This is a genomic window from Microvirga terrae (assembly GCF_013307435.2).
In the GTDB taxonomy this organism is placed as follows: Bacteria; Pseudomonadota; Alphaproteobacteria; order Rhizobiales; family Beijerinckiaceae; genus Microvirga; species Microvirga terrae.
The window spans coordinates 3,250,758-3,306,491 of sequence record NZ_CP102845.1 but is presented as its reverse complement, the minus strand read 5'-3'; the positions used below and the strand labels follow the sequence as shown (position 1 = coordinate 3,306,491).

Annotated in this window: 56 protein-coding genes and 1 tRNA gene (1 of these 57 cut by a window edge); 33 read left to right on the top strand and 24 right to left on the bottom strand. The window is 64.8% G+C overall.

Translation table 11 applies throughout. The features are described from left to right. Positions 1–110: 110 nt before the first annotated feature. The 4 genes from HPT29_RS15575 to HPT29_RS15560 all read left to right on the top strand — a co-directional run bounded on the left by HPT29_RS15575 (position 111) and on the right by HPT29_RS15560 (position 4,763). Complete coding sequence (locus HPT29_RS15575; protein WP_173949185.1) at positions 111–1,838, top strand: type I secretion system permease/ATPase; 1,728 nt, start codon at positions 111–113, stop codon at positions 1,836–1,838. 17 nt (positions 1,839–1,855) lie between these two features. Continuing rightward, positions 1,856–3,166, top strand: coding sequence for an HlyD family type I secretion periplasmic adaptor subunit (locus HPT29_RS15570; RefSeq protein ID WP_173949186.1), 1,311 nt, complete (start codon positions 1,856–1,858; stop codon positions 3,164–3,166). Positions 3,167–3,333: 167 nt separating this feature from the next. Then, positions 3,334–3,702 carry a hypothetical protein gene (locus tag HPT29_RS15565; protein WP_173949187.1) on the top strand — a complete coding sequence of 123 codons (369 nt, stop codon included), beginning with the start codon at positions 3,334–3,336 and terminating at the stop codon, positions 3,700–3,702. Positions 3,703–3,833: 131 nt separating this feature from the next. After that, entirely contained in the window at positions 3,834–4,763 is a 930-nt protein-coding gene (locus HPT29_RS15560; RefSeq protein ID WP_173949188.1) for a GGDEF domain-containing protein, read from the top strand. A 30-nt stretch (positions 4,764–4,793) separates the two neighbouring features. On the opposite strand, the gene HPT29_RS15555 is transcribed toward HPT29_RS15560, so the two are convergent. After that, positions 4,794–5,018, bottom strand: a complete 225-nt coding sequence (locus HPT29_RS15555; protein ID WP_173949189.1) for a hypothetical protein — start codon at positions 5,016–5,018, stop codon at positions 4,794–4,796. Between the two features lie 258 nt (positions 5,019–5,276). After that, positions 5,277–6,887 (bottom strand): amidohydrolase, encoded by a 1,611-nt coding sequence (locus tag HPT29_RS15550; RefSeq protein ID WP_173949190.1) that lies wholly within the window; start codon positions 6,885–6,887, stop codon positions 5,277–5,279. 473 nt (positions 6,888–7,360) lie between these two features. Here HPT29_RS15550 and HPT29_RS15545 point away from each other — a divergent pair, with 473 nt between their 5' ends. Continuing rightward, on the top strand, positions 7,361–7,558 hold the full coding sequence (locus HPT29_RS15545; protein ID WP_173949191.1) for a hypothetical protein: 198 nt from the start codon (positions 7,361–7,363) through the stop codon (positions 7,556–7,558). Next, positions 7,539–7,937 (top strand): response regulator, encoded by a 399-nt coding sequence (locus HPT29_RS15540; protein ID WP_173949192.1) that lies wholly within the window; start codon positions 7,539–7,541, stop codon positions 7,935–7,937. Before HPT29_RS15545 ends, HPT29_RS15540 begins: the two co-directional genes overlap by 20 nt. A gap of 116 nt (positions 7,938–8,053) precedes the next feature. Here HPT29_RS15540 and HPT29_RS15535 read toward each other — a convergent pair whose 3' ends face one another. Next, a complete protein-coding gene (locus tag HPT29_RS15535) occupies positions 8,054–9,103 on the bottom strand; it encodes a YsnF/AvaK domain-containing protein (protein ID WP_259060066.1) in 1,050 nt (349 codons plus the stop codon). A gap of 80 nt (positions 9,104–9,183) precedes the next feature. After that, positions 9,184–9,546, bottom strand: coding sequence for a PepSY domain-containing protein (locus HPT29_RS15530; protein WP_173949193.1), 363 nt, complete (start codon positions 9,544–9,546; stop codon positions 9,184–9,186). A gap of 426 nt (positions 9,547–9,972) precedes the next feature. Here HPT29_RS15530 and HPT29_RS15525 point away from each other — a divergent pair, with 426 nt between their 5' ends. Both HPT29_RS15525 and HPT29_RS15520 read left to right on the top strand, forming a co-directional pair. Next, on the top strand, positions 9,973–12,375 hold the full coding sequence (locus tag HPT29_RS15525) for a PAS domain-containing protein (protein ID WP_173949194.1): 2,403 nt from the start codon (positions 9,973–9,975) through the stop codon (positions 12,373–12,375). Positions 12,376–12,465: 90 nt separating this feature from the next. Next, entirely contained in the window at positions 12,466–13,098 is a 633-nt protein-coding gene (locus tag HPT29_RS15520; RefSeq protein ID WP_173949195.1) for a response regulator transcription factor, read from the top strand. Between the two features lie 779 nt (positions 13,099–13,877). Here HPT29_RS15520 and HPT29_RS15515 read toward each other — a convergent pair. From HPT29_RS15515 to HPT29_RS15490, 6 genes are all read right to left on the bottom strand, one after another. Continuing rightward, positions 13,878–13,951, bottom strand: a tRNA-Gln gene (locus tag HPT29_RS15515). Between the two features lie 145 nt (positions 13,952–14,096). Then, the gene (gene ruvX / locus HPT29_RS15510) at positions 14,097–14,657 is read right to left on the bottom strand and encodes a Holliday junction resolvase RuvX (RefSeq protein ID WP_173949196.1); all 561 of its coding nucleotides are present in this window, start codon (positions 14,655–14,657) and stop codon (positions 14,097–14,099) included. A 64-nt stretch (positions 14,658–14,721) separates the two neighbouring features. Further along, positions 14,722–15,858, bottom strand: coding sequence for an ABC transporter ATP-binding protein (locus HPT29_RS15505; RefSeq protein ID WP_173949197.1), 1,137 nt, complete (start codon positions 15,856–15,858; stop codon positions 14,722–14,724). Positions 15,859–15,876: 18 nt separating this feature from the next. Continuing rightward, the gene (locus HPT29_RS15500) at positions 15,877–16,701 is read right to left on the bottom strand and encodes a carbohydrate ABC transporter permease (RefSeq protein ID WP_173949198.1); all 825 of its coding nucleotides are present in this window, start codon (positions 16,699–16,701) and stop codon (positions 15,877–15,879) included. Next, positions 16,698–17,669 (bottom strand): carbohydrate ABC transporter permease, encoded by a 972-nt coding sequence (locus HPT29_RS15495; RefSeq protein WP_173949199.1) that lies wholly within the window; start codon positions 17,667–17,669, stop codon positions 16,698–16,700. Before HPT29_RS15495 ends, HPT29_RS15500 begins: the two co-directional genes overlap by 4 nt. Positions 17,670–17,671: 2 nt before the next feature. After that, positions 17,672–18,937, bottom strand: a complete 1,266-nt coding sequence (locus HPT29_RS15490; RefSeq protein ID WP_173949200.1) for an ABC transporter substrate-binding protein — start codon at positions 18,935–18,937, stop codon at positions 17,672–17,674. Between the two features lie 131 nt (positions 18,938–19,068). Here HPT29_RS15490 and HPT29_RS15485 point away from each other — a divergent pair, with 131 nt between their 5' ends. From HPT29_RS15485 to HPT29_RS15465, 5 genes are all read left to right on the top strand, one after another. Beyond that, positions 19,069–19,770, top strand: a complete 702-nt coding sequence (locus HPT29_RS15485; protein ID WP_173949201.1) for a metal-dependent hydrolase — start codon at positions 19,069–19,071, stop codon at positions 19,768–19,770. 883 nt (positions 19,771–20,653) lie between these two features. Beyond that, a complete protein-coding gene (gatC, locus tag HPT29_RS15480; RefSeq protein WP_173948243.1) occupies positions 20,654–20,941 on the top strand; it encodes an Asp-tRNA(Asn)/Glu-tRNA(Gln) amidotransferase subunit GatC in 288 nt (95 codons plus the stop codon). Between the two features lie 89 nt (positions 20,942–21,030). After that, positions 21,031–22,545 (top strand): Asp-tRNA(Asn)/Glu-tRNA(Gln) amidotransferase subunit GatA, encoded by a 1,515-nt coding sequence (gatA, locus tag HPT29_RS15475; RefSeq protein ID WP_173948242.1) that lies wholly within the window; start codon positions 21,031–21,033, stop codon positions 22,543–22,545. A 4-nt stretch (positions 22,546–22,549) separates the two neighbouring features. Continuing rightward, the gene (locus HPT29_RS15470) at positions 22,550–22,849 is read left to right on the top strand and encodes a hypothetical protein (protein ID WP_173948241.1); all 300 of its coding nucleotides are present in this window, start codon (positions 22,550–22,552) and stop codon (positions 22,847–22,849) included. Positions 22,850–22,968: 119 nt separating this feature from the next. Then, positions 22,969–23,889: a DMT family transporter gene (locus HPT29_RS15465; protein WP_173948240.1), complete on the top strand. Its 921-nt coding sequence runs from the start codon at positions 22,969–22,971 to the stop codon at positions 23,887–23,889. 9 nt (positions 23,890–23,898) lie between these two features. On the opposite strand, the gene HPT29_RS15460 is transcribed toward HPT29_RS15465, so the two are convergent. Then, a complete protein-coding gene (locus HPT29_RS15460; protein WP_173948239.1) occupies positions 23,899–24,426 on the bottom strand; it encodes a hypothetical protein in 528 nt (175 codons plus the stop codon). 155 nt (positions 24,427–24,581) lie between these two features. Continuing rightward, complete coding sequence (locus HPT29_RS15455) at positions 24,582–24,893, bottom strand: LPXTG cell wall anchor domain-containing protein (protein ID WP_210272179.1); 312 nt, start codon at positions 24,891–24,893, stop codon at positions 24,582–24,584. A 221-nt stretch (positions 24,894–25,114) separates the two neighbouring features. Here HPT29_RS15455 and gatB point away from each other — a divergent pair, with 221 nt between their 5' ends. The 5 genes from gatB (at position 25,115) to HPT29_RS15430 (ending at position 29,363) form a co-directional block, all read left to right on the top strand. Continuing rightward, positions 25,115–26,590 (top strand): Asp-tRNA(Asn)/Glu-tRNA(Gln) amidotransferase subunit GatB, encoded by a 1,476-nt coding sequence (gene gatB / locus HPT29_RS15450; protein ID WP_173948238.1) that lies wholly within the window; start codon positions 25,115–25,117, stop codon positions 26,588–26,590. 50 nt (positions 26,591–26,640) lie between these two features. Beyond that, positions 26,641–27,279, top strand: a complete 639-nt coding sequence (locus tag HPT29_RS15445) for a GDSL-type esterase/lipase family protein (RefSeq protein ID WP_173948237.1) — start codon at positions 26,641–26,643, stop codon at positions 27,277–27,279. After that, positions 27,276–28,454: an acyltransferase family protein gene (locus HPT29_RS15440; protein ID WP_173948236.1), complete on the top strand. Its 1,179-nt coding sequence runs from the start codon at positions 27,276–27,278 to the stop codon at positions 28,452–28,454. The genes HPT29_RS15445 and HPT29_RS15440 overlap by 4 nt, the downstream gene beginning before the upstream one ends. A gap of 34 nt (positions 28,455–28,488) precedes the next feature. Then, positions 28,489–29,010, top strand: coding sequence for a GNAT family N-acetyltransferase (locus HPT29_RS15435; protein WP_173948235.1), 522 nt, complete (start codon positions 28,489–28,491; stop codon positions 29,008–29,010). 167 nt (positions 29,011–29,177) lie between these two features. After that, positions 29,178–29,363 (top strand): hypothetical protein, encoded by a 186-nt coding sequence (locus tag HPT29_RS15430; protein WP_173948234.1) that lies wholly within the window; start codon positions 29,178–29,180, stop codon positions 29,361–29,363. Positions 29,364–29,518: 155 nt separating this feature from the next. Here HPT29_RS15430 and HPT29_RS15425 read toward each other — a convergent pair whose 3' ends face one another. The 4 genes from HPT29_RS15425 to HPT29_RS15410 form a co-directional block, all read right to left on the bottom strand. Next, positions 29,519–30,931 (bottom strand): adenylate/guanylate cyclase domain-containing protein, encoded by a 1,413-nt coding sequence (locus HPT29_RS15425; RefSeq protein ID WP_173948233.1) that lies wholly within the window; start codon positions 30,929–30,931, stop codon positions 29,519–29,521. Positions 30,932–31,105: 174 nt separating this feature from the next. After that, the gene (locus tag HPT29_RS15420; RefSeq protein WP_173948232.1) at positions 31,106–31,927 is read right to left on the bottom strand and encodes a nickel/cobalt efflux transporter; all 822 of its coding nucleotides are present in this window, start codon (positions 31,925–31,927) and stop codon (positions 31,106–31,108) included. 11 nt (positions 31,928–31,938) lie between these two features. Then, entirely contained in the window at positions 31,939–32,211 is a 273-nt protein-coding gene (locus HPT29_RS15415; protein WP_173948231.1) for a metal/formaldehyde-sensitive transcriptional repressor, read from the bottom strand. 94 nt (positions 32,212–32,305) lie between these two features. Next, entirely contained in the window at positions 32,306–32,716 is a 411-nt protein-coding gene (locus tag HPT29_RS15410; RefSeq protein WP_173948247.1) for a DUF4345 domain-containing protein, read from the bottom strand. A gap of 106 nt (positions 32,717–32,822) precedes the next feature. Between HPT29_RS15410 and HPT29_RS15405 the strand changes: the two genes are divergently transcribed. Next, positions 32,823–33,464 (top strand): glutathione S-transferase family protein, encoded by a 642-nt coding sequence (locus HPT29_RS15405; RefSeq protein WP_173948230.1) that lies wholly within the window; start codon positions 32,823–32,825, stop codon positions 33,462–33,464. Continuing rightward, on the top strand, positions 33,461–33,919 hold the full coding sequence (locus HPT29_RS15400) for a GNAT family N-acetyltransferase (protein ID WP_173948229.1): 459 nt from the start codon (positions 33,461–33,463) through the stop codon (positions 33,917–33,919). Before HPT29_RS15405 ends, HPT29_RS15400 begins: the two co-directional genes overlap by 4 nt. A 262-nt stretch (positions 33,920–34,181) precedes the next feature. Here the strand turns inward: HPT29_RS15400 and HPT29_RS15395 are convergent, their stop codons facing one another. Further along, positions 34,182–34,436, bottom strand: coding sequence for a hypothetical protein (locus tag HPT29_RS15395; RefSeq protein ID WP_173948228.1), 255 nt, complete (start codon positions 34,434–34,436; stop codon positions 34,182–34,184). Between the two features lie 188 nt (positions 34,437–34,624). Between HPT29_RS15395 and HPT29_RS15390 the strand changes: the two genes are divergently transcribed. Further along, a complete protein-coding gene (locus tag HPT29_RS15390) occupies positions 34,625–35,332 on the top strand; it encodes a glutathione S-transferase N-terminal domain-containing protein (RefSeq protein ID WP_173948227.1) in 708 nt (235 codons plus the stop codon). Positions 35,333–35,483: 151 nt separating this feature from the next. Here the strand turns inward: HPT29_RS15390 and HPT29_RS28650 are convergent, their stop codons facing one another. Then, entirely contained in the window at positions 35,484–37,472 is a 1,989-nt protein-coding gene (locus HPT29_RS28650; RefSeq protein WP_210272178.1) for a calcium-binding protein, read from the bottom strand. A gap of 244 nt (positions 37,473–37,716) precedes the next feature. Continuing rightward, on the bottom strand, positions 37,717–38,121 hold the full coding sequence (locus HPT29_RS15375) for a DUF2147 domain-containing protein (RefSeq protein WP_173948226.1): 405 nt from the start codon (positions 38,119–38,121) through the stop codon (positions 37,717–37,719). Positions 38,122–38,289: 168 nt separating this feature from the next. Here HPT29_RS15375 and ndk point away from each other — a divergent pair, with 168 nt between their 5' ends. The 5 genes from ndk (at position 38,290) to HPT29_RS15350 (ending at position 43,105) form a co-directional block, all read left to right on the top strand. Beyond that, complete coding sequence (gene ndk / locus HPT29_RS15370) at positions 38,290–38,712, top strand: nucleoside-diphosphate kinase (protein WP_173948225.1); 423 nt, start codon at positions 38,290–38,292, stop codon at positions 38,710–38,712. An 83-nt stretch (positions 38,713–38,795) separates the two neighbouring features. Next, on the top strand, positions 38,796–40,898 hold the full coding sequence (locus HPT29_RS15365; RefSeq protein WP_173948224.1) for a molybdopterin-containing oxidoreductase family protein: 2,103 nt from the start codon (positions 38,796–38,798) through the stop codon (positions 40,896–40,898). A gap of 128 nt (positions 40,899–41,026) precedes the next feature. Further along, on the top strand, positions 41,027–41,221 hold the full coding sequence (locus HPT29_RS15360) for a hypothetical protein (RefSeq protein ID WP_173948223.1): 195 nt from the start codon (positions 41,027–41,029) through the stop codon (positions 41,219–41,221). A 179-nt stretch (positions 41,222–41,400) separates the two neighbouring features. After that, a complete protein-coding gene (locus HPT29_RS15355) occupies positions 41,401–41,766 on the top strand; it encodes a hypothetical protein (protein WP_173948222.1) in 366 nt (121 codons plus the stop codon). A 70-nt stretch (positions 41,767–41,836) separates the two neighbouring features. Next, complete coding sequence (locus tag HPT29_RS15350) at positions 41,837–43,105, top strand: lytic murein transglycosylase (protein ID WP_173948221.1); 1,269 nt, start codon at positions 41,837–41,839, stop codon at positions 43,103–43,105. A gap of 106 nt (positions 43,106–43,211) precedes the next feature. Here HPT29_RS15350 and HPT29_RS15345 read toward each other — a convergent pair whose 3' ends face one another. The 3 genes from HPT29_RS15345 to purM form a co-directional block, all read right to left on the bottom strand. Continuing rightward, complete coding sequence (locus tag HPT29_RS15345) at positions 43,212–43,622, bottom strand: cupin domain-containing protein (protein ID WP_173948220.1); 411 nt, start codon at positions 43,620–43,622, stop codon at positions 43,212–43,214. 96 nt (positions 43,623–43,718) lie between these two features. Then, positions 43,719–44,369 (bottom strand): phosphoribosylglycinamide formyltransferase, encoded by a 651-nt coding sequence (gene purN, locus HPT29_RS15340; RefSeq protein ID WP_173948219.1) that lies wholly within the window; start codon positions 44,367–44,369, stop codon positions 43,719–43,721. Continuing rightward, positions 44,369–45,439 (bottom strand): phosphoribosylformylglycinamidine cyclo-ligase, encoded by a 1,071-nt coding sequence (gene purM, locus HPT29_RS15335; protein ID WP_173948218.1) that lies wholly within the window; start codon positions 45,437–45,439, stop codon positions 44,369–44,371. The genes purN and purM overlap by 1 nt, the downstream gene beginning before the upstream one ends. Before the next feature lie 510 nt (positions 45,440–45,949). Here purM and HPT29_RS15330 point away from each other — a divergent pair. From HPT29_RS15330 to HPT29_RS15300, 7 genes are all read left to right on the top strand, one after another. After that, entirely contained in the window at positions 45,950–46,480 is a 531-nt protein-coding gene (locus HPT29_RS15330) for a CDP-alcohol phosphatidyltransferase family protein (RefSeq protein ID WP_173948246.1), read from the top strand. A gap of 29 nt (positions 46,481–46,509) precedes the next feature. Further along, positions 46,510–47,625, top strand: a complete 1,116-nt coding sequence (locus tag HPT29_RS15325; protein ID WP_173948217.1) for an AI-2E family transporter — start codon at positions 46,510–46,512, stop codon at positions 47,623–47,625. Next, on the top strand, positions 47,618–48,310 hold the full coding sequence (locus HPT29_RS15320) for a P-loop NTPase family protein (RefSeq protein ID WP_173948216.1): 693 nt from the start codon (positions 47,618–47,620) through the stop codon (positions 48,308–48,310). Before HPT29_RS15325 ends, HPT29_RS15320 begins: the two co-directional genes overlap by 8 nt. A 146-nt stretch (positions 48,311–48,456) precedes the next feature. Continuing rightward, positions 48,457–50,625 carry an RNA degradosome polyphosphate kinase gene (locus HPT29_RS15315; protein ID WP_247654592.1) on the top strand — a complete coding sequence of 723 codons (2,169 nt, stop codon included), beginning with the start codon at positions 48,457–48,459 and terminating at the stop codon, positions 50,623–50,625. A gap of 1 nt (position 50,626) precedes the next feature. Continuing rightward, a complete protein-coding gene (ppx, locus tag HPT29_RS15310) occupies positions 50,627–52,147 on the top strand; it encodes an exopolyphosphatase (protein WP_173948214.1) in 1,521 nt (506 codons plus the stop codon). A 115-nt stretch (positions 52,148–52,262) separates the two neighbouring features. Beyond that, positions 52,263–52,886 carry a 2OG-Fe(II) oxygenase gene (locus HPT29_RS15305; RefSeq protein ID WP_173948213.1) on the top strand — a complete coding sequence of 208 codons (624 nt, stop codon included), beginning with the start codon at positions 52,263–52,265 and terminating at the stop codon, positions 52,884–52,886. Between the two features lie 77 nt (positions 52,887–52,963). Then, positions 52,964–53,506, top strand: a complete 543-nt coding sequence (locus HPT29_RS15300) for an NUDIX domain-containing protein (protein ID WP_173948212.1) — start codon at positions 52,964–52,966, stop codon at positions 53,504–53,506. 4 nt (positions 53,507–53,510) lie between these two features. Here HPT29_RS15300 and rnd read toward each other — a convergent pair whose 3' ends face one another. Together rnd and HPT29_RS15290 are read right to left on the bottom strand one after the other, a co-directional pair. Further along, positions 53,511–54,674: a ribonuclease D gene (gene rnd, locus HPT29_RS15295; protein ID WP_173948211.1), complete on the bottom strand. Its 1,164-nt coding sequence runs from the start codon at positions 54,672–54,674 to the stop codon at positions 53,511–53,513. Between the two features lie 153 nt (positions 54,675–54,827). Continuing rightward, positions 54,828–55,734 carry the 3' end of a peptidase domain-containing ABC transporter gene (locus tag HPT29_RS15290; RefSeq protein ID WP_210272177.1) on the bottom strand. The gene runs 1,274 nt beyond the window's last position, so the window shows 907 of its 2,181 coding nt (coding positions 1,275–2,181); the start codon falls outside the window, past its right edge — the gene reads right to left on this strand; it ends in the stop codon at positions 54,828–54,830.

Here is a 55,734-nt window from a genome sequence, read left to right as displayed (position 1 = left end):
CCCCGCCGGGAGAATTTCCCCCAATCCTCCCGGCGGGAACCTGAACCCGGATGTCGCCGACCCCCTGGCGGCATCCGGTTTCATCCTTCTTCTCTTCTGAGGAAACGGCCATGTCCCTTTCATCCGCCAAAAGCCGCATCAGCCTGATGGCTTCCTGCCGTGGCGCCCTGCTGGGGATCGCCCTTCTCAGCGGCCTGATCAACATTCTCTATCTCTCCGGGTCCCTCTACATGATGGAGGTCTACGACCGGGTCCTGCCGAGCCGAAGCATCCCGACGCTGCTCGGGCTGTCGGCCATCATCCTGGCCCTGTTCCTGTTCCAGGGACTGTTCGACATGCTCCGCGGCCGCATCTTCGCCCGCCTCGGCGCAGCCGTTGACGAGGATCTAAGCCAGCGCGTCTTTCGCGGTCAGGTCTTGGCCCCCCTGCGGGACAAGGGTGAAGGGGATGTCCAGCAGCCGCTGCGTGACCTCGATCAGATTCGCGCTTTCCTTGCTGGAGGCGGTCCCTCGGCCCTGTTCGACCTGCCGTGGATCCCGCTCTACCTCTTCATCTGCTTCGCGTTCCATCCGCTGCTCGGCTGGGTCACGGTGGGAGGTGCGTCTGTTCTGGTGGCGATCACGGTCATGACGGATGTGCTGACCCGCAAGGCCACGAAGGCAGCTGTCGGCGCGGCCTCCTTGCGCAACGGCATCGGGGACGGTGCGCGCCGCAACGCCGAGGTGGTGCAGGCGATGGGCATGGCCGGTCGGCTCGGACTGATGTGGGGGCAGGCGAACGCCCAGTATCTGGCCCACCAGCAGACCGCCTCGGACGTCTCCGGCGGGTTCGGGGCCTTCTCGAAGGTGATGCGCATGGCCCTGCAATCGGGCGTGCTCGGTGTCGGCGCCTATCTCGTCATCAACAACCAAGCGACGGGCGGCATCATGATCGCCTCGTCGATCCTGGTCTCGCGTGCGCTGGCACCGGTCGAACTCGCGATCGCGAACTGGAAGGGCTTCGTGTCGGCCCGCCAGGGCTGGTCGCGGCTGCGCGTCGCCCTTGCGGACGACCGCACGCAGACGCGGCCGCTCGCGCTCCCGGCGCCCCGCGCCTCGCTGTCAGTGGAGAACGCGGGATCGGGTGCGCCCAAGGGGCAGCGCTTCGCCGTGCAGGATGTTTCGTTCGAATTGAAGGCCGGCATGGGCCTTGGGATCATCGGTCCGAGCGCCTCCGGCAAGTCCTCGCTCGCCCGCATGCTGGTTGGCGTGTGGCCGGCCTGGCGCGGGAAGGTGCGCCTCGACGGGGCCGCGCTCGAGCAGTGGCTGGCGGAGGACCTCGGCCAGCACATCGGCTACCTGCCGCAGGACGTCGAGCTGTTCGCCGGAACGGTAGCCCAGAACATCGCGCGCTTCCAGGCCGACCCGAAGCCGGAGGACGTGGTGCGCGCGGCCCAGGATGCCAATGTGCACGAGATGATCCTGCGCCTGCCGCAAGGATATGAGACACAGGTCGGGGAGGGCGGAGCCGCGCTCTCCGGCGGGCAGCGCCAGCGCATCGGCCTGGCCCGGGCGCTCTACGGCGACCCGTTCCTCGTGGTCCTCGACGAGCCGAACTCCAATCTCGACAATGACGGCGAGCACGCTCTGACCCGGGCGATCCAGGGGGTGCGCGAACGGGGCGGGATCGTCGTGGTCATCGCGCACCGCCCCAGCGCCCTTGCTGGCGTCGACCACATCCTCGTGCTCGATGAGGGCATGGTGCGAAAGTTCGGCCTCAAGGAGGAGGTTCTCAGCAGCGTCCTGCGTCCGGTTCCGACCGGCGCCGTCCACCAACCCAACGCGGCCAGGTCCGCGTGAACCCTGGGAGCAGCGTCATGAGCAGCACCATGAATTCGACGGCCCGCCGGTCCATCCGTCATCATACCAGGCTCGCACTGGGAGGTGTCGCCCTCCTGGTCGGCGGTCTGGGCGGCTGGGCCTGGACGACCGAACTGTCCGGAGCCGTCGTGGCCCCCGGCACCGTGGTCGTGGACAGCCATGTGAAGAAGGTCCAGCACCCGACCGGCGGTGTGGTCGGCGAGATTCTGGCTCGCGATGGAGACCGGGTCCGGGCCGGGGACGTGGTCATCCGTCTCGACGAAACGGTGGCGCGCGCGAACCTCGCGATGGTCGCCAAGAGCATCGACGAGATGGTCGCCCGCAAGGCCCGGCTCGAGGCCGAGCGGGACGGGGCCGAGGCGGTCCGCTTCTCGGAGGATCTCGTCTCGCGCGCCCATCAGCCAGACGTGGCCGACCTGATGAGCGGGGAACGACGGCTGTTCGACAGCCGGCGCGAGGCGCGCGCAGGCCAGAGGTCGCAGCTGCGGGAGCGGGTCGCGCAGCTGGCCGAACAGATCGACGGCACCAAGCTGCAGGCTTCGGCCAAGGCGGACGAGATCGACCTGATCGCATCCGAGCTGACCGGCGTCCAGGAATTGTGGAAGAAGAACTTGGTGCCGATCACCCGCGTGACCTCACTCAAGCGTGAGGAGACGCGGCTGCGTGGCGAGCGCGGGCAGTTGATCTCGACGGTGGCGCAGGCCAAGGGAAAGATCAGCGAGACCGAGCTCCAGATCCTGCAGATCGACCAGGACCTGCGCAGCGAGGTCTCCACGGAACTGCGGGAGGTGCAGGCCAAGATCGCCGAGTTCGTGGAGCGCAAGGTTGCGGCCGAGGATCAGCTGAAGCGCATCGACATCCGCGCACCTCAGAACGGCATCGTGCACCAACTGGCCGTGCACACGGTGGGCGGCGTGATCGGCCCTGGCGACACCCTGATGCTCGTGATGCCGGAGGGCGACGAACTGTCGATCGAGGTCAAGGTCGCCCCGCAGGACATCGATCAGCTCCGGCAGGGGCTCGACACGGTGCTCCGGCTGTCGGCCTTCAACCAGCGCACGACGCCGGAGATCAAGGGGCATGTCACGAGGATTGCCGCCGACCTGGTGACGGACGAGCGCAGTGGGATCTCCCACTACCCGGTCAGGATCGCGATCCCGGACACCGAGTACGAGCGCCTCGGAACGGCGAAGCTCCTGCCGGGCATGCCTGTCGAAGGATTCATCCAGACGGGCTACCGCACGGTCTTCTCCTATCTCACCAAACCCCTGGCCGATAATCTCCAACGAGCCTTCCGGGAGGAGTGATCCTCGAAGGCACGGCTCGGAAGACTCCGTTCCGGCGTCGGGGCAACCCGACGCCTCGCGCTCAAGGCCGCCGGGATCTGCCGAGACGGTCGGGCGGCATCGATGACGATGCCGCTTGATCAGGGGCGGGCGAGACCGCCTCCCACAACAACATCGGGAGACACACGATGGACGAGGGCGGCACTGGGGACGTCGGGCTTGGCGTGGGACGATTGGACACGACGCCCTTCGTCCAGCTCCTTCAGCTTCAGATCAGAATGAACATGCTGGAGGACAAGCTCAATGGTCTTGAGCGTTCCCTCAACCTGATCAAGCTCGGAGGAACGTTCATCCTGCTGATCGTGTCCTGCGATTACCTGAACGACTTGGGCTGGTTCGGGACGGGGGGCAGGGGCGTGCCTGTTGAATGGACTGCGGCAGCCTCCATTCGAACGCCGTCCCACGCAGCAGGCGCGGCGAATTCCGACCGTGAGACAGGATCAGGCGGGCTCCCAGAGAAATCACGCCCATTCGGGCCCAACTTGCCAGGCACGTAGGGCTCCCTTATGGTCGCGGAGTGACTTGGACCGGAAAATCCAAGTAGAAGACCGAAAATCAGCCCGGAACTCCCGCTCTTCGGATGCCCTCGTTCCCTTCAGATCCCGACGACGAAACGCTGCGGAGTATTATGGAGGCGCTTGCGGACGCCGGCCAGGCCGTGTCCATCTACGATGACGAGGACAACCTCCGCTATGCCAACGCGACTTACCGGGGCATGTTCCTGAAGGGCTACGAGGGTCCTTTCACCTTCACCGACATCCTCCGGTACGGTGCCGCGAACGGACTTGGCGTCAGGATCGACGATGGCGACGTGGAGGCTCTGATCGCCAGGACGTTGCCCCGACGCAGGTCCTCGCGCCGGAAGTCGTTCGAGACGGATCTCCTCGACGGCCGCTGGTTCTGGATCGAGCACACGGTGCTTCCGAACGGGTGGGTCATGACGGTGGGGACCGATGTGTCCGCCCTGAAACATAGCGAGAAGTCCCTGCGCCAAGCCCACGAGGCGGCTCTCCTGGCCTCCCGGACGGATCTGCTCACCGGCCTGCCGAACCGGCGCTACATTCTCGAACTTCTTGACGAGGCGCTTTCGGCCGGCAGGCTCTCCGGCGCCGGCCTGTGCGCCGCGATCATCGACATCGATCGGTTCAAGCAAGTCAACGACACCTATGGCCACGAAGCCGGCGACGCCGTTCTCCGCCACTTCGCGCAGGTCTTCCGCGAGAAGCTTCGGCCCGGAGATTATCTCGGACGGATCGGCGGCGAGGAATTCCTGCTGCTGGTGTCGGACGCCCGCCTCAACGATGCCGCCCGGCTTCTCGACGGGATCAGGTCGGGCTTCGCGCCGGCCATGCTGCCCGATCAGGCGACACGCCGGCCCGTCGCGTTCAGCGCCGGCCTAACCGAGGCCCTGCCGCACGACGATAGAAGCACGATCCTCTATCGGGCTGACCGGGCCGTTTATGCCGCAAAGGCGGAAGGACGGAACTGCACGCGGATCGGCCTGGAGGCCGGAACCCTTGCCCCACCCTCGGCCGACCCGCAAGCCCGGGATCGATGACCGGACGGCATGCGACCGGCCCGATCGCCGTCACTGCGCTCCTGCAACAGCCAGAACCGTCTTCTTCACGCCGTGATTGCTTTCCGGCTCCGTGTCGATCCGTTCGTCGAGTGAGTGCGCGCGCGCTGACGCGCCGACCCGAGGGATCGTCAGGGACGGGATGCCGAGGCTCATCGGCATGTTGGAATCCGTCGATCCGCGTTCGTAGGTCCGCTTGCTGCCTTCCGCCGCGAACGATGCCGTGATCAGCCGCATGACGCACTTGACGGTTTCGGCGTTGGCTGGAGCAACGTCCTGCGCCAGGACAGGAACTCCGGTCAGCGTTCCGACCGTAAGGTTGGATAGGTTGCTCTCGACATGGCATACGTGAAACGTTCCTCTTTCGTATGAGCCGCGATTTACGCAGACGCCTCCATCATGATCAGCGTGGGTCAACAGGGAGGGCGGCGTCCAGGAGCCGCCGCCCGCTGCATCATGAACTCGCGTAAGAGACTTGCGGAGCCAGGAGGTGCCTCAGTTCTTCGGCTTCTCCAACACCGGGAACTTGATCCCCAGCTGATCGAGATACGTCGCGTGCTTGGACGGGTCGTAGTAGTACTTCTTCATCTCGGGCCGGTAGCGCGCCATGACGTCCGCGTTGATCTGCACCTGAGGCTTGTCCTCCGCTGAGATCATCGAGACGTATTTCTGGTTCTTCTGCTGCTCGCTGGTGAAGTAGCCCTTGGCCTGCACCAGAAGCTCCGGCCGCGACAGGAGGTCGATGCCCGTCATGGCGATCACCTTCGCACCGGCGACGACCCCCTTATGGGCGATCGGGGTCGCCATGGACATGGCGTTCGACCAGTGATGTCCCGGCAGGTTCGGGATGTTCGCCGGATAGTTCAGCGTGATCGTCGGCACGGTCCAGGAGATGTCGCCGATATCGTCCGAACCGCCGCTCTCCGGCTTGTCGGCCGGGGGCTCGAGCTTCTTCACCGTGGTGGCGAGCCCTTCCTCCTTGCCCTTGACCGTGCGCTGTACCGCCCTGGCGAAGGCCTGCTCGTCCTCCGTCCATTGGGGCATGCCGACCTGCTGGATGTTGGCGTAGGCGGCCTCCGCGATCGCCTTGTTGAAGTGGCGGGGCGCGGCCGTGCCGATGACCTGCCGCGTCACAGTGGTGTCCGTCATTTTCGCCGCGGCTTCCGAAATGGTGTTGGCGATTTCGAAGTTCTTGCGGATGTTCTCGAAGTCCTGCTCGCGGATGAAGTACCAGACGCTGGCCACCGACGGGACGACATTCGGCTGATCGCCACCGTCGGGAATCACGTAGTGGGACCTCTGCTCTGGCCGCAAATGCTCCCGGCGCATGTTCCACGCGACATTCATGAGCTCGACCCCGTCGAGAGCGCTGCGACCGCGCCATGGCGCCTGTGCCGAGTGGGCGGACTCGCCGCTGAACTTGTACTCGACCGACACCATTCCGGTGCCGTTCGCCTGTCCCCAGGCGGTCTGAAGGTTGTTGCCGACATGGGTGAAGAGCACCGCATCGACCCCGTTGAACACGCCGTCGCGAACCATGTAGGCCTTGCCGCCGAGAAGCTCCTCGGCGACGCCCGGCCAGAGCATAATCGTTCCAGGGATCTTCTCCCGCTCCATGATGTCCTTCAGCGCGAGCGCCGCGACCACGTTGAGCGCCTGGCCGGAATTGTGACCCTCGCCGTGCCCCGGCGCTCCTTCGATCATGGGCTCGCGGTATGCGACGCCCGGTTTCTGAGACGCCTTCGGAATACAGTCGATATCGCTGCCGAGCGCGATCACGGGACCTCCCGAGCCCCATGTCGCGACCCAGCCGGTGGGAAGGCCCGCCACATCTCGTTTGATGGTGAAGCCGTTCTTCTCGAGTATCTCCGTGATGTACTTAGAGGTTTCGAACTCTTGGAACGCGAGTTCACCGAAGCTGAAGATGGAATCGTTCATCTCCTGAGCGAGCTTGGCTCGTGACTCGACGCCTTGGATCGCCTGCTTCTTCAACTCTGCGATACGTTCGACGACAGCGGCGCTCGGCCCCGCCGTTTGGGCCATGACGGGCGCTGCTGTCGTGAGAAGGGCCGTGAGCAAGACACTGGGTAGCAAACGATGCTTCATGAAATCCTCCCGAGTCTTCGGATGGGGCAGGCAAATCAGGCCCCGCGGGGATCATCCGATCAGATCGGGAGCGTCTCAGCGTCACTGCTGTTGGTAACCCAGCCATAGAATAATGACATGGCTTAACATGGAACTTTTCTGGAATTCGCGTGTAGCGATCAATGTTGCGGAGCAACATCGCAGAAATCCGCTCGCGCTCTACGATGCCCGACTGTTCAACAATGCAGAGCGCAGCATGATTTCTTTATCTCGTTTAAAGTCGACGATCTTCGTATGCACATGGTTTCCGTCGTACAGCGGAGAACCAACCCCTTACAGTCGGGAGAGCCGGGGAGGGGACTATTTAACGTAGCTCTTGCAGCCACGCTGAAACCCATCGCAGGATCAGCGGTTCACCTCACTAACACATGTTACTCGGGCGCAATTCGTGCCCGGAAACGACACCAAGATATCAGAACCCGAGGAGTGAGCCGATGTCCCACGACGCTGAAGGCGACGCGCGTCTGCCCCATGTCAACGACCTTCATCCACACGTCGCCGCCTTGATCATCGGGCGGGGCTACACCGAGACCTACCGGGATGTGCTCGATGCCCCGATCCCGGACGCGCTCGTCTCAATCCTGCGCCAGATGGAAACCAGCGAGGCTGATCATGACCGCTCTACAGCCTGAACCTCATCTCGCATTGATTGTCGAGGATGATCCTGACGTCCGGGCTCTCGCGGCCGTGCTGCTGGATGAGACACCCCTTGATGTTGTAGAGGTCGAAAGCGCAGAGGCAGCCCTGCAATGCCTCCAGGAGCGTGGCGGCGAGGTGGCGATGATGTTCGCCGATGTGCGCCTGCCGGGAGAGATGGACGGCGTTCAACTCGCCAGGGCCACATGCAAGCTCTGGCCGACGATCCGGATCGTGCTCACCTCCGGTGATCCGGATGCACAGGAGAATGATCTGCCGGATTGTGTGACCTTCATGCCCAAGCCGTGGCGTGGCCTTGATGTGCTGGTCCAAGCGGAAAAGGCTATCAACGACCCCCAGCCACCGGTGACGTGACGCGGCCACGTTCTAACCAGCGGGACGGAGAGGGCACCGGCCATGGTGGTGGTCCCTTCTCATCCCGACTTCGGCAGGAGAAGCCCGGCCTGAAGGCCGGGCTTCTGCATGTCTCGTCAGAGCTTGCGGTCGCCGGGCAGGCCGGTGGTGCCGGTGCCACGGATGTTGCGGTCGTCCTCTACGTCGACCTCGGTCTTGCGCACGGTGTCGGAAACCGTCTCGGTGCGCTGCTCTGCCTCCTTGCGCACGACGACCTCCTCGACCACGCGCGCCTCCTTCGAGACGACGGCCTCTTCCCCGCGTTCCTCGACCTCGATCGTGCGCTCCTGGAACAGGTCGCCACCGCTGGCTCCGGCCTGAGTCGTGCCCGAGACCGGGCGGCGCTCCACGTCGACGCGCTCCTCGCGCAGGGTGACCTGCTCCTGCACGGGCCGCTCGATCACGCGCGAGTGCAGGCGGACGCGGCCGCGGTTCACCTCACGCTTGCCGACGTGCAACTCCTCCTCGGCAACCGGGATCACCTCGTCCATCTCCCGCCCGGCGGACGCGGCGCGGTCCGTCAGCCCGGTGGTGGATGCCGCAGAGGTCGTGCCCGTCGTCGAGGCGCCGGCTCCGGTCCAGCCTTCAGAGCGCCAAGTGGTCTCGCGCTCGTCGAAATCCACCGTGCCCTCATCGTCGAGAATGTCGACGATCCGCTCCACCTCGGCCTCAGAGGCGCGCACCGTCACCAGGGCGCCGCCGCGCCGGATGCCCTCGGCATAGGCATGAGCGTCGTTCTCGTCGACACCGGCATCGACCAGCGCACCCGCGATGCCGCCCACGGCTGCCCCGGCTCCGGCGCCCACCAGCGTGGAGACCAGCCATCCGGCGGCCACCACGGGGCCGAGCCCCGGAATGGCCAGCATGCCGAGGCCGGCGAGAAGCCCTGCGCCGCCGCCCGCGAGCGTACCCACGGTAGCGCCCGTACCAGCACCGTCGCTGACGTCGTCGTCATGATGGTTCGTGCCGTCGAAGGTCCGGCTGGCGTGCGATGAATAACGATCACCGTCGTTGCTGGCGACGAGGCTGATATCGCGGTGCGAAACGCCTGCCGCTTCCAGGCGGCGGACGGCCTCGGAGGCATCCTCGTAGCTGTCAAAAAACGCCGTGATGGTCTTATTGGTCATGTCTGTTCCACTTCTTCAGAAAGGATCCCGTCAGCCAGCAGCCGGCCGGGTGGCGTCACAAAAGTCGGATGGGCACGCGCTTACTGCGCCTGCACGGTGCCCTTGTAGTCGATGGCGACGCTCGCGGACTTGCCGTCACGTTGCGCCTTGCCGCGCCAGATGCCCTGATCGTCCTTGCGCAGCTCGGTGACGTTGCTGAAGCCTTGCGCCTCAAGACGGGAGCGCGCCTGTGCTTCCGTGAAGCTGTTGGCACCCGGCTCGACGGCGCCGGTGGTCTGCGGGCTGTCGGCGGGCTTGTGGGTTACGGCGGGATTGGAGGAGTCGTTGCTGTTCATCGGCTGCGCGGCCGAGGATCCAGAGCTTTGAGAGTTCGTGGATTGGGCAACGGCACCCGTGGCCAGGGCCGACAGGACGGCGAGTGTTGCGAAGCCGAGACGGATCAAGGTTCTTCTCCAGTGTTGTAAGCGCGTAGCTTCTCAATGTGCGATCACGGCGACAGTTCCGAGTGCCAAGCTCGTGGAGTTCCTCCTCATGAGGCCGATGTGCACCGCCGCTCATGCCTCACAGGATGACGGTTACGTTATTTCGCGCATGCCAACGCCGTTCGGTTTCCGGCGGCGTGGAGGGACGGACGATGCCACTCCGGTCTGGCCGATCGTGACCGGTGCTGCCACAGTGCCGCCCGATGCAACCCTCGGACGATCAGTCCGAGTGCGGCGCTTGCTGTTCCGAGGCTCAGGGTATGTCCCGGGTTCCGTATCAAACTAGCTGGGAGTTCATTCCGGGTTTAACCCATGTTAACGTTCCGGCCGAATGCGGCGGCGGATCGGGCTGAGGGCCTCGTCGTCGATTCGGCCGGGAGGCGTGTCATGCATGACGTGAGCCCCATCGGACTGCATGCGCAGCTCGTGCCGCGGTCGCAGCGGATCGCGCATTGGGTGAACGGAGCCGTCACTGGGACGGCGCTGCTGTCATTCCTGATCGCCGCCGCCGTCCTGCTCTGGCAGGCCCAGCATGAGCGGCATGACCTGATCCACCGGGGGCTCACGGCCGCAGCCGCAGCCGCCGTCATGGTGGACCGCGAGACCCAAGCCCTCGGCAATACGCTCAGGGGGCTGTCGCGATCACCGCTGCTCGAGGCGGACGATCTCGCGTCCTTCCGACGCCAACTGGTCGCGACGCCGCGCCCGGAGGGCTCCCGCTTCGTCCTCTGGACGGCACGGGGCCAACTGATCAATACGGTGGTTCCCATCGGCGGGGCGCTGCCCTCCCTACCCGACATGCCGAGGGCTGAGGAGCGAATGGCTCGGCTGAGGCAGGCCGGGCTCGTCCTGTCAGAGCGGCTCCGGAGCCCACTCGACGGGCGGTGGATCGTCGCCGTGAGCCTGTGGCTCGACCATCCCCAAGGTCGCCCCGAACGCGCGCTCACGCTGGTGGTGCCCGAAGAGCATCTCGCCGCGGCTGCGCAGGATGCAGTCGTTGCCGACGGCTGGCGAACGCTCATTCTGGACCGCAGGCTCCAGCCACTGGCGGGGCCGGCGCTGCCGCCGGACTTCATCGACCGGCTGTCGGACCAGGAGCATGACGGACATTTCACGGCCGGCACCGGCGACCATCGGATGATCGGGGCCTTTTCCCGGTCGGGCGTGTCCGGCTATACCGCTCTGGCGCTCGCCCCGGCCGGCCTTGCAGAGGGTCCGGTTCGGCAGGCCCTTCACCGAATCGCACTGGCCGGGTCCGTGCTGCTCCTGTTTGGAATCGCTTCGGCTACCATGCTGATGCGCCGTGTCGGCCCGGTCGATGCGCTCCGGGCTGATGCTGCGGCGACGCGAGGTGAGCTTGCTGCGGCGAACGCTCGCCTCAATGCGATCCTTGAAAGCGTGAGCGACTGCCATTTCACCCTCGACCGCAGCTATCGGATCACCAAAGTGAACGCGGCAGCCATGCGTTGGTGGGGGCTCCCGCGGAGTACGGCAGCGGGATGGTCCTACTTCGCACTCGTGGGGCACGATCCGGCGATCGATGCCGCCTTGGAGCAGGCCATTGAGCACCGACGGGAATTCCGAGGCGAGCTGCCGTCCGTCTATCATCCGGGCCGCACCATCGATTACAGAGTCTATCCTTCGCCCGAGGGTGCCAGCGTCTTCTTCAGCGACGTGACGGAGCGCAACGCGGCCCTTCTGACCATCCGAGAGGAGCGCGAACTCCTGCAATCGTCGCTCGATGCGCTCTCGGCGCACGTCGCCTTCCTTGACGAGGGGGGCACGATTATCGCGGTCAACGCAGCTTGGCGGCGGTTCGCCCGCGACAACGGGTTCGGCGACCCGGCGCACGGGATCGGAGCGAGCTATCTCGCCGCCTGTGCAGCCGAGGAGCCGATCCTCAGGGGCATGGAAGCTCTGGTCGCGGGCGCCGAAAGCCGGTTCCACACCGTTTACCGCTGCAATTCTCCCGATGGCCAACGCTGGTTTCAACTCTGGGCGAACCGCTTCTTGGCAGGTGGGAAGGTCCGGATCATCGTGGCTCACGAAGACATCACCGACGTGATCGATGCGCGGGTGGCCATGGGTGAGATGTCGGAGCGGCTGCTCACGCTCCAGGAGGAGGAGCGCCAGCGCATCGCGGCCGAGCTGCACGATTCCACGGCGCAACACCTGGTGGCGGCGGGCCTGCACCTCATGCGAGTCGACCCCTTCATCGAGCGCTCGGCCGGTAAGCGGATCCTCGACGAGATCGACCGATCGCTCGAAACTGCCCTGAAGGAGCTCCGGGTCTTCACGTACCTGCTGCATCCCCGCGAGCTGGAGACCGAGGGATTGGCGGGCGCCGTGCGCTCGTTCACGGACGGCTTCTCCGACCGAACGGCGCTTCCCGTCTCGGTGCGGATTGCCGAGCGGATCGACGGCCTTCCGCTCGACCTCCAACGGACCCTGCTGCGCATCGCCCAAGAGGCTCTGACCAATGTGCATCGCCATGCCGGGGCCAGCCGGGTCGTCGTCGCGCTGCGCCTGACGTCCGGTGGCGTGATCCTGTGCATCGGCGACGACGGGCGTGGCATGCGCCGACCGTCGCCCTCCGGCCATCAGACCCTCGGGGTCGGCATTCCCGGCATGCGGATCCGGCTGCACCAGTTCGGCGGCAGTCTGCGCATCCGGAGCAGCCGACAGGGTACGATCGTACGGGCCTTCATCCCACATGAGGGCTGGAACATCGGCTGCAACGCCTCGCAGGAGGCAGGTCCGGCCCACCCGGCACGACAGGCGGGAGAATAGGGTACTTTCCCGCACGCTGTTCGGGGTTTTTCCCGAGTGCCGCAGTCGTGGTTTCGCGCTATGGGGGAATGTGCGGAGGAGAGCGGTGCCATGGTGCGTATCCTGATCGCCGACGACCATGACGTGGTCCGTTCCGGGCTCCACACGATCCTGAGCGCTCAACCGGGCTGGGAGGTGGTGGCCGAGGCCGAGAACGGGCGGCAGGCCGTACAGCTTGCTGCCGAGACACAGCCGGACGTGGCCATCCTCGATTATCAGCTCCCGCTTCTCAACGGCGTCGACGCCACGCGCGAGATCCGCGCTTTCCAGCGCCAGACCGAGGTGCTGATCTTCACCATGCATGAGAGCGAGCCCCTGCTGAGGGAGCTGCTCCAGGCCGGCGCGCGGGGATACCTGCTCAAGTCCGACGCCCGCAAGTTCCTGATCGCAGCGGTGGAGTCGCTCTCCCATCACAAACCATTCTTTACGGGAAAGATCTCAGAGACGCTCCTGAACGCCTATCTGGCGCACGGCCACGCGGTCGACAGCACCCTGACCACGCGGGAACGAAGCGTGGTCCAGCTGATCGCCGAGGGCCACAGCAACAAGGAGGTGGCGCAGATTCTGGGGGTCAACCTCAAGACGGTGGAAAGCCACCGTGCTGCGGCCATGCGCAAAGTCAATGTCAAATCCACCGCCACCCTGGTGCGCTACGCGATCCGCAACAAGCTCGTCGAACCGTAGGCGACATGCCCGAAGCAAATTCAGGGATCATTCCCGGGCGCGTCAGGTTGCTCCTCGGTTGCGACACGACACAGGTTGAAGGATGATCACGCCATCATATGCGGTGGCCACCCTGTATCCCGGGATGCGGGTTCCCGACGTATTGCGCGTTGCTGTTGACCGTCGGGCGAGGGGCCATGAACCACTGCGGGAGCGTGGTTCTCGTGCGGCTGAAACCGAGCGAGGATCTCGAGGTTGATCTTACCCCCGAAGGCCGTCGCTCTTCATGATCGTGCTGGTATCATTCCGCCGGTGCGGCGGAGGCGACGCCGATGACTTGGGCGGATGGTTCTTCGCCGAGCCAGCGGTAGAGGATGATCCTGGAACTGCGCGGTTTTAGGAAAACCAGAGGCGGGATCAGGAACTACCGAGGTCCACGAGCCGATCGACCGTATCCGCAGGACCGTCGGTTGAGTCGGCGAAGGATCGGTTCTGACGTGGCAGGTTGCCGCCTGGAAGCCGGGGCCACTGTCAGCAGGGAGCACCGCTCGCCGGACGCGGAGCTTTCCCGCCAAGCTCTCGCAGGCCACTATCGCCGTTTGCTCCGTTCGGACGAGACGTTCTCGGCAGCGTCCTGAACGGCCGTGGCCGGGTCGATCTAGTCGAGGATACGCCGGCCCGCGTCGTCCCGCCGCGAGGGTTCGAACCTGGAACCCTAGTGGATAAGCAGCCGGAGAGCCGGAGACACAAGCTTCAAACCTGGATGGGAGGAAAAGCCGCAAACTGCTTGAAAGAAGAGCTGGCTGGGGGACCTGGATTCGAACCAAGACTAACGGAGTCAGAGTCCGCTGTTCTACCATTAAACTATCCCCCATCGAAGCCACGGGGATCCTTTGACCTGTCTGGTGCGTGTCTCAGCATGTCAGGCGGGATCCGGAACCGGCGTCGCGGTTGGCGCTGAGATAGGGGGCTTTTGACGCGTCGTCAAGCCTTCAAATCGGGCCCCGCTCGCGAACCCCCTATGTGTCCAGCGACCCGCCTTCCGGCGGAGCGTTCAGGTCGAGCTCCGATCTGAGCCGGGCCTCGTCCTCCGCCGCCTCGGCGTCGGCGGCGATGCGCTCGTACCGGTCCAGGGCCCCTTGAAGGATGTAGGCGGCGGCCATCTTGTCGACCGCGTCGGCCCGCTTGGCCCGGGAGGCGTCTGCGTCCAGGAGGGTGCGGGTCACCACCATGGTGGACATCCGCTCGTCCCAGAACAGGACCGGCAGGGGCAGGAGGGGCTTCAGGTTGCGAACGAAGGCGCGGGTGGCCTGGGAGCGGGGGCCCTCCGTGCCGTCCATGTTGAGCGGCAGGCCGAAGACGAGGCCACCAACCTCATAGCGCGCGGCGAGATCCTTGATGCGCCCCACATCTGGGGTGAACTTCACCCGCTTGATCGTCTCGAGAGGCGTCGCGATCCGCCGCTCCACGTCGGAGAGGGCGAGACCGATAGTCTTGGTGCCCAGATCAAGGCCCATGAGGCGGGCCCGTGGCGCCAGTCCGTCAATGAAGGCGACCAGTTCGTCGTCGCGTGAGATCATGGGTTGCCTCCTCGTCGAACCTGCCGGATCCAGCCAGTACAGGGGAAGTCGCTCCGCGTCGAGATCAGGCTGCGCGGCTTGCGGGACCGGGAGATGATGGGGCAGGACTTGCGGTATCGGCGCTGGACCGCAAGGCGTCTCCCGATTTCGTGAACAGATGGCAGGATTCCCGGTCAAGTTCGAGACCTACCATCGCGCCGACCGAGTGACGCGCGTCGCCGGGCTCGCGCAATGTCAGGCGGCGGCCCTGGCCGACATCCACATAGAGAAGATGGTTCTCGCCCAGTTGCTCCACCAGCTCGACCCGCCCCGTGAACGAACCCTGAGCACTCACGCGCACATGGTCGGGCCTTACCCCGAGCGTGACGTTATCGCCCGGCTGGACGCGTTCCGGTGCGGCCGGAACCGCAAGAGTGCCGCCGCTCGGCAGGGCGACCAGCACCTCGTTCGGTCCGACGCCCGCGATCGGACAGGGAATGAAGTTCATCTGCGGCGAGCCGATGAAGCCGGCGACGAAGAGGTTGGCCGGGCGGTGATAGAGCTCGAGCGGCGTGCCCACCTGCTCGATTCGGCCTGCATTGAGCACCACGATCCGATCGGCGAGAGTCATGGCCTCCACCTGGTCGTGCGTCACGTAGATCATCGTGGCACGGGTGTCCGTGTGAAGCTTGGCGATCTCGATTCGGGTCTGGACGCGCAGCGCCGCGTCGAGGTTCGAGAGCGGCTCGTCGAAGAGGAACACTTTCGGATCGCGCACGATGGCGCGACCGATGGCGACACGCTGGCGCTGACCGCCGGAGAGCTGCCTTGGTTTGCGGTCGAGGAGTGAGTCGATCTGGAGCAGGCGCGCGGCCTCGCGCACCTTGGCGTCGATCTCGGCTTTCGAGGATTTCGCCAGCTCCAGGCCGAAGGCCATGTTGTCGTAGACGGTCATGTGAGGATAGAGCGCGTAGGATTGGAACACCATTGCGATCCCGCGTTTGGCCGGAACGAGGTCGTTCACGCGGTCGCCTCCGATGAAGAGCTCGCCCGCCGTGATGTCCTCGAGACCGGCGATGAGGCGGAGCAGGGTCGACTTCCCGCAGCCGGACGGGCCGACGAAGACCACGAACTCGCCGTCGCGGATGTCGAGATCGATGCCGTGGATGACCTTCACCCGGGCGAAGGATTTCTGCACGTTCTTGAGGACGACATCAGCCATTGCATGTATTTCCTTGGACTAACCCTTCACGGCACCGGCCGTCAGTCCCGCCACGATCTTGCGCTGGAAGACGAGCACGAGCGCGATGATCGGGATGGTCACGATCACGGACCCGGCCATGATGGTGCCCCAGGGCAGCTCGTAAGCCGTCGATCCGCTCATGAGGGCGATGGCGGGCGGCACCGTGCGCCGCTCGTTGGTGAGCGTGAAGGTGAGGGCGAAGAGAAACTCGTTCCACGAGACGATGAAGGCGAGGAGACCCGTGGTCACGGCGGCCGGCGCCATGAGCGGCAGAAACACCCGCCGCACCACGATCCACGGAGTTGCGCCGTCGACGAAGGCCGCCTCCTCGATCTCCTTCGGCAGGTCGCGCATGAAAGTTGTGAGCACCCAGATCGTGAAGGGCAGGGTGAGCATGAGATTGGCCAGAATCAGGCCGGGCAAGGTGTTGTAGAGGCCAAAAGCCCGGATCAGCTCGAACATGCCGGCGAGCACCGCCACCTGTGGGAACATCGAGACGGCGAGGATCGTCATGAGCAGCAGTGAGCGGCCGCGAAACGCAATACGTCCGAACGCATAGGCGGCCGTGATCCCCAGACCCAGCGACAAGGCGACAACGGCGCCCGACACGATGACGGAGTTCAGGATGTTGCGGCCGAAGGGCTGGCGCTCGAACACCGCCGCATAGTTCGTCAGGTCGAGGCGCTCGGGCCAGTAGGCCACCGAGAACAATTGGCTTCCAGAGCGAAACGACGAGATGATCGCGTAATAGAAGGGGAACAGCGCGAAAAGCGCGATGACGATCACGAGCAGCCAAAAGCCCGCCCGGGCGAGAAGCTTCATCGCGGATCCTCTCCGAGACGCACGCGCCCGGCCGCGAGCGTGATCACGACGACGAGGGCGATGATGAGGAAAATCAGGGTCGCGGCGGCGGAGCCGAGTCCCACCTCCTGAAAGTCCACGAGCTGCTGGCGCGCATAGACCGACATGGAGGCCGTTTCCTTGGCGTTCGACGTCAGGACGTAGATCAGGTCGAACACCCGCATGGCATCGAGAGAGCGGAAGATCACCGCGACGAGCAGCGCCGACTTGATGAGCGGCAGGGTCACGCGGAAGAAGACCCGGATGGGGGATACGCCGTCGACTTTCGCGGCCTCGTAGATGTCCTGCGGCAACATCTGAAGAGCGGCCAGAATGAGCAGGGCCATGAATGAGGTGTGCTTCCAGACATCCACCATGACGGCGGCCCACAAGGCCGTGTCGGCATTCGCCGTCCATGGCACCGGGGCGGCGATCAGGCCGATACGCAGGAGGAGGTCGTTGATGACGCCGAACTGGTCGTGCAGCATCCAGTTCCACATCTTGGCCGACACGATGGTCGGGATTGCCCAAGGAATGAGGATGACGGCCCGCATGAGGCCGCGGCCCGGAAAGGCCGCGTTCAGGATCAGCGCGACCACCATTCCGAGCACTGTTTCGAGGGAGACGGACACCAGTGTGAACCAGAGGGTATTCCAGACGGAATGCCACCAGTCAGGCTCGGTCAGGATCCCGAACCACTCGCCGTCGTAGTTGGCGAGGTAGTTCTCAAGGCCGATGAACTCGTACTCGCTCAGCGAATTGAGGCTGGCATCTGTGAAGCTGAACCAGATCGTCCGCGCCAGGGGCCAACCCGCGATGAGCGCAACCACGACCAGGCTCGGCGCGACGAAGAGCCAGGCCGCCCTGATGCGCGAGCGCGTGAGGGAGGAGCGGCGTCCCTTGACAATCACCTGCCCGGGAGCGCTGGCCTCGGCGACGGCACCGCTCATGATCATTGCCAGCCGTTGCGCTTGATCCGCTTGAGGTCCCGGTCGAGGCGGTTGAGCGCCTGCGAGGGGTCAGACTTCTTGGACAGCACCTGGTGGACGGCGTTGAAGAACTCGGTTGAAACCTTGTTGTAGTTCTGTCCCGTCACGGTCGCGGGGCGCGCGACCGCATTGCTGAACACGTCCACGAGGTCGCCGATGAACGGATTGGCCCTAGAGATGTCTGTGTCACTGTAGAGCGACACGATGGTCGGGTTGAAGGAGCCTGCAACCGCCCGGCGCTTCTGCTCAGCCTCGCTCGTCAGATACATCACGAGATCCGTCGCGGCATCCGTGTTCTTGGAGTATTTCGAGACGGCGAGAAGTTGGCCGCCAAGAGTACCCGCGTGGCGCCCGTCGGCTCCCCCTTTCGGCAGGGGTGCGATTCCGACCTTGTCCTTGATGGTGCTGTCGCCGCCCTGCGCCAGTGCCCAAGCATAGGGCCAGTTGCGCATGAACGCTGCATTGCCGGCCTGGAAGATGCCGCGGGCTTCCTCCTCCGTGTAGTTGAGAACGCCTTCGGGCGTAATCGTTCCGACCCAGCCCGCCGCCGCCTTCAGCGCCTCGGCGGCCTTCGGGTTCTCAATGGTGACCTCGCCCTTCTCGTCCACGATGGTTCCGCCGTTATGGGAGGCGACCCATTCCAGCGCATTGGTCGTCAGCCCCTCGTAGGCGCGGCCCTGCCAGGTGTAGCCCCAGAAGTCGGCTTTTCCCTCCTTGCGCTCGCCTTCCTGGATGAGGCGCGCCGTCTCGCCGAGATCGGCCCAGGTCTCCGGCACGGGCCGCTTGTATTTGTCCAGAAGGTCCTTGCGGTAGTAGAGCAGGCCGGCATCGGCAAACCAGGGTATGGCCATGAGCTTGCCCTCGACGCGGCTCGTCTCGACCATGGCGGGAAGATGGTCGCCGATGATGGCTTGTCCCTTGGAGGTCAGGTCGAGCAGGTGGTTGCCCAGGGTGCCCGTCCAGACCACGTCGATCTGGAACACGTCGATGTCGCCGGCGCCGGCCGCAAGGAGCTGCTGGAAGAGTGCCAGACGCTCCGTCGCGGAGTTGGGCGTCGAGACGATCTTGACCGTGTTACCGGTCTTGGCCGCCCAGGCATCGACGCCCTGCTTGCAGATCTCGTATTCCTTGCCCAGCGCGCTGCATGAGATCGAGATCTCGACCCCCCAGGCGCTGGTAGTGGCGAGAAGCCCTGCGGCGGCTGCGAGGCTGGCGATGAGGCGCGACATGGCTATCCTCCTGCAGGCTTGAGGTTTATTGCTTAGCTTCTTAAAGCCCCACTGGCCGATTTGTTCCTATCGAACGTGGTCAAGGGAGCGCTTCCGCTCCATCTGATGTTGCCGAAAACGAGGGTGTTCTCATGAAAATCACATGGTTCGGTCATTCCGCCTTCCGTCTCGACTTTGCCGGCAAGGCCCTGCTCATCGATCCGTTCTTCACCGGCAATCCGGCATTCGAAGGCGACAGGGCGAAGATCACCGACGGCGTCTCTCACATCCTGCTCACCCACGGCCATGGAGACCATGTGGGAGATACGGCCGATATCGCGAAGGCGACCGGCGCTAAAGTGGTGACCAATTTCGAGCTCTGCATGTATCTCGCCAAGCAGGGCGTCGAGAGCTTCGATCCCATGAACACGGGCGGTACGACCGACCAGGGCGGCTTCACCGTCACCCTCGTGCGGGCGGACCACTCCTCGGGCTTGGTGGAAATGGACGTGAATTTCCCGCTCGGCAGCGCCAACGGGATCATCGTGAAGGCGCCCGGTGAGCCGACCGTCTATCACATGGGTGATACCGACATCTTCGGCGACATGGCCCTGATCGCCGAGATTCATAGGCCGGACGTGGTGATCGTGCCCATCGGCGACCGCTTCACCATGGGGCCGGAGGTCGCGGCGCTCGCGGTCGAGCGCTATTTCAGCGGCGCCAAGGCGGCCATCCCCTGCCATTACGCCTCCTTCCCGCCGCTCGTCCCCGATGCGGACCGCTTCGTGGCGGCACTGGACGGCAAGGGCATCCAGGTCGTGGTGCCTCACAAGACGGTAGGCGTGACGGTGTGAGGTCTACCCTCGACGTCATCGCCGGCCTCGTGGCGATGATCCCGCTTGTTTGAGGTGCGGCGCTCTTCCGGATCGGGATGGCCGGCACAAGGCCGGCCATGACGGGCGCAGGGTGGCGGGACGGGGGAGCGTCGCGCTGCGGTGCGGGTTCGTGATCTGTGCGCTGTCAAAGAGCAGCACCTGTGGGCCCGCAGCTTGCGCTGCGAGCCTGTCAGGAGGATCGAGGGTGGCGCGAGTGGCAGCCCGGCTCGATGTCTGAGGTGATAAGCGAGAGCCAAGCTGCTCGTCGCGCACGGTTCTTTTCAGGCGGACCAGCTGGACGGAGCCCAAGGTCGGCCTCCTGCGCGCCCAGGGGTGCGAAGCCTGTCGCAGGACCGTGCCGGCTCCCACACTTGCGACGCCTCGCGAGCGCGCCCCTCGCAGGAACCGATCTGTCCAACGATATAGCTTAGCTTGCACCGGTTGTCAAGAACAAAATGAGAACACATCGTTGCACAGACCCTGCCACGTCATCACGGGCCCTGGGCCGGTGATCTCGATCCGTAAGGCACGGCGCCTCACATGATCGGGATGGCCGGGACAAGCCCGGTCATGACGTCGAGGGTGTTAGGACGGACAGAAGGTGGCGAGGAAGAGCGCCGCGCCTCACCGCAGCGGGATGGCCGGGACAAGCCCGGCCATGACACGGGAGGAGGGGGGCGCGACAGGCAGAGGGTGGCCATGACGTGCGGATGAGGGAACGGCCAGTGATGACTGGGGGAGGGTATCATCCTCAGGCCACGCCGAAGACAGGAGAGGCCCGTCCCGTCACATCCAGCGTTGCCCCGCGAGGCGGGCGGGTGCTATAGGCCGGCCAGCAGATTTCCAAGGGGTATGACCATTCATGTCGGTCGATGAGAAAACGGTCCGCCGCATCGCCCATCTGGCGCGCATTGCCGTGACGGATGCGGAGGTGCCCCATCTCCAGGGCGAGCTCAACGCGATTCTCTCCTTCGTGGAGCAGCTCAACGAGGTGAATGTCGAGGGCGTCGAGCCGATGACCTCCGTGACGCCCATGGTCATGAAGAAGCGCCAGGATGGCGTGACCGATGGCGGCATTCCCGAGAAGATCGTCGAAAACGCTCCGGCAACGGAAGACAACTTCTTCCTGGTGCCGAAGGTGGTCGAGTAGGGCCGCGAGCCTTCCCACCGATCCTGAAATGAAGGCGCAGATGGCCGGGACGATCCCGCTCGAGGCGCCGAGACAAGAGATCCAGTCCCGTGAACGAACTGACCCATCTCACGATTGCCGAAGCCCGCGACGGCCTGAAGGCCAAGACCTTTTCCGCGACCGAGCTGGCGCAGGCCCATCTCGCCGCCATGGAGAAGGCGAGGGCGCTCAACGCCTATCTGGTCGAGACGCCCGAGAAGGCGCTCGCCATGGCCAAGACCTCGGACGAGAAGATCGCCCGCGGTGAGGGAGGGGCGCTCGAGGGTATCCCGCTCGGAATCAAGGACCTGTTCTGCACCGAGGGCGTCACCACGACGGCCGGCTCCAAGATCCTCGGCAATTTCATCCCGCCTTATGAGTCGACGGTCACCCGGAACCTCTGGAACGACGGCGCCGTGATGCTCGGCAAGCTCAATCTGGACGAATTCGCCATGGGCTCGTCCAACGAGACCAGCGCCTTCGGGCCGGTGGTGTCGCCCTGGCGGCGCGAGGGCTCGAATGTGAGCGCCGGAGCCTCCGGGGCCATCGAGGGCACTCATCTGGTGCCCGGCGGCTCCTCGGGCGGGTCGGCGGCGGCCGTTGCCGCTCACCTCTGCCTGGGCGCCACCGCGACGGACACCGGCGGATCGATCCGCCAGCCGGCGGCGTTCACCGGCACGGTCGGCATCAAGCCGACCTATGGGCGCGTCTCCCGCTGGGGCACCGTGGCCTTCGCCTCGTCGCTCGATCAGGCCGGCTCGATCACCCGCTCCGTGCGGGATTCGGCCATCATGCTCCGCTCCATGGCCGGGCCCGACCCCAAGGACACCACCTGCGTGGACCTGCCGGTGCCCGATTTCGAGGCTGCGGTTTCTCGGGGCGTGAAGGGTCTCAAGATCGGCATTCCCAAGGAATACCGGATCGACGGCATGTCGCCCGAGATCGAGCAGCTCTGGCATCAGGGCGCCGAGTGGCTGCGCGCCGCCGGGGCCGAGATCGTCGAGGTGTCGCTTCCGCACACCAAGTACGCGCTGCCCGCCTACTACATCGTTGCGCCGGCTGAGGCTTCCTCGAACCTCGCCCGTTACGACGGCGTGCGCTACGGCCTGCGCGAGAACGGCCGGGACATCGTCGATCTCTACGAGAAGACCCGCGCAGCCGGCTTCGGCCGCGAGGTCAAGCGCCGCATCATGATCGGTACCTACGTGCTCTCGGCGGGGTATTACGACGCCTATTACGTCCGGGCGCAGAAGCTGCGCACCCTGATCAAGCGGGACTTCGAGGAGGTCTACGCCCAGGGCGTGCACGCGATCCTGACCCCGGCCACCCCATCGTCCGCCTTCGGCATTGGCGAGAAGGGCTCGGGCGATCCGGTCGAGATGTATCTCAACGACATCTTCACCGTGACGGTGAACATGGCAGGCCTGCCGGGCATTGCCGTGCCGGCCGGGCTCGATGCCCAGGGGTTGCCGCTGGGGCTCCAGCTCATCGGTCGCGCGTTCGACGAGGAAACCCTCTTCGCGGCCGGCCAGGTGATCGAGGATTCTGCCGGCCGCCTCACGCTGCCGCAGGCCTGGTGGGCATGACGACGTGCATCCCACGGTTCCCGTCATTCACCTCTGGGACTGGCTGCCCGCCGCCTTCGATCCTGTTCTGATCCTCGTCGCTGTCTGGCTCGGCTGGAAGGCCGACCAGTTCGGCAAGGTGTTGATCGTCGGCATGATCGCGCTCGCTGTATCGGCGCTCGTCTCCTGGGCCATCAGCAGCATGGGCGTGCCCTGGATTGCCCCTGTGCGTTCGGACGCGCTGACCCTGTTCCCGGTTCGCTTCGTCGCCGGGCTGCTCTGGGCAAGCGCCGCGTTTGCGGCTCGGCGAGTGGCGAGGCGGTAGTCGGCCCCGATTGTCCTTGTGCCACAGTTCGGCCGGCGCCGAAGCATCGTAAGGCGACTTAGGTCCTGGCCTGTGTCAGATTCGTGCTGCCGTCCACCACAGCACACGGAACTGAACTCATGGCGACGAGCCAACCGAAGCCCAACCATGCCGTCGAGCTCTCGCTCCTGCTCGTTCTCGCGACGCTGTGGGCGTCGTCCTACACCTTCATCAAAATCGGCATCGACACGATCCCGCCCGTCACCCTGATCGCCGCCCGCACGCTGATCGCGGGAGGGATCCTTGTGCTGATCATGCGGTGGCGCGGGATCCGCCTGCCACGGGACGGGGCGAGCTGTCGCAACTTCGCCGTTCAGGCCTGCCTCAACAGCGTCATGCCGTTTACGCTGATCGCCTGGGCGGAGAGATCCATCGATGCGGGTCTGGCGGTCATCCTGAACTCGATGACGCCAGTCTTCACGTTCCTGATCACATGGCTCTGGTCCCAGCATGAGGCGACGTCGCTCCGAAAGCTCGCTGGGGTCGTCCTGGGCCTTGCCGGAACATGTATCATCGTCGGCAGCCAAGCCTTCGCCCATGTCGGCCAGGAGCTGACCGCGCAGCTCGCCGTCGTGCTGGCCACGGTCTGCTACGCGGGAGCAGCCATCTTCGGCCGTACGTTCAAGAATCTCGACCCGATGGCGCCGGCGGCCGGATCGCTCCTGTCCGGGGCCGTGATCCTACTGCCCCTGAGCCTGATCGTTGATCGGCCGTGGACGCTGGCTCCGTCGGGAGCCTCGATCCTGGCGCTGGCCGGACTGGCCGTGTTCTCGACCGCCCTGGCCTTCGCGATCTATTTCCGTCTGATCCGGACTCTCGGCTCGGTGGGCGCCACGGCCCAGGCCTATCTGCGGGCACCCATCGGGATCGCCATCGGGGCGTATTTCCTTGGGGAGAGCCTCAGCGAAGCGGCCTGGATCGGTCTTCTCTGCATCCTTGCCGGTGTGGCCTTCATGACCGTGCCTGAAAGGACCCGGAAGGCTGCCGTTCAGGCTGCATGAAATCCGCCTTTAGGTCTCCGCCAGTCCGGCGCCCGACCCCGCCGTGCTGCCGAGCGCCGTGGCGATCTCCGCCAACGTGGCCTTTTCGGCATCGCTCACGGCCACGCCGCCGAAGCCGAGAAAGCCGCCTTCCTTCCCGGCCTCCGCGGACTTGCGTGCGACGCTGAACAGCCACGCTTTGAACGCGGCCGCCTCGTCGGGCGCTTTGGCGTCGAGCAGCCCCGAGACGGCGTGAAGCTCCTCGATGGCCTTGCCCTTGATGTCGGCGAACTGGCTGCCCTTGAATTGAGCCTGGAAGGATTCCCGCACGGCGTTTCGGGTATCGGTGTTGGCAATGTCCTCGGCAACCGCTTTCACGAGGGGCGTGGCCTGCGCATCCTGCTTCGCCTCCAGAAGCGCCCAGCCGCTCGACATGGATTCCTGGAGCAGGCTCCAGAGACCGCCCGGGTCCGCCGCCGTGATGGCCATGCTGGCGACAACCGGGCTCGCGACGACGCGGGACCATTCCTCTGCGGTGAAGCTCGATTTGCTGGCCATCTTGATTGTCTCCAAGGTTGGTGGCGGGCGATTTTCCAAGCCTAACCGCCTGCTCTTCCGCTTGGTTCCTCAGGAAGGGGATGGGCGCTCGAACGAAAAATGGGTCTGACCGGAAGGTCAGACCCATCATGCGCAGTGTTACGCGGGACGCGAGGTTACTGCGGATTGGCGGGAGCCGACGGAGAGGACGGGGTCGCCGGAGCTGCGGGAGCAGCCGGGGCCGCCGGTGTGGCCGGAGCGGTCGATCTGGTGCTCGGCGAAGAGCTTTCCGTCTGGGTGCCGGTGCTGCCGGTTGTGCTCGGTTCGTTGCTGCCGCCATCATAGAAGAGGAAGGCCAGAAGGCCTAGCGCGACAACAAGACCGCCGATCACATAAGCAAGAGTGTTCGAACCCCGGCCTGTATTATCGTAGACGTTGGTCTCGCGATTGTACACGTTCGGTTCGCGATCCATAGGATCCATAGCCATTTTGAAACTCCTTGACCGTTTTACCTCCCGAACAACGCGTCATGTGGGATCGGGTTTCACCGGAGCGTGGCAATTATTTTCGAAATCTGTGCATAAAATTCTTCTAATCTTAACGTTAGGTTAAGCATTCTGAACGCCCGTTCATCTCGAAAGGGGTTGACCCTTTTGAGGGTCGCTCGTACTCCGAGCAGGCGAAGGCAAGAGATAAAGGCGCGAGGGTCATGAACGCTCCGGTCAATCCGAAGAAGCTCATCAAAGGTGCGACAGGCGATTGGGAAATCGTCGTCGGCATGGAGATCCACGCGCAGGTGACGAGCCAAGCCAAGCTGTTCTCCGGCGCCTCGACGGCTTTCGGGGGCGATCCGAACAGCCACGTATCCTTGGTGGACGCGGCTATGCCGGGCATGCTGCCCGTGATCAACGAGGAATGCGTCCGTCAGGCGATCCGTACCGGCCTCGGGCTCAAGGCCGAGATCAACCTGCGCAGCACTTTCGACCGCAAGAACTACTTCTATCCGGATCTGCCGCAGGGGTACCAGATCAGCCAGTACAAGAGCCCGATCGTGGGCGAGGGCGAGGTGATCGTGGACGTGCCGGAGTCCGGCGAGACCATCACGGTGCGCATCGAGCGCCTGCATCTCGAGCAGGACGCCGGCAAGTCGATCCACGACCTGCATCCCACCCTGAGCTTTGTTGATCTCAACCGTTCCGGCGTGGCCCTGATGGAAATCGTCTCGAAGCCGGACCTGCGTTCGGCCGACGAGGCGCGCGCCTATGTGACCAAGCTGCGCACGATCCTGCGCTATCTCGGCACCTGCGACGGCGACATGGACAAGGGCAACCTTCGCGCCGACGTGAACGTTTCGGTCCGCCGTCCCGGCGAGGAGTTCGGCACCCGCTGCGAGATCAAGAACGTCAACTCCATCCGGTTCATCGGCCAGGCCATCGAGGTCGAGGCGCGCCGTCAGATCGCGATCCTGGAGGACGGCGGCAAAATCGACCAGGAGACCCGCCTGTACGATCCGGGCAAGGGCGAGACCCGCTCCATGCGCTCGAAGGAAGAGGCTCACGATTACCGCTACTTCCCCGATCCGGACCTGTTGCCGCTCGAGTTCGACCAGGCTTACGTGGACGATCTCGCCCAGCACCTGCCGGAACTGCCGGACGAGAAGAAGGCCCGCTTCATGGCCGATTACGGTCTGCCGAGTTACGACGCCGGCGTGCTCGTGGCCGAACGCGCCTCCGCCGATTTCTACGAAGAGGTTGCCAAGGGCCGCGACGGCAAGGCCGCGGCGAACTGGGTAATCAACGAGCTGTTCGGACGCCTCAACAAGGAGGGCAAGGACATCACGGGATCGCCGGTCTCGGCCGCGCAGCTCGGCGCCATCATCGAGCTGATCGGAGAGAACGTGATCTCCGGAAAGATCGCCAAAGACCTGTTCGAGATCGTCTTCACGGAGGGCGGCGATCCGCGCGAGATCGTGGAAAAGCGCGGCATGAAGCAGGTGACCGACACGGGCGCCATCGAGAAGGCCGTGGACGAGATCATCGCGGCCAACCCGGACAAGGTGGAGCAGGCCAAGGCGAAGCCGACCCTGCTCGGCTGGTTCGTCGGCCAGACCATGAAGGCCACGGGCGGCAAAGCCAACCCGCAGGCGCTCAATGAGATCCTGAAGCAGAAGCTCGGGATCGAGTAGGCCATGCCCGGCGGATCCGATCCGCCGGGATTGTCGTCGGCGCTGGCCTCGTGACCTCGCAGCCCAACCCCTTCGCCCCACACTGGCTGATCCGCGACATTGTGATCAGCGCGCACAAGGCCGCAGTCGGGCCGGGCGGTCTGCTCTTCATCGGCGATTCCATCGTCGAGGCGTTCTACTGGAACAGCATCGGCGCACTTCCCGTGCTCAATGCGGGCTTTTCCGGCATCTGGACGGAGGCCTTGGAGCCTCGAGTGCCGCTTCTCCTCGAATCGGCGGAGCCCAGTGTCGCGGTGCTGCTCGTAGGCACCAACGACGCCAAGAAGGATTGCACGGAGAGCGCCCTCGACGGCGTCACGGAGCATTTCGAGCGGATCATCGGGCATTTCAATGGCGCACAGGTTCCCGTCGTCGTGCTGACACCGCCGCCGATCGAGCAGGCCAAGCGACTGACCAGCTTCTATTCTCCTGATGCCATGGCGTCCCTGAGCCGCCGCATCGTTCAGGTTGCGGAGGGTCGCGTGGCTGGCCTTCTCGATCTGCAGAATGCCTTTGCTGACGGGAGCGGAGCCGCAAGGGCGGGGATAACGACCGACGGGGTCCATCTGTCGGTACAGGCCTACAAGCTTCTGTACGATATGCTCGAGACGACACTTGCCGCACAGACGGTCCGGAGGAAGCGTCAATGACGGAAGTCAGCCAGCGAGGCGGCCAGTCTGCTCCACCTTCGAACGGTGCGCATTGGCCGTTTCTGGACTTACTTCGCCTGGGAGCGGCTCTGCTGGTGCTGTTCGGGCATACGCGCGGGCTCCTCTTCGTGAGCTTCCAGGACATCGTCCAAGCGGGATTGACCACAAAGGTCTTCTACTTCGTGACAGGTATTCACCGAGAGGGTGTCGCGATATTCTTTGCCGTCAGCGGCTTCCTAGTCGGCGGCGGAGTATGGCGCTCCATAGGGAAGTCCAGGTTCAATCCGCAGGCCTATTTCGCCAGCCGGTTCGCCCGAATTTTCGTCGTCCTTCTGCCGGCGCTGGCCCTGAGCCTGCTGCTCGACGGGATCGGGCGGTCTTATCTCGGTGGCACTCGGTTCTTTGGCGAGCGTCCCTTGATGCCGATCGGAGTCACGTCGGATTGGACCTGGGGGCAGATGGCATGCAACCTGGTGGCCATGCAGGGGATCTTCTGCAAGCCGCTTGGGGTGGACCCGCCGCTCTGGTCGCTGGGGTTCGAATGGACTTTCTATCTGCTCGCTCCCCTTCTGTTCGGGATCGGCGTCGCTCGTCTACCGAAATCCGTCAAGATCGGTGCCGCCGTCGTGCTCTTCCTGGGGCTCAACCACTTTGCGGGCGGGATCCTGAGATGGGCTCCCTGGTTCATGATCTGGCTCGCCGGAACCCTGGCTGCCCAGATCGTTCGGGATCGCACGATGCCGCTCGTTGCAGGTCTTGCGGGGCTTGCGGCGATCGCCACCGGATTTCTCGTCTCTCGCTTCCAGATCATACCTCCCTTCGGCACCGATCTCATGGTCGGGCTCGGAACCGCCCTTGCGATCGCGAACCGGAGGTTGCTGTCATGGTGCCCGATCGCAGGTTCGGTGCGCGTCGGAGCAGATTTCTCCTATTCCCTTTACCTTATTCACGTTCCCGTCACGGTTTTTCTGGGCGGTCTCCTCGAATGGTATGGCTGGCCGCCGGTTCTCGTTGCGCCAGGGGCGGCTCCCTATGGGGCATTTGCGGGACTTCTGGCCGGGGCACTCATTACAGCCTTCAGTTTCTCGCTTGTCACCGAACGTCGAACCGGGATCATCCGCAATCTGCTTCTGCGGAAGCGGATCGAGGCTTCCGCGCTCACGAGATCCGTCTAAGTCCATGCAACACGTTCAACAGGGCCCGACCAGCATGACCATGTCTCCTCCCGCGCCATTCCTCGCAAAGGTGCATCCCATCCCGGCCATCAGACCCGTCGCGGATGCCGATGCACAGGATCTCTTCGGTCTCCTGGCGCTCTGCTACGCGGAGTATCCGGGCTGCTTCGTTGATCCGCACGACGATCTGCCTGATTTGCGTGCCGCCGGCTCGTCATATGCCGCAACCGATGGCGCGTTCTGGGCGGTCGAGGACGAGCGCGGACGGGTCTGCGCCTGCGTCGCGGTGGATTTCCCTGAGAAGGGCGCAGCGGAACTGCACCGACTCTATGTACGCTCCGACCGGCGCGGACAGGGACTCGGGTCCCTGCTCGTGCGCCAAGCCGAGGGGCATGCCCGATTCAAGGGCGCAGACCGCATGGTCCTGTGGTCGGACACGCGCTTCACGACCGCGCACCGGCTCTACACGCAGTGGGGCTACACGCAGATCGACGGCCAGCGCCAGCTCACCGATATCTCGAGATCCGCGGAGTATCGGTTCGAGAAGAAGCTATAAGCCTCTTCTCTGGCAAAAGCGATCGAGTTGGAGTATATTCTGTTCCAGCGGCTGATTTATCAGCCGCTTTTTCATCAACCTCAGCCGAAGGAGGCGTCACATGGCCAACATTCTTGCCCCATGCACCCACGCCGCAATTCTTTTCTTCAACAACGCTGTAGGTTTCGATGAAGCAGATTACGTTATCTCTCGTCTGGCTGACCGTTCGCATTGACCTGATCCCGACCGTGCGCGAGCGCGGCCAGACATCCCGAAAAACTCGCCCGCACTCAGAACTGCCGGTGTCCCTTCGTGCAAGGCTCAGCCCTCATCTGCTGAAGGACATCGGCGAGGACGTGAGCGGGCGCGACTGACGATGATCAGAAACAGATGGCATCACCGGTTGTGTGCCGGTGATGCCGATGAGGCGGGCTCAGCGCTATTCGGATCGGGATTGCTGGAACAAGCTCAGCGATGACGCAGTTGACACCCATACGTTCCTGACATTGTGGATGACGAGGCAGATCTCTCACGGAATCTCATAGACCAGGAACTCGTCGTTGATGCCGCGCAACGCCGTCTTCTGAAGAGTGGGCCGCAGGCCCTTGAGTTCGATGATCTGGGAAGCTTCCCGGTTCTCGACCACCGAATCGGTTGCAAAGATCGCGCGCGATACGGCAAGTCCTTGGACGCGGGAGGCGATGTTGACCGTCTGGCCGAAGTAATCCTGCCGGTCATTCAGGGTCACGGCGAGGCACGGGCCCTCGTGGATGCCGATCTTGAGCAGCAGGTCCTCGCTGCCGCGCTGCTCGTTGAGGCTGCGCATCGCATCGCGCATGCGCAGGGCCGCCGAGATCGCATGGTCCGGCGTAGAGAACGTCGCCATGACCGCATCCCCGATGGTTTTGACCACAGCACCGCCGTCGGTAGCGACGATCTCGTTGAGGACGCGGAAGTGCTCACGCACCAGATCATACGCCACGAGATCGCCGACGCGCTCGTAGAGTTCCGTCGAACCCTTCAGGTCAGTGAACAGGAAGGTCAGGCTGGTGATCTTCAGGCGCTGATCGATGTCGAGCGTGTCGGTGCGGTAGAGATCGCGGAAGGTCTGGTTCGTCAACAGGCGCTTCGCTGTGAGGAAGGGGCGCCTTTGCTCCAGCAGGTGGTGCAGTTCGTGACCGGCGACCCAGACGGCCGGCAGGACGCGCCGGTTCGTGCGGTTCTCGAGAGAGATCCGCAACGGACCCGGCTGCATGACGAGGGTCTCGTTTTGCGGATGGCTCTCGTTGAGGACGAATGAGAGGCTCTGGCGCTCGCGGGTAGGCTCGCCCTTGACGTCGATGAAATGGGCGGCATGGGTGACCGGATCCATGACGATGACGAATTCCGCGGGAAGCTGCAGGGACAGGATCGCGCGCTCACCGGGCGGAAGTTCGACGGCGTCGAGTACGATCTCGTCGATCAGGCGATCGAAACCCTCTGGCAGGTCGACTCCCGATCCCCAGAAGATCTGCCGCATGTACTCGTCCATCGGAAGTGTATCCGGGTCATGGGCCGCGATCTTCCGGACGCGCGGGCTCACGGTGAACGTGACCTCCACCATCTCGTCGAGCGTCGGCTCATAACCGGCAGCGCAGAGGGCGCAGCTGTATTCGCTCTGATTGATCGACTTGAGGCTCATCCCCGATTCGAGCACCCCGCCGCACCCGGGGCAGAGCACGTTCCAGGACATCTCGAACACCCCGAGCCGGGCCGCGTGAAGGAACGCCGCGATGACGCGATCCTCGTCGAGCCCGTTCCTCGCCGCGAAGGCAAGTGCATTGATGCGGTTCAACTCGTGATCTGGCGCCTGACGGATCAGGCGCTCGAACGCCGCGACGACATCCGTATCGACATCGGCGGATTGCCGAAGGATCGCGAGGAATCTCTCGTCTTCGCCCATACAGCAGCCTCCTTCGAGGGGCAGAACTGGGTCCGCCCGCCTCATCACGCCAGGGTTCGGAATGCGGAGCTGACATTCCGATCCTCAACCCCATGATAGCAAAGCTGGCGCCGTCAGGCACGTGATTAAGGAGCGGTGCGAAGGGGCGCCTGCGGCCTTGGACACAATAGGCCTTCACGCCAGAAGGCCAAGCTTCCATAGGCCCTGGAGAGCGATGGTGCTGCCGATGACGAAGACAAGGCCAGCCGAGATATAGGGCAGCCGCTCCCCCCATTCCTCCAGACCCGACCATCGCGTCCGGAGGGCGTGGGTTCCCCAGGCGGCCACGATGCCCACCGTTACCAATGTGATCGCGAGGCCGACGCTGAAGGCCGCCACCATGCCGATTCCAAGCGTGAAGGCCCTGACCTGGAGGCAGATGAGCAAAACCGCGATGGCGGCCGGGCAGGGGAGGAGCCCGCCGGTGAACCCGAACCAGGCGATGTCGAAATTCGTGACGTGCCGGTTGCCGCCGAAGCGCTCCCGGACCTCGCGTGCATGGGCCGCGGCATGGGCGTCGAGATGCCCGTCCTCATCATGATGCGCAGGATGGGAATGCCCATGACCGTGATTGTGCCCGTGATCATGAGAGTGGCTATGGTGATGGTGGTGGTGCGCGGCCCTCAGCATCCAGAAAATGCGGAACGAAAGCGCCATGATCAGCAGTCCCGAGAGAAGAACAAGCCAGGGCTCCGCGCGGTCGAGGATGAGCTTGTCCCCCAGGTACAGACCGAGGAGAGCCAAGGCCCAGACGACGATGGTGTGACCAATGGCAGCCGAGATGCCCAGCAGGGTCGCCTGGGCCGGGGTGCCCCGAACGGCCACGATGAAGGCTGCCATCATGGATTTCGAATGGCCAGGCTCCAGGGCATGCAGGGCGCCGAGCAGGATGGCGGCTGGCAGATAAAGCCAGGGATTGGCCACACCTGCCTGAATGAGCTGGGCGATGTCAGGCATGAAAAAACTCGTTATTTCAAATAGGTCCGGACCACATCGATCAGCTCGTCGGCGCCGCGCATCCGGTCGGTTTCCTGCGTGGGCTCCACCACGTGATGCTGGATGTGATCCTCGATCAGTTCCGCCGTGAGGCCGTTCATGGCCCCTCGCACGGAAGCGACGAGTTGAAGCACATCGGCGCAGCCGAGTTCGTTCTCGAGGGCCCGTTCGATGGCTTCGACCTGGCCGCGGATGCGGCGCACGCGAGCGAGCAGTTTGGACTTGGCTCGAACCGTATGGGACATATGGATCCTCCCGATAAATAATATAGGGGGGTACCCTATATATGTCGAGGCCATTCTCGCCCGCCCGGGTCGATGTACACGAGGTGGCAGGGGATCAGGGCTCAGCGACGCCGTACTCCTCGGCATAACGATTGGCGACCCGCGTCTGCCACAGGCAGAGAACAGGCGCGACCACGAGTTCGACGATCAGCCCGCCGACCATGAAGAAGGATGGCAGTCCGGTGAGAGCGAGGCCGATCAGGCGGCCCAAGCCGCCGATGACCACGAGCAGGGTCAGCAGCCGAAAGCGTCCGGTGTTGACCTCAATCGAGGGCAAGGTGCTCCAGAAGCAGAGACCGATGCCGAGCAGAAGGCCGGACATGAAGCGGAAGTGGCTTTCCGCTGATATACTCACCGCGTCGCCCGTGAGCGCCTGTCCGAACAGGACACCGTACAGGCCAGTGGCGACCGGAATGGCGGCCGCGATGGCCACGCTCTGCTGGAGCAATTTTCGTTCGCGTTCCATACCGGTCATGGCGTCCCCCAATGCCCTGAGATTCTGCTCCTTCCCGAGGACGAAACAATCGATTAGGGTCCCCGGCCACAGAATTTTCTTCATCGGGGATCGCATCATGCCGGCACGGTTCGAACTGCACGGATTCGGCTATTCGGGGCCGACCTACAAGGTGGCTCTCGCTCTGTCGCTGATGGGTGAACCGTTCGATTACGTGCACGTGAACATGATGGAGGGAGACCACAAGCAGCCTCCCCATCTGTCCCGTCAGCGCTACGGCCAGGTTCCCCTTCTGGTCGATCGCAACAGCGGACGCCACCTGTGCCAGTCGGCAGCAATCCTGGAATATCTCGCCGACATGACGGGCCGGTTTGGAGGCGCGAACCTCGACGAGCGCCTGCAGGTGCGCGAGTGGATGTACTGGGATTTCGACCGTCTCGCGGCTCCTCTGTACAAGGCGCGCGTGGTCAAGGCGGGCTTCCGTCAGGCGCCTCCCGAAGTGGTCGAGGATTGCATCATGGCGGCCAAGAACGCTCTGGGGGTCCTGGAACGTCACCTTGCAGGCCGCGCGTGGCTGGTCGGGGAGGGCGTGACCATTGCCGATATCGATGTCTACGGGGTCGTCGCCTTTGCGGGCGAAGCCGGCATCGACGCGGCGGAGTATCCTCAGGTGAGCGCATGGGCGAAGCGGGTCGAAGCTCTGTCCGGATTCCGCGCGCGTGCCGATCTGCTGCCTATGGAATCGCGGGCCGCCGCATGAGCGCTCTGTCGATCAGGGAGGCACAGGCGCGGGATCTCGAAGCGATCATTCGTCTGCACGAGGAAGACGAGCTGGGTTCCCATGGCGACGTTTGGTCGCCCGAGACGCGGCCCGCCTACGAGGCCGCCTTCGCGGCCATCCAGCAAAGCCCCGACAACCGGCTGTTCGTGGCTCTGGACGGCGACGAGGTCGTCGGCACCTTCCAGCTGACGTTCATTCCGAGTCTCACCGGTCGTGGCGCCCTGCGCGTCAAGGTGGAGAGCGTCAAGGTGAAGGCTGCGCGACGCTCGGGCGGCATCGGCGCCCGGATGATGGCTTTCGCCGAAGACCATGCCCGTACATATGGGGCGGCCGCCATGGAGCTCACCTCGAACAAGACCCGCACGGATGCGCACCGGTTCTACGAGCGTATCGGCTTCGTCCGCAGCCACGAGGGCTTCAAGAAGAAGTTTTGATCGTCAGCAACTCGCCTGTCATGGCCGGCCAGCCTCATGCCGACCAACCGATTGTCTTGAACGCAGCGCTTGTCATCGGCATCGCCGGCCTAAAGCATCGGACCCAAAAGTGGACCCACTTTTGGGATCGGATCCGATGCTCACTTCCTGAAGCGGCGCATCGTTCGGGGCGGACCCAGCGGGCCGCGCAAGCGAAAACCGGGTCCACTTTTCCGCACGATGCGCTAGCCCGGCGATGCCGACAGCGGTGTCTCGGAACAGGTTAGGCCTTCATCCCGCCCTTCAGGCGCATGTTGCACTCGCTCCAGAACTTCGGCCACTTGGCGTCCTTGGCAAGCTTGCCGCCGGACTTGGCCTCCTTCCACTCCGCGCTGCACTTGCTCATGCGCTCGCGGGCAGCCATCTGGGCGGCCGTCGGCTGCTTCTTCGGCTTCATCTCGGCGGCCGCCTCTGCGGCACCTGCCATGGACAGGGCCATCGCGGCCGCGACGGCGAAACTGACAACTCGGTTCATCATGGGACATCCTCTCGAGCGCCCGTCAGGCGCAGGCGGCATCTCATGATGAAACAATGAAACATGCAAGCGCGGGAAGGCAGCCCTGCGTCCTTTCCACCGAATTTCATTGCAGACGAGGGTGCGAGTTCCGATCTTATGTCTTAACGTCCCGGCACCGACCCGTGTCGTCACGCAAGGAGAGGCTTTCCATGGCAGCTGCCGCGCAGAACCCGATCGATCTCTATTACTGGCCGACCCCGAACGGGTGGAAGATCACCATCATGCTCGAGGAATGCGGGCTCCCCTATGCGATCCATCCGATCAATATCGGCAAAGGCGACCAATTCGCTCCGGAGTTCCTGGCGATCTCTCCCAACAACAAGATGCCCGCCATCGTCGACCCGGACGGTCCCGACGGGCAGCCGATCTCCGTGTTCGAGTCCGGGGCCATCCTGCAATATCTCGGACGCAAGACAGGCCGATTCTATCCGCAGGACGAGCGCGGGCGGGTCGAGGTCGATCAATGGCTGTTCTGGCAGATGGGCGGCTTCGGCCCCATGCTCGGCCAGACGCATCATTTCCGCATCTACGCCCCGGAGAAGGTGCCCTATGCCATCGACCGTTACACGAACGAGACCAACCGTCTCTATGGCGTGCTGAACAAGCGCCTCGAAGATCGGGAGTTCGTGGCAGGCGAATACTCCATTGCCGATATGGCCATCGCCCCTTGGGCGAAGCTGTGGGACCGCCAAGGACAGGATATCGAGGAGTTCCCACATGCGAAGCGCTGGCTCGAGACCGTGCTCGCCCGCCCGGCAGTCCAGCGCGGCATCAAGGTGAGCTCGGATGACCGCGAGAAGACCGACCTGACCGACCCCAAGGTCCAGGCGGTGCTGTTCGGCCAGAGAGCACGGTAGGATCTGATTCTGCCGTTCCCGGGTTCGTCGTTCCGCAGAGCGGCTCCTTGAATCCATTCGTGGACACGGTGCGGAGCCGATGCCTCGAATCCCTGCCCGAGGAGGGTGTTGCGGAGGCCATGGACGTGAAAGGCCGGAGGCTACGGCGCTTCTAGGCGACGATGAAGTCGCCGGCAACGATCGCCGTGTGCACCTTGACGTGTGCGAACTTCACCGAATCGAAGGCATTGCCCGAGCCGTCGGCATCGTAGAACAGGTTGCCCGTCTTGGCGTCGTAAAGGATGCGCACATCCTTGTTTGCGGCCTTTGCGCCGAGCCCGAAGGCGCTCTCGTCGAGCAGGCCCCTGTGCAGCGCGCCGAAGACGGCCTTCGAGAGCCTGATCGTATCGACGCCGCTGAAGTCGGTCAGCGTGTCAACGTTGGTCTTGCCGAGCTTAGTGGAGAACACGAAGGTATCGCTACCATCGCCGCCGGAAAGCTTGTCGCGGCCGAGCCCGCCGTTGAGCACGTCGTCTCCGGCGCCCCCCTTGAGGCGGTCGGCGCCTCTGCTCCCTCGGACCGTGACGGACGCCGGCGGGAGCGAAACTGACGGGAGTGGGACGGTGGGCGTGTCGATCGCCGGAACGTCCGGTGCGACCGGCACGATCCCGTCCGGTGTGATCTGCAGGATAATTCGGGCGTCGATGGAAGCACCCTTTGGGTCGCTTGCCCGCACCACGAGCTCGACGGTGGTTTCCCCCGCCGTGAAGGGCTTGGCCACGATGAGCTCGTCGCCCTGGATCCGGAAGTGGCCGTTCGGGTTCGACGCGAGGAAATAGCCCAGGGCGTCGCCGTCCGGATCGGTCCCCGACAGATGACCCACGACGGCTCCGGCCTTGGCCCGTCCGCTCACGGTGGTGACGTCGAGGCTCACAGACGTGGGAGCCGAGTTCGAAGCGGTCAGTGCGATCGTCCGATCGGCAAACTGCGCATATTCGATGCCCGTCAGCGTGTTCTGACCATCCCCGGTGCGGTTGTCCACGACGGAGAAGCTGCCGTCGGCCTTTCGCTGGACGGTATAATCGGAAAAGTTGCCGCCATAGACCGCCACGTCGGTGCCGCTTCCGCCCATCAGAACGTCGTCGTGCGCGCCACCTCTGAGAACATCGTTGCCGGCTTGGCCGTCGAGAGTGTCGTTGCCGCCGAGGCCGGTAAAGGAGTTGGCGGCATCGTTGCCGATGAAGTGATCCGTGTTGTGCGCGCCCGTAAGGTTCTCGACGTTGCGGATCGTGTCCCAAGTCCCGTTTCCGGTCTGCTGTTTGCCGGTGATACGCAGATCGACCTTGTGCCAGGCCAGGCGATAATAGTCTCCGCGCGTGAAACCGAGCGTGTCGACACCCTCGCCGGCATCGAGAAAGTTGGTGCCGGGGCCCGTCACGAAGGTTTCGTCGCAGTCGCCGCCATAGGCGATGTCGTTGCCGGCGCCGAACAGGATCTTGCCGTCGATGGTGCCGCCGCGGCCGTCGTAGATGTTCGTCGACGCCCCCCGCGGCTCGTTCCAGCCGTCTCCGCCGAGCCAGACATCGCCCTTGATGTGGCCGGTGTTGGTGACGGTGGTGGACCCGTTCCAAAGGCCGAAGATGGCAACGACGCCCTCGATCAGGCCAGTATTCGTGATGACGAGACTATCCGTGTCCGTGTCATACCCGTTGGCCACGATTCCATCGCTGCCGATGATGGTTCCCGAGTTGAAGATCGTGTTCTGGGTGCCCGCATGGGTCTCAAGCAACACGGCCGTGCCTGCGCCAAGCTTGCTCTTGGAACTGATCAGGCCCGCATTGGTCACGATATTGGCGCCGCCCCCGCCGGGGATAGGATCGCCGAGCCAAAGTCCTCCCGACAGGCCGAAGACCGAGCCGGTGCCGGAGATGTTGATCCGTCCGGAGGTTGAGATTGCTACGTCCTGCTCGCTGCGTACTGACCCATTGAGCAGCAGGGTGTTGTCCAAACCCGTGATCGCTCGGGAGCCATAGCCCGATGCGGTAATCGAGCTACCCTCAGCCAATACGACCGTATCGTTACGTTCCAGCGCGAGCGCGACATCATAATCCTCAGTCGAAGGCGGCACGGGCGACGATGCGTCAATCACGTAAACGGTCACGGCGGCACTCCAGCTATGGCTCAGCTAAGGGCCTTATTATGTTATAGAGTTATATATCGCAAGCAGTGTTAGGAATAAAATTTCTTCTGAGGGACGATTGTAGGTCGTTCCCGGCCAGTCCTGACGAACTGAAATCTCAGAGTTAATCTTGCACCGGCAATCGGTTCGCTTGGCTCACGAAATTCCGTCGGCTGCCCTGGATGGCCGCACCCGGTACAACCATCGCGTGGTGCAGGGCTCGGAGCTAATTCGCCTTCGTCCAGGTCTGCGACCGGCAGATCAGTCCGCCGAGGACGCAGCCGGAAAGCTGCAGGGTGGTCGGGCTCATGAGCTTGAGCTTGCCGGTATAGGTCTTGCCGTCCTGCGGATTGTAGAGCTGGCCGACGTAGCCGTCCGCCTCAGGCTTGACGTCCCAGATCATCCGGACACCCACGATGTTGCGGTCCCGCAGCTTCGGGTCTGCGTTATTGGTATCCTTCTCGTAGGTCGAGGACACGATGGTGCCGCAATAAACGGCGCCGCATTTGGCAATCCTCACCCGGGTATCGCCGCTCTGGGTCAGCCATGTCCCGCTCGGGTCTGCCGATTGGGCCTGGGCCGGGACGGTCAACAGGGCAAGGCCGAAAGCGGCCAGGATCGCGTGCTTCATGGGGGACTCCCTCTATGCCGGTATTCACCGGGCCGTTCATCCAGAAGAGTAGGGGAGGCGGTTAAGCTTTCCAAGCGGGTGGGGGCAAAAGGCGCTTGAGGCGCGAGGGGCTCGTCGCTATAAGCGCCGCACTTCATCAATTCCCATCTCAGATCAAAGCGAGTTGCCATGGCCATCGAGCGTACCTTCTCCATCATCAAGCCCGACGCGACCGAGCGGAACCTCACCGGCGCCATCAACGCCGTCATCGAGAAGGCCGGCCTGCGCATCGTGGCTCAGAAGCGCATCCTCATGAGCCGCCGCGAGGCCGAGACCTTCTACGCGGTCCACAAGGAGCGCCCCTTCTTCGGCGAGCTCGTGGACTTCATGATCTCCGCCCCGGTCGTCGTTCAGGTCCTCGAGGGCGAGAACGCCGTTCTCCGCTACCGCGAGATCATGGGCGCCACCAACCCGGAGAGCGCCGCCGAGGGCACGATCCGCAAGCTCTACGCCAAGTCGATCGGCGAGAATTCGGTCCACGGCTCCGACAGCCAGGACAACGCCAAGATCGAGATCGCCCAGTTCTTCTCGGGCAACGAGATCGTCGGCTAAGCTTTCGTGGCATAGCCCTCATGTTTAGGCCGCCCTCGGGCGGCCTTTTCATTTTACGGCTCTTCGACCATCATGCGCCCGCCATGAACCAAGCTTCCCGCATCGAACGCCGCGCCTCCGTTTGCCCGCACGATTGCCCATCCGTGTGCTCCCTCGAGGTCGAGGTGATCGACGGTCGCACCATCGGCCGCGTCCACGGAGCGAAGAGCAACACCTACACGGCAGGCGTGATCTGCGCGAAGGTGGCCCGCTATGCGGAGCGCATCCACAATCCGGACCGGCTGCTCCATCCGCTACGGCGCACCGGCCCCAAGGGCTCGGGGCAGTTCGAGCGCATCTCCTGGGATGAGGCCCTCGACGTCGTGGCGGCGAAATTCCTGGAAGCGGAGCGGGAGTTCGGCTCGGAATCGGTCTGGCCCTACTACTATGCCGGCACCATGGGCTACGTGATGCGCGACGGCATCAACCGCCTGCGTCATGTGAAGAAATATTCCGGCCAATATTCCACCATCTGTACGGCCATGAGCTGGACCGGATACGTGGCCGGCGCGGGTCACTTGCGCGGCGCCGACCCGCGCGAGATGGCGGTCTCCGACTGCATCGTGATCTGGGGCACGAACCCGGTTCATACTCAGGTTAACGTGATGACGCACGCGATGAAGGCCCGAAAGGAGCGCGGCGCCAAGATCGTGGCCATCGACATCTACCAGAACGCCACCATGAAGCAGGCCGACATGGCGCTGCTCGTGAAGCCGGGGACAGACGGCGCGCTCGCCTGCGCGGTCATGCACGTGCTCTTCCGCGACGGGCTCGCGGACTGGGACTATCTCGAACGCTACACCGACCATCCGCGTGAACTCGAGGAGCATCTGCGCACGCGCGATCCGGCGTGGGCCTCCGCCATCACGGGCCTGTCGGTGGAGGAGATCGAAGCCTTCGCCGGGCTCGTGGGCGCGACCAAGCGCACTTACTTCCGCCTCGGCTTCGGTTTCGCGCGCCAGCGCAACGGCGTGGTCAACATGCATGCGGCGCTCTCCATCCCGGCGGTCACCGGCGCGTGGCGCTACGAGGGCGGCGGCGCTCTGCATTCCAACAGCGGAATCTTCCATTGGAACAAGGCTTTGATCGAGGGCCACGACGCCATCGACAAGAGCATCCGCATCCTCGACCAGTCCCAGATCGGCCGTGTTCTCACCGGCGACCCGCAGGCGCTCTACGATGGACCTCCCGTCAAGGCGATGCTGATCCAGAACACCAATCCGGTCTCGGTCGCCCCTGAGCAGGAGCTGGTGAAGCAGGGCTTCGCCCGGGAAGACCTCTTCGTCTGCGTCCACGAGCAGTTCATGACCGAGACGGCTCTGATGGCCGACATCGTGCTGCCCGCGACCATGTTCATGGAGCACGACGATCTGTATTCCGGCGGCGGACATCAGCATTTCCAGGTCGGCCCCAGGCTGATCCATCCGCCGGGCGAGTGCCGCTCCAACCACGAGGTGTTCCGCGGGCTGGCAGCGCGCCTCGGCGCGGAACATCGCGGCTTCGCCATGGAGCCGCGGGAGATCATCGACTGGACCCTCCGGAATTCGGGCTGGGGCGATCTCGATAACCTGGAGGCTCATGTTCATTTCGACGCGCAGCCGCCCTTCGAGGAGGCTCATTTCCTCAATGGCTTCGGCTATCCGGACGGCAAGTTCCGCTTCAAGCCTGACTGGACGGCGATCCCGTCCTACAACAATGGCCCTATGGGGCCCTGGGCCAGCATGCCGGCCTTCCCGGACCACTGGAGCGTGATCGAGGCGGCGACGAGCGAGCATCCGTTCCGGCTCGCCACCAGCCCGGCGCGCAACTTCCTCAATTCGAGCTTCAATGAAACTCCGACTTCCCTGGAGAAGGAGAGGAGGCCCGAGGTGATGATCCATCCGCTCGATGCCGAGCCGCAGGGCATCGCAGACGGCGATTGGGTCAAGCTCAGGAACCACCGCGGCGAGGTCTATCTGCGGGCGAGGCTCTTCGATGGTGTGCGGCGCGGCGTATTGATCGCCGAGGGCATCTGGCCCAACGCGGCCCATCCCTTCGGACGCGGCATCAACACGCTCACCGGCGGCGACCAGGTGGCTCCCTACGGCGGGGCCGCCTTCCACGACAATCGGGTGGCACTGGAGAAGGCCTCACCTGACCTTGAGTGATCCAACTATCGTCTGATTCCAAGCAACATAGTAACGTTTAATCATAGTCAGGCGTCGCGCGCCTCGTGCGGGGCTCGCATGGGGCTCCTACCACTCCAGGCGATCATTCATAGTGTGAGGATTCGGGCATGACGGACGTAAAGGCGACTGATGATCGCTCACATCAGGACCTCGATGCCGGTTCAATCAGACACGAGGGCAGGACCGCTCCCTCATTGGCGGACGTCGCGGCACCGGTCGTTCTGACGATCGACGATCTCGCATTCGCGACCGGCGGTCTCCTGACCAGGAAAGTGAACGAGTACGAAGGGCAGCACCGCTGAGAACTGCCTGCGCCAACCTTGGAGAGACCAGGAGCGGCACCTCCCCGGTGCCGCTCTTTTCGTGGTCGCCCCCGGGCGCCGGTCAGACCTTCTTAAGCCTATCCGCAGCTGCCCCTTGATCCCGAACGGCCAAGCCTATTCTTAAAGCCGAACGTGATTTCGTCCCTGGGGAGCCATCCATGACCTCGATCCTTCGCGCGCTGCTCGTGACTGGCGCTGTTTCTGCCGGCGCGGCATCGGCCTTCGCGGCCGCCTCCAACACGCCGACGCAATACCAGGTCGATCCGGCGCTCAAGACCGAGAGCGTCGCTCAGCTGCGCGTCCGGGTAAGTCAGGCCTGCGCGATCACGCAGGGTCGCCTCCAGAGCGGCGTCAGCGAGGCGTCCCTTGGTCGTGGCTGCGACTGTTATGCGGGTCGCACCATGCGGTCCCTGAGCGCCGATGAGCTCCAGGCCTACCGGGATACGGGCCTTTTCAACGACACGGCCCGCGAAAAGGCGCTCACCGCTCTCGACGCTTGCCGGCTGCCGCGCCCGCAGATGTAAGCGACTCCGAGGTGCACCGGACCGGGAGCCGGAGCTTTGCCGATACCGGCTCGTACGCTAGTGTCTGGCCATGCCTGCATCCGCCAACCTGTCCCGCGTCTCGGCCGTCGTTCTCGCGGCCTTGGTGGCGTACGCCGCTCTCGTGCTCGAGGGCTCAACGCTCCGGGCGCAGGATCTCCGCGCGACTACGGAAGGGCAGTTCCGAAGCTGGCTGGACGGGACGGTCTGGGCCGATGCGCAGAAGCAGGGTGTCACCCGGGAGACCTTCGAGCGCAACCTGTCGGCGATCAGGCTCGACTGGGCTCTCCCTGAACTTCTCCCGGCGGGTCGCCCGGTCCCGTCCGACGACCAGCGCCAGGCCGAGTTTCAGAGCCCTGGCCGCTATTTTCCCGAGGCCCAGCTCGCCTCCCTGGCCAAGGACGGCCGCGTACTCCTGCAGCGATGGGACTCCGCTCTCGACGACATCGAGCGCCGCTATGGCGTGCCACGGGAGATCGTGGTCGCGATCTGGGGCCGCGAGTCGCATTTCGGCCGCGTCCGGGCAAAGCACCAGGCCCTGCGGGTTCTGGCCACGCAGGCCTTCATGGGGCGCCGAAAGGCGCTGTATTATCCGGAGCTTCTCGCGGCCCTGGTGATCCTCGAGGAGGATCATTTTTCCGGCGAGACCCTGCTGTCGTCCTGGGCCGGGGCCTTGGGACAGCCGCAGCTTCTCCCCTCGAAATTCCTGCGCTATGCGGTCGATGCCGATGGCGACGGCCGCCGGGATGTCTGGGACTCGGTGCCGGACAGCCTGAGCTCGATCGCGAACTATCTGCGCGAGCATGGCTGGAAGCCGGGTACCGGCTGGGGCTTCGAGGTGAAGCTGCCGCAGGCGGTCTCCTGCACGCTGGAGGGGCCGCGGCAGGGCAGGCCGATGGGGGATTGGCTCAGGCTCGGACTCACGCCCGCCCTCGGTGCCCCGCCCCCTTGGGGCCACGACACGGCGGCTTTCCTGGTCATGCCCGCCGGCCGCCTCGGACCGTCCTTCCTGGTGTCCGAGAATTTCTACGTTCTCAAGCAGTACAACGAGTCCGATCTCTATGCGCTTTTCATCGGACATCTGGCAGACCGCATGGGCGGCGCCTCGGCGTTCGCCGGATGGTGGCGGCCGATCGATTCCCTACGGCGCGGCGACATTCAGACGATGCAGGAGCGACTGAAGGGCCAGGGCTATGATGTCGGCAAGGTCGACGGCCTGATCGGCTTTGCCACCCGCACGGCGATCGGCCAGTGGCAGATCAAGGATCGCCGCGACGAGACCTGCTTTCCCGATGCGGCCCTCGTCCAAGCCCTTCGCTAGCGCATCGTGTGGACGCAGGCGAAACTGCCTACGAGACCAGGATGCAGAAAGACCGAGGCGAATTCGGCCTTTCCTTTCGAGGATGCGAGAGGCATTCAGGTCGCCATCATCCGGGCAGAAGGTCGATCACCCGCATGACGGCAACCGTGCTCCCGGTATTCTTGCTGCGCTCCGGCATGCCCTTGGCGCAGGACCACACGTCGCCCTTCCTGTAGCGAGCGTCGCCGGAACCGGTGTCCACGGTCAGTTCGCCTTCCAGCATGTGGCAGACCATGTCGTTGGCCATGCTCGACCCGCTGGTGCTCGCGCCGGGCTGATAGATGCTGTCGCGCATCGATACCGTCTTGTAGTTCGGAATCATCGTGTCACGCTTCGAGTAGTCCACGCGACGGACACCCGGGGCGATTTCCCGGCCTTCCGATGCTCCGGGGGTCTGGGCGGAAGCAGTTGCAGTCGGAAGGGCAACAGACGCTAAGGCAATATTGAACAAGGTCTGGCGACGGTTGAGCTGTCTCATGGCGTTCTCCCGTCAAAAAGAAGCCACCCCAGCACCTGGGATTCCACGCCCGTTCAGAGCGCGTGTCAATGGATGTTTATGGAACCGTCGGTCGTTTCACGACCCGGGCGAATGCAGCGAACCGCTCGCGTCCCATGGGCGTGAAAACACCACCCGCCCGGTCTCCAGCCGCGCCGTCCCGTCGCAGATCATGCGCAGGGCCTGTGGATAGAGCCGGTGCTCCTGCACGATCACCCGGGTCGCGAGGCTCTCCTCGGTATCGCCTGGAACGACGGGCACCGCCGCCTGGGCGATGATCGGGCCGGCGTCGAGCTCCGGCACCACGAAATGCACCGTGCAGCCATGCACCAGCACGCCATCCGCGAGGGCCCGGCGATGGGTGTGGGTGCCGCGATAAAGGGGCAGCAGGGACGGGTGGATGTTGATCATCCGGCCGGCCCAGCGCTCCACGAACCAGTCAGTCAGGACCCGCATGAACCCGGCGAGGCATATGAAGGCGATGCCGCGCGAGGCAAGCGCCGCATCCATCGCGTGCTCGAAATCCTCGCGGGTGGGATGGGCCTTGTGGTCGATCACGCAGGTGGCGATCCCGGCCTCCCGGGCCCGATCCAACCCGGCCGCGTCCGGGCGGTTCGACACCACGAGGGCGATCTCGGCAGGAAAAGCCCCGGCTCGGGCGGCCTCGATCAGCGAGACCATGTTCGAGCCGCGGCCCGAGATCAGGATGGCGACGCGGCGGCGGGTCATCAGATCGCCAGGTGCCCCGCGGTCTGGACGCGCTCGCCACCGGCATGCGCCACGGTCTCGCCGATGCGGACCGGAGCCTCGCCCGCCTGGCGCAGCCGCTCCGTCACGGCCTCCGCTTGGTCGGCTGCGGCCACGACGATCATGCCGATGCCGCAGTTGAAGGTGCGCAGCATCTCGGCCTCGGCCACGCCGCCGGCCTTGGCGAGCCAGCCGAACACGGGCGGGACGGCAATCGCACCGAGGTCGAGGCGCACGCCGACGCCGTCCGGCAGGACGCGCGGGATGTTGTCCGGGAAACCGCCGCCGGTGATGTGGCAGAGGGCGTTGATGCCGTGGCCGGTCTTCAGGACCTCCAGCAGGGCCTTCACGTAGATCCGGGTCGGCTCCAGCAGGGCCTGGGCGAGGCTCTTGCCCTGCGCGAAGGGGGCGGGTGCATCCCAGGCGAGGCCGGACTGCTCGACGATCCGGCGCACGAGGGAGAAGCCGTTGGAATGGACGCCGGAGGAGGGCAGTCCGATGAGCACGTCGCCGACGACCACATCCTTGGGCAGCAGCGTGCCGCGCTCGGCGGCGCCGACCGCGAAGCCCGCGAGGTCGTAATCGCCCTTCGCATAGAGCCCGGGCATCTCGGCCGTCTCGCCTCCGATCAGCGCGCAGCCCGCCTGGAGGCAGCCCTCGGCGATGCCCCTGACGATATGGACGCCGACCTCGGGAGAGAGCTTGCCGGTGGCGAAATAGTCGAGGAAGAACAGGGGCTCGGCACCCTGCACGATGATGTCGTTCACGCACATGGCCACGAGGTCGATGCCGATCGTGTCGTGAATGCCCGTGTCGATGGCGATCTTGACCTTGGTGCCGACCCCGTCATTGGCCGCCACCAGGATCGGATCCTTGAAGCCGGCGGCCTTGAGATCGAAGAGCCCGCCGAAGCCGCCGATCTCCGCGTCCGCGCCCGGCCGGCGCGTCGAGCGGACCAGGGGCTTGATCTGGTCGACCATGGCATTGCCCGCGTCGATGTCGACGCCCGCTTGGGCATAGGTCAGGCCGTTCGTCTGCTTCTCGGTCGTCATGGCTCACCCCGTGTTGGCTCGGGCAGTAAGGCGAGAGGGACCGGGAGGCAAGGGGATTTGAGCAACCGTGAGGGATTAGGCGGGTGCGATCACCGGGACAAGCCCAGTGATCCCGCTGCGGTGAGGCGGAGAGCCTGTCCGGATTGGAATGGCGGGCCCTGACACCCTCCTCGTCATCACCGGCCTCGTGCCGGTGATCCCGATCGGAAGAGCGCCGCGCCTCACCGCAGCGGGATGGCCGGGACAAGCCCGGCCATGACGTCGAGGGTGTTGGGACGGGCGAAGGGTGGCGAGGAAGGGCGGAGGGTGCCGGGAGTGCCTGCGGGCCCGGTTGTGCGAGGCCGCCCGTCTAGATCTCACACCTTCACCCTGCTCAGGATGAGGGGTGTCGCGTGAAGGGGACATGGGCGCTCGGGAGAAGCCCCGTCTTGACCGGGAGAGGCACGTATTATCCCCATCCTCTGGGACCGGAGATTGAACTCCGCGCCTCGACCGGCCATCATCGGCCCGATGACCATTCCGAACATCATCACCATCGGCCGCCTGATCATCGTGCCCATCGTGATCGTCATGATCATGCAGCACCGGTGGAGCACGGCCTTCGTGCTCTTCGTCGTGGCCGGGGTCTCTGACGGCATCGACGGGTTCATCGCCCGGCATTTCAACCAGAAGAGCGAGTTCGGCGCCTATATCGACCCCATCGCCGATAAGGCGCTGCTGGTCTCGATCTACGTGACGCTCGCCATCGTGGGGGCGATCCCGAGCTGGCTTGCCATCGTGGTGGTGTCGCGGGACGTGATGATCGTGGCGGCGATCCTCCTGTCCTGGATCATGAGCCGTCCGGTGGAGATCAAGCCGCTCCTCGTGAGCAAGCTGAACACCGCCGCGCAGATCGCCTTTGCCGCCTATGCACTGGCTGCCAATGCCTTCGGGGTGGATCTCGCGGGGCTGGATGAGCTTGCCATGGTGCTGGTCGCCACCTTGACCATAGCGTCTGCCGGTGCCTATCTCGGAGGCTGGCTGCGGCACATGACCACCTGAAGGCCAGAATTGACAGGTATGGAGTACGGATGACGGTCCAACGGCAGATCGGGTTCTGGATTGCGGCACTGGTCGTCGCGGTTCTGCTGCTGTTCGTGCTGCGCGGCATCCTGCTGCCCTTCGTGGCGGGCTTCGCGCTGGCCTATCTGCTCGATCCTCTGGCCGACCGGCTGCAGAAGGTCGGCATCGGCCGCCTGGGCGCGAGCCTGCTGATCCTGGTCCTGTTCGTCCTCGTCTTCATCGTCGCCCTGATGATCCTGGTTCCCTTCGCGGCCCAGCAGGTGGGAGCCTTCGTGGAGCGGCTGCCGGGCTACGTGGCGCGGCTTCAGGAGCTCGGAGCCGAGCAGCTCGGGCCGCTGATCCGCAAGCTCGGGATCGAGGACGCCCTGCCGGCGACCCCGCCCTCTGTGGGCAACCTCATCAGCCAGGGCATCGCCTGGGTGACGGCTTTCCTTCAGGGGCTGTGGTCCGGAGGGCAGGCCCTGATCGGCATCTTCTCCCTGCTGGTGGTGACCCCGGTCGTCGCCTTCTACATGCTCGTCGACTGGGACCGCATGGTGCGGACGGTCGATTCCTGGATGCCGATGAAGCACCGGGAGACGATCCGGTCCATCGCCCGCGACATCGACCGGGCGATCGCAGGCTTCGTCCGTGGCCAGGCCATGGTCTGCTTCATCCTGGGCACCTTCTATGCGGTGAGCCTGGCGCTGATCGGGCTCAATTTCGGCGCCCTGATCGGCATGACGGCGGGAGTCCTGAGCTTCATCCCCTATGTGGGCTCGCTCACCGGGCTCATCCTGTCGGTCGGCGTCGCCATCGTCCAGTTCTGGCCGGACTGGACCATGATCGCCGCGACGCTCGGCATCTTCATCTTCGGCCAGTTCGTCGAAGGCAACATCCTGTCCCCGAAGCTGGTGGGCGATTCCGTCGGGCTGCATCCGGTCTGGCTCATGTTCGCCCTCGTGGCCTTCGGCGCGCTCTTCGGCTTCGTCGGCCTGCTGCTCGCGGTTCCGCTCGCGGCCGCCGTGGGGGTCGTCGCGCGGTTCGCCCTGCGCCAGTACCTGGCAAGCCCCCTCTATCGCGGCGCCGAGCCGGTGATCCTGAAACCGAAGGTCGAGCCGGAGAAGGTCGACATCGATGCGTGAGACGCCCAAGCAGCTCGCCTTCGATCTTCCGCTCGATCCGCGGTTCGGCGCCGAGGATTTCCTCGTCAGCCCGTCGAACGAGCAGGCCTACGGCCTCATCGAGAGCTGGCCCGCCTGGCCGGACACGATTTTGCTCCTCGTCGGTCCTCGCGGCAGCGGCAAGAGCCATCTCGCGTCGATCTGGGCCACGAATGCCCGCGCCTGGACCATCGACGCCTCGGGGATCACCCAGGACAAGGTTCCGCATCTGGTCTCGAACGGCGCGCTCGCCATCGAAGACATGGACCGCGGCGAACGGGACGAGGCGGCTCTGTTCCATCTCCTGAACCTGGCGCGCGAGAAGAAGGCATCGCTGCTGATCACCTGCGAGACGCCGCCCGACCGCTGGTCGTTGCGAACGCCGGACCTCCTGTCGCGCCTGCGCCTCGCGCCGAGCGTATCGCTGGAAGCGCCGGACGATGCGCTCCTGAAAGCCGTTCTGGTGAAGCTCTTCGTCGACAGGCAACTCGTGGTCGACACCTCCGTTGTCGACTATATTGCTCTGCGGATCGAAAGGTCTTTGGCGAAGGCTTCCGAGCTGGTGGCGCTCCTCGACCGGGAGGCCCTGAGCCGGGGCCGGCGCGTGTCACGGACGATCGCCGCAGAGATCCTTGGTGCCGCACAGGAAATGGATGAGAGCGAGTGAAGCCTGACATCAACGCCGCGTTGTCGAACCGTCGTGAAACCGTCACGAAGCCCAGAGCAAAACGGTCGCCGAAAAGGGATACGGCGGAGATCGAAGTGCGCAGCGCGATTGCCCTGAAAGAGGTGGAGACCGTCAGCGAAGCGCCGCTGCCCAAGGCGCCGCCGGACATCGAGCTCGACGGAGCGGTGCTGCGGAAGTTCCCGCAGCGCTTCATCAACCGGGAACTGTCCTGGCTGCAGTTCAACCGGCGGGTGTTCGAGGAGGCGTCCAATCGCAACCACCCGCTCCTGGAGCAGCTGCGCTTCCTGTCGATCTCGGCCGACAACCTCGACGAGTTCTTCATGGTCCGCGTCGCCGGCCTGATCGGTCAGGTGCGCTCGGGCGTGGCCACCACGTCGCAGGACGGGCTCACGCCGCAGGAGCAGCTCGCCAAGATCTCGGTCGCCGTGTCGAACCTCGCGTCGGATCAGCAGCGGCGCTGGCGCGAGTTGCGGGACGCTCTTCTCGAGGAAGGCATCGTTCTGACCGAGGGCGCCGGCCTGACCAAGGCGGAGGCCTCCTGGCTCGAGGATTACTTCCTCAACCATGTCTTCCCGGTCCTGACGCCGCTCGCCATCGATCCGGCGCATCCGTTCCCGTTCATTCCGAATCTCGGCTCCTCCATCGCCCTGAAGCTCGTGCGCCAGAGCGACGGCAAGGTGCTGAACGCGCTGATCCGCCTTCCGTCGCGGGCCGAGCGCTTCATCCGCCTGCCGGACTTCGCCGAGACAGGCGCCACCCGCTTTATCGCGCTCGAGCAGATGATCGTGCTCTACACGAGCCGCCTGTTCCCCGGCTACGATGTGCAGGGGCAGGGCGCCTTCCGGGTGATCCGCGATTCCGACATCGAGGTGGAGGAGGAGGCCGAGGATCTGGTGCGCCTGTTCGAGACGGCCCTCAAGCAGCGCCGCCGCGGCAGCGTGATCCGCCTGGAGGTCGAGGCGGCCATGCCGGAAGATCTGCGTCTCTTCGTGGCCGAGGAGCTGGAGGTGTCGAGCGACGAGGTCTTCGTGGTCGAGGGCATGATGGGCCTGCGGGACCTGTCGCAGCTTGTCGCCCTGGAACGTCCGGACCTGAAGTTCAAGCCCTACAACCCGCGCTTCCCCGAGCGCATCCGCGAGCACAGCGGCGACTGCTTCGCGGCGATCCGTGAGAAGGACATCATCGTCCACCACCCCTACGAATCCTTCGACGCGGTGGTGCAGTTCCTGCGTCAGGCCGCGCGCGATCCCAACGTGGTGGCGATCAAGCAGACCCTCTACCGAACCTCGTCCGATTCCCCGATCGTCGCGGCGCTCGCCGAGGCGGCCGAGGCCGGCAAGTCCGTGACCGCCCTCGTGGAGCTCAAGGCGCGCTTCGACGAGGAGGCCAACATCCGCTGGGCCCGCGACCTGGAGCGCGCCGGCGCCCAGGTGGTGTTCGGCTTCATCGAGCTGAAGACCCACGCGAAGCTGTCGATGGTCGTGCGCCGCGAGGGCAGCCAGCTCATCACGTATTGTCACGTGGGGACGGGCAACTACCACCCGATCACCGCGCGCATCTACACCGACCTGTCCTATTTCACCGCCGATCCGGTGATCGGCCGGGACGTGTCGCGCATCTTCAACTTCGTGACCGGATACGCGGAGCCGGCCGAGCTGGAGCGCATGGCGGTCTCGCCGCTGAACCTCAAGAAGCGCCTGCTCGAGCATATCGCCGAGGAGGTGGAGCATGCCAGGGCAGGGCGACCCGGAGCGATCTGGGGCAAGTGCAACTCCATGACCGACCCCGAGATCATCGACGCCCTCTACGACGCGAGCGCGGCGGGCGTGCAGGTCGATCTCATCGTGCGCGGCATCTGCTGCCTCCGGCCCGGCATCAAGGGCCTGTCGGAGAACATCCGGGTCAAGTCCATCGTCGGACGCTTCCTGGAGCACACCCGCATCTACTCCTTCGGCAACGGGCAGGCTCTGCCCAACCCCAAGGCGCATGTCTACATCTCGTCGGCGGATCTCATGTCGCGCAACCTCGACCGCCGCGTCGAGGCCTTGATGCCGATCCTCAACCCGACCGTGCACCAGCAGGTGCTCGACCAGATCATGCTCGCCAACCTCCTCGACAACGAGCAGAGCTGGACGGTGCTTCCCGACGGCTCGAGCCAGCGCGTGGTGCCGGCCAAGGGCGAGGAACCATTCAACGCTCACAAGTATTTCATGACAAATCCGAGTCTGTCGGGCCGTGGCAAATCCCTCAAGACCTCCAGTCCCAAAGCGCTCGCCAAGCGCGGGCAGCGCTGACATGCAGGCCGTAAGCCAGGAGGCTCAGGGACGGCTCAAGATCGGCCGTCCCTGTGCCATCATCGACATCGGGTCGAACTCGGTGCGCCTCGTGGCCTATGAGGGTCTCTCCCGGGCCGTGACGCCGATCTACAACGAGAAGGTCCTCTGCGGCCTCGGACGCCATGTGGCGACCACCGGCCGCCTGGACGACGAGGCCGTCGACCGGGCCCTGCGGGCGCTCGCCCGGTTCCGGGTCCTCTGCAACACGATGCAGGTGTCCGAGGTCTTCGTTCTGGCCACGGCGGCGGCGCGCGACGCCTCCAACGGTCCCGCCTTCCTGGAGGCGGCGGCCAGGGCCTGCGGCCGCCCGATCAGCCTCCTGTCCGGCGCGGAAGAGGCCCGGGCCTCGGCGCTCGGCGTCATCGCGGGCTTCCACGAGCCCGACGGCATCGTCGGCGACATGGGCGGCGGCAGCCTTGAGCTGGTGGAGGTCCAGGGCTCGCAGGTCGGGCAGGGCGTGACGATGCGGCTGGGCGGCCTGGCCCTGCAGGACCTCAGCGGCGGCTCGCTGAAGCGGGCCCAGAGGATCGTCCGCGAGACCCTGGAGAGGGCTCCCGAATACCTGGAGAACCTGCATGGCCGCACCTTCTACGCGGTCGGCGGCACCTGGCGCGCCCTGGCGCGGCTGCATCAGGCGGCGCGGGACTACCCGCTGCACGTGATGCACGGCTATCTCATCGACCCCGATGACGGGCTCGACTTCCTGCATCTCGTCGAGGAGGCCGACGCCAAGACGCTCAAGGATATCGAGAGCGTCTCGGAAGCCCGTCGGCCGCTGCTCGCCTACGGGGCGATCCTGCTGGAGGAGATCATCCGGCTCGGCCAGCCGGTCGAAGTGGCAATTTCGGCCTTCGGCGTGCGCGAGGGCGTTCTGTTCGACCGGCTCGATCCCGAGACGCGCGAGCGCGATCCGCTGCTCGCCGCCGCCAGCGACCTCAACCTCCTGCGCTCCCGCTCGCCCCGCCATGGGGTGGAGCTGTGCCAATGGACCGAAGCCTTCATCCGGAGCCTCGGCCTGCCCGAAACGGAGTACGACACCCGGCTCCGGCGGGCCGCCTGCCTTCTGGCCGACATCGGATGGCGCGCCCACCCGGACTACCGGGGCGAGCAGAGCCTCAACCTGATCGCCTACGGGGCCTTCGCCGGGCTCGACCATCCGGGCCGCGCCTATCTCGCCCTGTCGATCTTCTTCCGGCACGAGGGCCTCTCGCCCGACAAGGTGAGCTCGCGCATCAAGGCGCTGGCCGGTCCGCGCCTCCTGGAGCGCGCCCGGCTGCTCGCCGCCCTGATGCGGGTCGCCTATCCGGTCTCGGTGGCCATGGAGGGCGTGCTGCCCGAGGCGCCTCTCATGGCCCGCGGCAGCCAGATCGTGCTGCGTCTGCCGGCCCATCTCGAGCCGCTCGCCAACGAGCGCCTGTCGGGCCGCCTGCGGGGGCTGGGCAAGCTCCTCAACATGGATCCGGTGATCGAAATCATGTGAGGCGGGGCGGGCCGGCGCGTGCGTCGCTGTATCCCATCGCCAAGATGGGTTTACAGTGCCATTCGCTGCGCTACTGTCCAACCCGCAAGAGAACACGCACCAAGGGGAAATGACCATGGAACTGGTCGACCTGACAGCTGTCCGCAACGCCGACCGCTCGAACGAGCCTTATGATTATCTTCTCGCATCCGGCGTTCTGAAGCAGGACAAGATCGACGAGCTGCGGCGGGACTTTCCCGCCATCGACAAGCCCGGCTATCTGACCGTGGACGAGGTCAAGCTCCAGGGGCGCTTCAAGCAGCTCATCGACGAGCTGGAGGGTCCGGAGCTGACCGAGGAGCTGTCGAAGAAGTTCGGCATCGACCTGCACCCGTATCCGCGTCTGACCACCATCATGAAAAAGTCGCAGCCGAAATACGGCGCCATCCACACGGACGGCCCGTCCAAGGTCATGACCATGCTGATCTACATGAACGACGAGTGGCAGCAGGACGAGGGCGGGCGCCTGCGCGTGCTCTACGACGAGAAGAACTACGACCGCTACAAGCTCGAAGTGCCGCCCGTCATGGGCACCATGTTCGCCTTCCTGCGGGCCGACAATTCCTGGCACGGCCATCTGCCCTTCGCGGGCGAGCGCCGCGTGGTCCAGATCGCCTGGGTGAAGAGCCAGGCCGACGTGGACCGCAAGAAGAAGCACAACAAGCTGGCCCAGGTCTTCAAGGGCATCTTCGGGCGGTGAGCCTCCCGCACAGCGTGACGTCTGGTGTATAAGCGATGGCCGGGTTCAGCCCGGCCATTGTCATGTGGGGGGCAGCCATGGCGCCGGACATCAGAACCGTTGCGACGCGCATCGTCTACGAAAACCGCTGGATGCGCGTGCGGGAAGACGCCATCGTCCGGCAGGACGGCTCGCCCGGCATCTACGGCGTCGTCGAAAAGACGGACTTCGCCGTTATCGCGCCCATCTCAAACGGCGCGATCCACCTGGTGGAGCAGTACCGCTATCCCGTTCAGGGCCGCTATTGGGAGCTGCCGCAGGGTTCATGGGAGGATGCGCCCGGCATCGACCCGCTGGAACTCGCCCGCGCCGAATTGCGAGAGGAGACGGGGCTGACGGCGGAGACCATGCTGCACGTGGGACATCTGTTCGAGTGCTACGGCCACTCGAACCAGGGCTTCCACATCTACCTCGCGCAAGGCCTTCGTCAGGGCGAAACCCGTCGTGAGCACACCGAGCAGGACATGGTGAGCCGCGCGTTCCCGGTCGACGAGGTGCTCGCGATGATCTCCAGCGGCGTCATCAAGGATGCCGCCACGGTGGCGACCCTGGGGCTGCTGCGATTGAAAGGGCTGCTCTGACCGATCAGTCCTGGGCGGCGATCGTCCTCAGCCTCACCCGCCCGCGCTCCAGCACCAGCCCGAGCTCTCCGTTCTTCAGGGCAATGGCCTTGTCGCCGAACAGCCTGCGCCGCCAGCCGTGCAGGCTGGGGACGTCGGCGCTGTCGCTGTCCGCGATGGCTTCCAGCTCCTCGACCGTGGCGATGATCTTGGGCGCCACGCCCTCCTGCTCGGCCACGGCCTTGAGCAGGACCTTCAGCAGGTCGACCACGGAGCCGGTATTCGCGCGGCCGCGGCTGCGCTCGGGCATGGGGATCGTCGCGGGATCGCGGGCGAGCGCCCGCTCGACCGCTTCCAGGATCTCGCCGCCGGTCCGGGAGCGCTCGAAGCCGTTCGGAATCGTGCGCAGACGCCCCAGGGCTTCCACGCTGCGCGGCGCCGAGGTGGCGATGTCGATCACCGCGTCATCCTTGAGGATGCGCCCGCGGGGCACGTCCCGCGCCTGCGCTTCGCGCTCCCGCCAGGCCGAGACCTCCATGAGCACGGCGATCTCGCGCGGCTTGCGCAGCCGGCCGGCGAGGCGCCGCCAGGCATTGGCCGGATCGGCCTGATAGGTCTCCGGCGAGGTGAGGATCGCCATCTCCTCGGCCAGCCATTCGAGGCGGCCGTTCTTCTGCAGCTGGTCCAGCAGCGCCTCGTAGACCTTCACCAGATGGGTGACGTCGGACAGGGCATAGGTGAGCTGCGCGTCCGTGAGGGGACGGCGTGACCAGTCGGTGAAGCGGGAGGACTTGTCGATCTTGGCCTTGGCGAGATCGTTGGTGAGCTGCTCGTAGGAGACCGAGTCCCCGTATCCGCACACCATGGCGGCGACCTGGGTGTCGAAGAGGGGCTCGGGCACGATGCCGCCGAGATTCCAGACGATCTCGAGATCCTGCCGGGCCGAGTGGAAGACCTTCACCACGTTCGTGTCGGCCATCAGCGCCATGAAGGGCTCCAGGCTGATGCCCTCGGCCAGCGGATCGATAAGACAGGCTTCCGCAGGGTCCGGGCTCGCCATCTGGATCAGGCAGAGCTTGGGATAATAGGTGGTCTCGCGCAGGAACTCCGTATCGACGGTCACGAACGGATGCTGGCTGAGGCGGTTGCAGACGGCCGCCAGGGCGTCGGTGGAGGTGATCAGGTCCATGAAGCGTACATAACCCATCGGGCCGGGGCCCGCGAGTCCGCCGTGGACCGATAGGCCTATTGTCGGAGGATAAGGTAAAACTGCCCTCCGGGCGAAGTATATGGCGATACGTTACTCAGTTCTGAATTCATGAGGGGCCGTCGCCGCGCCCCGTCATGCACGGCCGAGCCCGGCCACGCCGCCCAGGGGCTGCCGGGCCGCTTCGGCAAAGGCCAAGGCATCGGTGTCCATGGGCGGCGAGACGCGGCCCTCGCGAAGCACCACGATCCGGTCCGCCGCGCGGATCGTCTCAGGCCGATGGGCGATGACGATGCGGGTGATCGCGAGACCGGCCAGAGCCCGGTTGACCTCCCGCTCCTTGTCGAGGTCGAGATGCGAGGTGCCCTCGTCCATGAAGAGCACGCGAGGGCCGCGATACAGCGCCCGTGCCAGAAGCACCCGCTGACGCTGGCCGCCCGACAGGACGGTGCCCATGTCGCCGACAAGCGTATTATAGTTCATGGGCATGGCCATGATCTCCTGGTCGATCCCGGCGTGTGTCGCGCATTCACGCATCCGGTCGAGATCGATCCGCGCATCAAAGAACGCGATGTTCTCGGCGATGCTGCCCGACAGAAGCTGGTCGTCCTGCATCACCACGCCGATCTGGGACCGAAAAGCCTGGACGCCGAAATCCTCCAGGGGAGTGCCGTCGATCAGCACGCGCCCCTGCGTCGGCCTGAACAGCCCGAGCATGATCTTGAGCAGCGTCGTCTTGCCGCCGCCCGACGGCCCGGTGATCGCGACGAACTCGCCCGGTTCGACCGCCAGGGTCGCGCCCGACAGAACCTCCGGCTCGGTGTCGGCGTAGCGGAAGGCCACGTCGCGCAACTCAATTCCACCCTGGACGCTCCTCTCCACCAGGCCTCCGCGGCCATGATGGTCCGCGTCTTTCCGGGTAAGCGCGATGTCGGACAGGCGCGCGACGTACAGATCGAGCATCCGGTACTGAAGGGCGGTCTCGATCAGGTTGGTGATCTTGTCGAGGAATTGCTCCTTGTACGAGATGAACGCGTAGAGC

Coding starts and splice junctions, on each gene's coding strand:
- HPT29_RS15575 (WP_173949185.1), top strand. CDS start 111: ATGTCCCTTTCATCCGCCAAAAGCCGCATCAGCCTGATGGCTTCCTGC.
- HPT29_RS15570 (WP_173949186.1), top strand. CDS start 1,856: ATGAGCAGCACCATGAATTCGACGGCCCGCCGGTCCATCCGTCATCAT.
- HPT29_RS15565 (WP_173949187.1), top strand. CDS start 3,334: ATGGACGAGGGCGGCACTGGGGACGTCGGGCTTGGCGTGGGACGATTG.
- HPT29_RS15560 (WP_173949188.1), top strand. CDS start 3,834: ATGGAGGCGCTTGCGGACGCCGGCCAGGCCGTGTCCATCTACGATGAC.
- HPT29_RS15555 (WP_173949189.1), bottom strand. CDS start 5,018: ATGCGGCTGATCACGGCATCGTTCGCGGCGGAAGGCAGCAAGCGGACC.
- HPT29_RS15550 (WP_173949190.1), bottom strand. CDS start 6,887: ATGAAGCATCGTTTGCTACCCAGTGTCTTGCTCACGGCCCTTCTCACG.
- HPT29_RS15545 (WP_173949191.1), top strand. CDS start 7,361: ATGTCCCACGACGCTGAAGGCGACGCGCGTCTGCCCCATGTCAACGAC.
- HPT29_RS15540 (WP_173949192.1), top strand. CDS start 7,539: ATGACCGCTCTACAGCCTGAACCTCATCTCGCATTGATTGTCGAGGAT.
- HPT29_RS15535 (WP_259060066.1), bottom strand. CDS start 9,103: ATGACCAATAAGACCATCACGGCGTTTTTTGACAGCTACGAGGATGCC.
- HPT29_RS15525 (WP_173949194.1), top strand. CDS start 9,973: ATGCATGACGTGAGCCCCATCGGACTGCATGCGCAGCTCGTGCCGCGG.
- HPT29_RS15520 (WP_173949195.1), top strand. CDS start 12,466: ATGGTGCGTATCCTGATCGCCGACGACCATGACGTGGTCCGTTCCGGG.
- ruvX (WP_173949196.1), bottom strand. CDS start 14,657: ATGATCTCACGCGACGACGAACTGGTCGCCTTCATTGACGGACTGGCG.
- HPT29_RS15505 (WP_173949197.1), bottom strand. CDS start 15,858: ATGGCTGATGTCGTCCTCAAGAACGTGCAGAAATCCTTCGCCCGGGTG.
- HPT29_RS15500 (WP_173949198.1), bottom strand. CDS start 16,701: ATGAAGCTTCTCGCCCGGGCGGGCTTTTGGCTGCTCGTGATCGTCATC.
- HPT29_RS15495 (WP_173949199.1), bottom strand. CDS start 17,669: ATGAGCGGTGCCGTCGCCGAGGCCAGCGCTCCCGGGCAGGTGATTGTC.
- HPT29_RS15490 (WP_173949200.1), bottom strand. CDS start 18,937: ATGTCGCGCCTCATCGCCAGCCTCGCAGCCGCCGCAGGGCTTCTCGCC.
- HPT29_RS15485 (WP_173949201.1), top strand. CDS start 19,069: ATGAAAATCACATGGTTCGGTCATTCCGCCTTCCGTCTCGACTTTGCC.
- gatC (WP_173948243.1), top strand. CDS start 20,654: ATGTCGGTCGATGAGAAAACGGTCCGCCGCATCGCCCATCTGGCGCGC.
- HPT29_RS15465 (WP_173948240.1), top strand. CDS start 22,969: ATGGCGACGAGCCAACCGAAGCCCAACCATGCCGTCGAGCTCTCGCTC.
- HPT29_RS15460 (WP_173948239.1), bottom strand. CDS start 24,426: ATGGCCAGCAAATCGAGCTTCACCGCAGAGGAATGGTCCCGCGTCGTC.
- HPT29_RS15455 (WP_210272179.1), bottom strand. CDS start 24,893: ATGGCTATGGATCCTATGGATCGCGAACCGAACGTGTACAATCGCGAG.
- gatB (WP_173948238.1), top strand. CDS start 25,115: ATGAACGCTCCGGTCAATCCGAAGAAGCTCATCAAAGGTGCGACAGGC.
- HPT29_RS15440 (WP_173948236.1), top strand. CDS start 27,276: ATGACGGAAGTCAGCCAGCGAGGCGGCCAGTCTGCTCCACCTTCGAAC.
- HPT29_RS15435 (WP_173948235.1), top strand. CDS start 28,489: ATGACCATGTCTCCTCCCGCGCCATTCCTCGCAAAGGTGCATCCCATC.
- HPT29_RS15430 (WP_173948234.1), top strand. CDS start 29,178: ATGAAGCAGATTACGTTATCTCTCGTCTGGCTGACCGTTCGCATTGAC.
- HPT29_RS15425 (WP_173948233.1), bottom strand. CDS start 30,931: ATGGGCGAAGACGAGAGATTCCTCGCGATCCTTCGGCAATCCGCCGAT.
- HPT29_RS15420 (WP_173948232.1), bottom strand. CDS start 31,927: ATGCCTGACATCGCCCAGCTCATTCAGGCAGGTGTGGCCAATCCCTGG.
- HPT29_RS15415 (WP_173948231.1), bottom strand. CDS start 32,211: ATGTCCCATACGGTTCGAGCCAAGTCCAAACTGCTCGCTCGCGTGCGC.
- HPT29_RS15410 (WP_173948247.1), bottom strand. CDS start 32,716: ATGGAACGCGAACGAAAATTGCTCCAGCAGAGCGTGGCCATCGCGGCC.
- HPT29_RS15405 (WP_173948230.1), top strand. CDS start 32,823: ATGCCGGCACGGTTCGAACTGCACGGATTCGGCTATTCGGGGCCGACC.
- HPT29_RS15400 (WP_173948229.1), top strand. CDS start 33,461: ATGAGCGCTCTGTCGATCAGGGAGGCACAGGCGCGGGATCTCGAAGCG.
- HPT29_RS15395 (WP_173948228.1), bottom strand. CDS start 34,436: ATGATGAACCGAGTTGTCAGTTTCGCCGTCGCGGCCGCGATGGCCCTG.
- HPT29_RS15390 (WP_173948227.1), top strand. CDS start 34,625: ATGGCAGCTGCCGCGCAGAACCCGATCGATCTCTATTACTGGCCGACC.
- HPT29_RS15375 (WP_173948226.1), bottom strand. CDS start 38,121: ATGAAGCACGCGATCCTGGCCGCTTTCGGCCTTGCCCTGTTGACCGTC.
- ndk (WP_173948225.1), top strand. CDS start 38,290: ATGGCCATCGAGCGTACCTTCTCCATCATCAAGCCCGACGCGACCGAG.
- HPT29_RS15365 (WP_173948224.1), top strand. CDS start 38,796: ATGAACCAAGCTTCCCGCATCGAACGCCGCGCCTCCGTTTGCCCGCAC.
- HPT29_RS15360 (WP_173948223.1), top strand. CDS start 41,027: ATGACGGACGTAAAGGCGACTGATGATCGCTCACATCAGGACCTCGAT.
- HPT29_RS15355 (WP_173948222.1), top strand. CDS start 41,401: ATGACCTCGATCCTTCGCGCGCTGCTCGTGACTGGCGCTGTTTCTGCC.
- HPT29_RS15350 (WP_173948221.1), top strand. CDS start 41,837: ATGCCTGCATCCGCCAACCTGTCCCGCGTCTCGGCCGTCGTTCTCGCG.
- HPT29_RS15345 (WP_173948220.1), bottom strand. CDS start 43,622: ATGAGACAGCTCAACCGTCGCCAGACCTTGTTCAATATTGCCTTAGCG.
- purN (WP_173948219.1), bottom strand. CDS start 44,369: ATGACCCGCCGCCGCGTCGCCATCCTGATCTCGGGCCGCGGCTCGAAC.
- purM (WP_173948218.1), bottom strand. CDS start 45,439: ATGACGACCGAGAAGCAGACGAACGGCCTGACCTATGCCCAAGCGGGC.
- HPT29_RS15330 (WP_173948246.1), top strand. CDS start 45,950: ATGACCATTCCGAACATCATCACCATCGGCCGCCTGATCATCGTGCCC.
- HPT29_RS15325 (WP_173948217.1), top strand. CDS start 46,510: ATGACGGTCCAACGGCAGATCGGGTTCTGGATTGCGGCACTGGTCGTC.
- HPT29_RS15320 (WP_173948216.1), top strand. CDS start 47,618: ATGCGTGAGACGCCCAAGCAGCTCGCCTTCGATCTTCCGCTCGATCCG.
- ppx (WP_173948214.1), top strand. CDS start 50,627: ATGCAGGCCGTAAGCCAGGAGGCTCAGGGACGGCTCAAGATCGGCCGT.
- HPT29_RS15305 (WP_173948213.1), top strand. CDS start 52,263: ATGGAACTGGTCGACCTGACAGCTGTCCGCAACGCCGACCGCTCGAAC.
- HPT29_RS15300 (WP_173948212.1), top strand. CDS start 52,964: ATGGCGCCGGACATCAGAACCGTTGCGACGCGCATCGTCTACGAAAAC.
- rnd (WP_173948211.1), bottom strand. CDS start 54,674: ATGGACCTGATCACCTCCACCGACGCCCTGGCGGCCGTCTGCAACCGC.